This window comes from Corynebacterium sp. (assembly GCF_030826625.1).
GTDB lineage: Bacteria > Actinomycetota > Actinomycetes > Mycobacteriales > Mycobacteriaceae > Corynebacterium.
Genome location: NZ_JAPJNQ010000003.1, coordinates 17,019 through 68,087, shown reverse-complemented (window position 1 = coordinate 68,087; position 51,069 = coordinate 17,019). Strand labels below are relative to the sequence as shown.

Sequence of the window (51,069 nt, the reverse complement as noted above, 5' to 3'; positions counted from 1 at the left end):
GTGTGGGAGAGTAGGTTGCTGCCGACACTTAATAATTTCATGTTTTAGAGGGTGGGTTGTCACAATTTTGTTTGTTGTGCACAACCCACCCTCCTTTCGTTTATCTATAACTAGAATTGGAACGCTCTAATTCCATAAAGACACATCGACGTGCGATAATAACTCACGAATCGATGCATATCCTGCATCCTCTACGATTTCTATAATCTTTGTGACGATGAATCCGCAAATTACGGGAGACGACTTCGGACATGAACGCGAAACACAGCGAACTCTCCCGTTACGACGAGATGTGCAACGCCACAGCAGCACAAGTCATCAAAAACTATTCAACTAGCTTCCATGCAGCCACCTGCTTGTACCCGTCCACTATAAGACGCGACATCCGAAACCTTTACGCTGTCGTTCGCATCGCCGACGAAATCGTCGACGGCGCCCACTCACAGGCCTTCAACCATAAGCTTCATGATCAGGCTTTACAGACCAACAAAAAACCAACAACCAATTCTGCTGACAACTATGGCCCCGCCGAGCCCGAATATGCGGCGCGGCGCCAGACTCTCGACGCTTACGAGGCGAGCGTACTCCAAGCCCCACACCATCGCTTCCACACAGATCCGATTCTGCACGCTTATTCGAGCACCGCACGACGCTGTGGGTTCGCCTCTGAACATCTCGCAGCCTTTTTCAATTCAATGCGTATGGATATCAGCCATGCTTCGTTTAATGACGCAGAATTAGCAGATTACATCTACGGCTCAGCAGAAGTCATCGGCCTACTCTGTCTCGACATATTCCTCGCAGATCAAACGCAACCATCCTGCGAACAACACAACCTTCTTTGCACAGGTGCACGCAGACTAGGGGCAGGATTTCAGAAACTCAACTTCTTGCGCGACTACGTCGATGATCGCTCAACACGTCAGAGAGATTACTACCCATCCCTTCGCGGAGGCGCCAATACCGAGACATTTAGCCAGCTTCTCGACGAAGTACATGCTGATCTCGCAGCAGGACAGGAAACGATAAAACTACTGCCCCACAACGTACAGCCAGCCGTACGCGCAGCCACTTTCATGTATGCGGATCTGGCCAAACGACTAGCTAAAAATCCCGCTGCAGCGCTCAACAATGGTGGCCAACACCGACGGATCTCGGTTCCGAATTACCGGAAGTTCACCCTCTTGGCACAGAGTCTTGCCAGCACGGGAGTCGCAGCAGCTCACACTAAAATCCGGAGATCATCGCCGTCATGAAATACGAGCAGCCCGGCCAACAAGTAATAGTCATCGGCGCCGGTATTAGCGGACTTGCCACAGCCGCCTTGTTAGCGCGTCGTGGATATTCGGTGACTGTCGTCGACAAGCGAGAAACCACAGGCGGACGCATCGGCGAGATTAATGCAGACGACTTTCGTTTTGAGACTGGGCCGTCCTGGTATTTGATGCCTGAAGCTTATGAGCAGTTTTTTCGTCTGCTCGGAACCAGCGTGGACGAGCAATTTAATTTGACGACACTCGATCCCGCGTACCGCCTGTGGACAGGGCCAGAAGAGTTCCTGGACATCCCCTACGGCGCAGAAAAGGTAGCCGCGCTTTTCGAAAGTATCGAACCCGGTGCAGGGAAGAAACTGACGAAGTATTTACGTTCCGCACATCTTGTCTACGCCATTGCACTCGATAATTTTCTCTATACGACTTTTCGTTCACCAAAGCCATTATTGAATCCTACGGTTTTATTGCGGACTTCTAGCCTGGTGCGTTACCTTTTCGAGCCATTGCAACGATTCGTCGACAAGCAATTTAGCGACCACAGACTACGGAAAATTTTGCAATACCCTGCGGTGTTTCTCTCAACACAACCTGCCACTGCGCCGAGTATGTACCACCTCATGAGCCATACGGATTTGCAATTAGGGGTGAAATACCCCGAAGGCGGTTTTCGCGCGATAGTCAACGCAGTCGAAAAACTTGCCCGTGAAACCGGGGTAGTGTTCGCCTTGCACACCGAGGTGACCAAGTTGGAATGCTCGCAAGGCCGAGTCAACGCAGTCCATGTGATAAGCGCGACGGGGCAGCACGAAATATTGCGTACGGATCTGGTGGTTTCATCGGCGGATCTGCACCACACCGAAACCGCATTGCTACCGCGGGAATATCAGACGCACTCGGAAATCGCCTTCGCGAAGCAGGACCCCGGAATCGGTACGGTGCTGGCTATGCTTGGCGTGCGGGGGAAGTTGCCTGAGCTTGCCCATCACTCGCTAGTGCTATCGCCGCACTGGGAGAAAGACTTTCACGCCATTTTTTCCCCTGCGGGTGCGTTAGCTGTCGATAAAGTTTCGTCGTCAATTTATGTGTGCAAACCCTCGGCCAGCGATGACACCGTTGCCCCGGATGGTCACGAGAACCTATTTGTTCTTATACCCACGGCAGCAGATGTGGGAATTGGACATGGCAGCGGATATCCCAGGCGTGATGATGTGGCAAGCGAAGCAGAGGCTCGCAGTGGCGTCAATAGTGGTGCGGAAGACGGCGGTGACGCGAATGTCCACGTCTCAACAAGTAACTCGCGCGAGTCTGCCACAGTAAGCGCGATCGTTGACCGCGCCCTAGAGACGATCATGAAAACGACCGGCGTCACTGATCTGCGCGAACGCATCGTCAGCCGACACACCTTGGGCCCGGCTGATTTCGCGGACGATTTTCATTCTTGGCGCGGTGGTGCGCTCGGCCCGGCGCACACACTGAAACAGTCCGCGATGTTTCGAGCACAGAATAAATCCCAAAAACTAGAGAATCTGTATTATGCCGGGGCTACGGTAGCGCCCGGTGTCGGGGTTCCCATGTGTTTGATCTCCGCGGAAAACGTGCTCAAACGCATCGACGGGCGCACGGATTCGCGTCCAATGCTTGCCGACGAAGTACGCCACAGACACTAGCCACAGACACTAGCTGCAGACTGGATAGCTCGAACCTGGAAGACTACAGGCCAAAAGGTGCACATACCGGCTCTAACAAGCAGTATCTACCACTCCAAGATCCGTGCGGAAACTTCGTTGCTCGCCCGACAGCGGATCCCGAAAAGCGATCTCGCGAGCAATCAGATGCATCGGCACGGCAAAATCTTCCTCATCTTCGCGGTAGATCCGGGGATAAACTGGATCGCCTAAGATCGGCACACCAGCTGCCCACATGTGTAAACGTAATTGGTGGGTCTTGCCGGTGACCGGGGCCAGCCGATACCGCGCCAACCGTGGTTGTGGGCCGTGGATCTTTTCCAACTCTGCTTGTTCCGCGGTGCTGCAAACGGTGATTTTTTCGAGGTGCGTAATGGCATTCGGCTCGCCGTCGACAAAGCGGCCTTGCAACTCGCCTGGGTTTTTCTCGAGGCGCGAGCTCCAGGTCAGGTGGCCGTCGTCAAGCGCCTGGTCGAGTTGGTGTGCAAGTGTGTGATCGTAAGCCGCAATGGCCTCATAAACTTTCGAGACCTGACGTTGCGCGAACAAGGTTTGATAGGGGCCGCGCAGTTCTCTACGGGTGGTAAAAACCACCAATCCTGAGGTCAGACGGTCAAGGCGATGTGCAGGCGACAGCTCTGCGATGCCGGTGCTGCGGCGCAACTGCACCGTGGCGGTCTGCACGATGTGGCGAGCACGCGGCATCGTGGCCATGAAGGGAGGCTTGTGTACGACCAGAAGATCATCGTCTTGATGCACGATTGACAGTCGATACGGAACTTCAGTTTCCGGCGCGGGGATTTTATAGAAAAAAACTTCAGTATTTTCCGCAAGTAACTCGTCGGGATGCAACGGGGTGCCGTTATGACGTACCACCTCACCGGAGTGAAAACGCTGGTAGATCGCATCCCAATCATCATCTGGGTGGCGGTGGCGTTGCGAAAAAATGACCTCAGCGATGGCATCGACGGCCCTGATGCCAGAAGGTTCTGCGCCTTGTACGCGAATGCGCGTGGGGTTTAAACCGTTTTTGATCGGCAACGGGGTGGATTTTTGGCGCATGTCGTTTATTATATCGCTATGGATATTAATGCACTTTTGGAACCAATTATTAACTTCTTTAACTCTGCCCAAGGGGTTATGAGCTCGCGGGTATTCCATACTATTTTCCAGTTGCTTTACCCTGCTAACTCTGAAGCCGCTCACGTCTAAGCAACGAGCCCGGCTCGTTAGCTAGAGATCGGCTCGTTAGCTAGAGACAGGGCATTGACTGCGGTGTGAATCCGCAGACACCTGCAGGAATCGTGGCTATACTGGGTGGTGGAAGGGATATTATCGCCGGATTTGCTCATTTCAGGTTCGGTCAGAGGTATTCACCGGTTATGGCTGAAAACGACCTGTAGAAAGGGCGGTGCACAATGTCCAAAGAAGATATCATTGTTGTAGCAGTAGACGGTTCCGATGCCTCGAACGAGGCGGTTCGTTGGGCGGCTAATACTGCAGCGAAACGCGAGATTCCACTACGCTTAGCTTCTAGCTACACGATGCCGCAATTCTTGTATGCCGAAGGCATGGCTCCACCGAAGGAGCTGTACGACGAGCTGCAGAACGAAACCCTTGAAAAGATTGAAGCGGCTCGCAAGCTCGCACATGAGGTAGCCCCAGATATCAAGATTGGCCACACGGTCGCTGAAGGGTCGCCAATCGACATGCTGCTAGAGATGTCGCACGATGTCACCATGATCGTTTTGGGATCCCGCGGCTTGGGCGGATTGTCCGGCATGGTGATGGGATCAGTTTCTGCTGCTGTGGTATCGCACTCCACCTGCCCAGTCGTCGTGGTGCGTGAAGATTCCGGTGTCACCGAATCCTCCAAGTATGGGCCAGTCGTCGTTGGTGTTGACGGTTCTGAAGTTTCGCAGAAAGCAACCGAATACGCTTATGCTGAAGCCCACGCTCGTGGCGCTGAGCTGATTGCTATCAACACCTGGATGGATATGCAGGTGCAGGCGTCGCTGGCAGGGTTGACTGCTGCGCAGAAGGAATGGGAAGAAACCGAAAAAGAGCAAAAGCAGATGATGGACGAGCGTCTCGCTGCTTTGGCTGAGAAGTACCCAGAAGTTCCAGTAAAGAAGATCGTCACCAGGGACCGCCCGGTACGCGCGCTGGCAGAAAACGCCGAAGGCGCACAGCTGCTGGTCACCGGTTCCCACGGCCGGGGCGGGTTCAAAGGTATGCTGCTGGGATCGACTTCCCGCGCTTTGCTGCAATCTGCACCATGCCCGATGATGGTCGTTCGCCCAGAATCAGAGTAAACGGAGCAAATAATTGGAAACATTGAGTTTGGGAATCATTGCCTGGATCATCATTGGTGGTCTGGCGGGTTGGATTGCCGGAAAAATTAAGAACTCAAGCCAAGGCTTCCTCGGCAACATTCTTGTTGGCATCATCGGTGGTGTACTCGGCGGATGGCTGCTAGGAGTACTCGGCTTGGATGTCGCCAGCGGCGGCTTCTGGTTCAGCCTGTTTACGGCAGTGCTTGGTTCCGTGATCTTACTGTCGATCTTGAACGCCATAAAGAAATAGCATCACGGGAACATTTTTTGCCAGTCGGTTGTGCCGGCTGGCTTTTTCTGTGCCTAGACGGTGCTAGCGCTCATTTGCTCATTCGGGACCAGAAACTATACCTACTGAACCGGGTGGTCTATATTGTATATAGACCGACTAGTACAGATGCGTATTTTGAGCATGCATCTAGCCGAGACCAGTAAGGAGCCGGAGTGAGCACCGCCAAGAAAAAGACGACGGCCAGCCGCCGCCAAAACCGTCCGAGCCCACGTACTCGGTTGCTCAACTCTGCCACCAAACTTTTCGACACCGAAGGGATCCGTGTGATCGGTATTGACCGAATCCTGCGCGATGCAGACGTGGCCAAGGCCTCGCTGTATTCCCTATTCGGCTCTAAAGATGCGCTGGTCACAGCCTATATCGAGAAGCTTGATGAAGACTTTCGACAAGACTGGAAACAGCGCACCGCAGAGATGACCAACGTGGAAGATAAACTCCTGGCTTTTTTCGATAAAGCCATCGACGACGAACCAGAAAAGGACTTCCGCGGCTCGCATTTTCTCAACGCCGCGAATGAGTACCCGAAACCAGAGACCGACTCTGAACGGCAAATCATCTCTGCATGCATGAACCACCGCAGCTGGGTCCACGACACCATGACAGCGCTGCTGAATGAGAAAAACGGCTATCCCTCGGCGACGCAGGCCTCGCAGCTGTTGATCTTCCTCGACGGCGGACTCGCCGGTGCACGGCTGACTCGCAGCATCAATCCGCTCGTGACCGCGCGAGACTTGGCACGGCAGATGCTTGCCGCCCCACCGGCTGATTATTCGATTTAATCGCGGCCGTCGTCGGCAGCACGCTCGTCGTCGGTAGTTCGCGGATTCCCCGACTTCCCCTTCTGCGCAGCCTTTTCTGCCTTGCGCTGCCGCATAATCTCGAGACGAGCCTGCTGCTGTCGCTTCCGCAGCTCTTTCTTCTCAGCGCGCTCTTGTTCTTCGGTGCGCTGCTTTTCTTCTCGTGAAGCTTCCAGCTGCTTTGCGTACTCCGGGTCCTTTCGGGCTTTCTTGTTTTCTTGCTTGCGCTGCCGCTTTTTCTGCTTGCGCTCGCGTTTGCGCTGCCGGAACACACGGTGCGATTCCCGCCGAGCTTCATGGTGCTCCTCGCGCAGCGGGTAGCGCACCCGAACCATGACGATGAACACCAGCGACTGCACCAGTGTCCACAGGTTATTGATGAACCAGTAGACGATGATCGCCCACGGGATCGGCACGCTGAACGCAAGCAGCAGCAACAACAATGGCACGAACACCGACATGATGATCATGAACTTGAACAACCCACGCGCGAGCGTGCTGGACCACTCGGTGGTATAAAACGCCCGATAGGTGCTGATCACCAGGTTGATGGTGGTAAAGGCGATAGCCAGCAGCAATGCTGGCATCATGCCGGAAATGACCTCGTCGGTGGTGATATTAAATGCCTGCTCCAAGTCTGGTCCCATGGACGCGAAAGCAGGCAGCGGGATGCCCAAAAACTCGGTGTGCCGGAAATCATCGACTTCCGCGGCCGTTAGCAAACCAATTGGTTCGGCGGCGGCAATACCCGAGTTCGCACCGCTGTTGCTATCTGCCAATGGGTTCGCCATCAGCAACAACAGACGGTACAAGCCGATGAATACCGGAATCATGATCAGCGGCGGGATGCATCCCATGGCAGGCCGGTAGCTGTATTCGTCGAAAAGCGCTTGTTTTTTCTGCTGGTATTCGCGAATCTCGTCGACCTCGCTGGCCGACTTATATTCTTTTTCAAGGGCGCGCTGGCGCGGGCGAATCAGCGCGCCAATCCGCCCGGAACGAGCCGAATACCAGGTCAGCGGCGCGATCAACCCGCGGACCGTGACGATCAGAAACGGAATGGAAATCAGCCACGAGATGGAATCATCCAGCCCAAAGACATTCTGAAAAATCAGATGCCAGAGCTTCATCACCGCCGAGACGGGATACATGAACGCGTCGTACAGAGTTTCCATATCGAAAACGAGCTTCCTTCCACCGAGGAGTGCACAGAAAAATACCGGCCGCTTAAAGTCTAGCCGCCCGGGCGGACTGGGTAAGCTGTGGGCATGAGCGGGCAGAACCAAGTTGCGCAAGCCGACGCGCGAGAGACAACACCCGATACTGAAGCTGAAGCCGTGATCGCCGATGTCGTCGCTGATCGTGACGTGCTTGGCGACGGCATCCATGTGCTCACCGCCGTATTGTTAGTCGTCGGTGTGATTGGCTCGTTGCGTATGCCGCTGCCCGAAGCCAGCCTGAACTTAGTGCTGTATACCGCGTTCGCCGCGATCTATTTCGCGGGCTCGGTGTACCTTGACGACAAGGAAGAAACCGTACAACTGTTCTGGTTGTTCGGGCTTTTGGCCGTGTGGATGGGCATCATGTTCGTCACCCCGATGGGCGCCTACTTGGCGTTTACCATCTTCTTTTTATTCCTTCGGGTGCTTGATGGTGTGCGAGGAATTGTTTCTGTCATGTTTGCCACCAGCATCACGGTGATCATGCAGATCCCGTCCGGGCTGACCCTGGGTGGAATCATGGGCCCGACGGTGTCTGCTGTGGTTACCGTCGCGATCCATTTTGCTTTCACGACGCTGTCACACATCAGCCGCCAGCGTGCGGAGCTGATCCGCGAATTGATGGAAACCCGGGAGCAACTGGCGGAATCTGAACGCGATGCCGGCATCAATGCCGAACGCCAGCGCATCGCACACGAAATTCACGACACCCTGGCGCAGGGGCTGTCGTCCATTCAGATGCTGCTGCACGCCGCCGACCGCGGCTTAGACCGCATCGATGCTGCTCACGATGGTGACGATGCCGTTGATACTAGCCAGCCGCGGCATCACATTGAGCTGGCGCGCACCACGGCCGCCGATAACTTGCAAGAAGCCCGCGCGATGATTGCGGCGTTGCAGCCGGCCACACTCGCAGAAACCTCCTTGCAGCAAGCGTTGGAGCGGGTGGCGCAAAACTGGGCTGATACCAGCGAGATCACCATCGAGGTCGAAGTCGATGGCACCGCCCGTCAGCTGCCGATGAAGACCGAAGCCGCGTTGTTGCGTATTGCGCAGGGAGCAACGGGTAACGTCGTCAAGCATGCTGGCGCTAGCCGGGCTCGCATCACGTTGACCTACGATGAGGACGTCGTGCGCCTGGACGTGGTGGATAATGGGGCTGGTTTTGATCTTGCCGACGTCGACAAGCGCCCCAGTGGCTTGGGGCATGTGGGCTTAGCCGCGATGCGGCAGCGGGCCGCGGAACAAGGCGGCGAGATGGAGATTGAAACCGAGCCCGGGCGCGGGACTGCGGTGTCGGTGACGATGCCATGTGAGAACTAAGTGCAGGGTAAGATAAAGCTAAGAAACCGTCAGAAAAGGGGTAGTTGTCCACCATGATCAGAGTCTTGCTGGCAGACGACCACGAAATCGTGCGCCTGGGTTTGCGCGCAATTTTGGATGATGCAGAAGATATTGAGGTTGTCGGCGAGGTAGCCACCGCTGAGGCTGCGATTTCTGCTGCGCATGCTGGCGGCATTGACGTGCTGTTGATGGACCTGCGCTTCGGAGCCGGTGCCGAAGGTCACCGTGTTACCGGTGGGGCAGAAGCGACACGGATGATCAAAACTTCGGTTCCGCACCCGCCCAAGGTGCTGGTGGTGACGAATTACGACACTGATGCCGATATCCTCGGTGCGATCGAGGCCGGTGCGGTGGGCTACTTGTTGAAAGATTCCCCACCGGCGGAATTGTTGGCTGCGGTGCGTTCGGCAGCCGAAGGCGATTCGGCGTTGTCGCCGGTGGTCGCGGATCGTTTGATGACGCGCGTGCGCACCCCGCGTAGCTCACTCACCCCGCGCGAGTTGGAAGTGTTGAAACTGGTGGCTTCGGGTTCGTCGAACCGGGATATCGGTACTGAACTGATGCTGTCAGAAGCCACCGTGAAATCGCACCTGGTGCACATCTACGACAAATTGGGTGTGCGTTCGCGGACCTCGGCAGTGGCTGCCGCCCGCGAGCAGGGAGTGCTCTAAGGGCTCTAGCCCCTTTTGGCCTTAGCCCTCAGTGATATTGCGCTGAATATCCTCGGTGATGAGGTCAATATCATTGCTGATGCTGCGGTGTGCCCGGCGACGCTGCTGATCCGTCATGAACTCTGCGTTATCGACGGCTGCTTTTAGCTCGTCCAAGCGCTCGTTAATATCGCGCTTGTAGCCCGGCTTCACGCTGGTGTCCTGCAGCGAGTTGCGGATTCCCTGGATGCGCACCTTCAAATCCGCACCGTGGCCGCTAAACTGCGCCATCTGTTCTGGGGTAACACCGGAGCGCTGTGCCGAGCGCTTGCTAAATTGCTCCTGGGCTGCGGTGATGCCACGGTAAATGAGAGGCAGTGCCAACGGCAACAGCACCCGGGAAGCCCCGGCGTAGCGCTTGATGTTATCGGCGTTGAATTTGCCGGTCTGCAGCTTGTCCAGCTCCATCTTCGCCATTTTTTCTTGGTGCTTGCGCTTGGATTTCAAGCCCTTGTTTTCGTCTTTAATAATCGCGCGTTTTTGTTTCGCCAGCAGCTTCTCGCGGCGTGCGCGTGCCTTCGAATCGGCTTTGACCTCTGCTTTCGCGCGTGCCTTGGCGGCTTTGACGGCGGCTTTGGCATCGCTACGGCGCTTACGGAGTGACTTCATCAAGCCCATGGTGTGCTCACCTTCGCTGAAAATTGCGTATTTTTACTTAGTGCTGATTCAACAATACCTGGTGGTCTCGACTAGGCTGACCACCTGTGATCGGCCGTCGGGAATTTGTGGAAGCGCATGACCTCGTCGGCTGCCATTATCGCTTGGTGCAAGCCCGCCGTTACCCGGATACGCCACCAACGCTATCTTCCCAAGAACGTGCGTTGCGCAGCGCGGATGCCCGGGCTGAGGTCGCAGATTTGTTGCCGACAGCCCCCGCGCTTGGCGACGGCCGTCGCAAGAATTTTCAACGAATAGATTTAGGCCCGCTGCCCGCCGGTGATGCCGCAGCGGTCGAACGCCGGGAATTCGATACCTTAGAAGCACTCGCGTGGCAGCCAGATTTGGTGACTGGCGCGGTGCTGGCAGGAACCACGGGCAACCGTCGTGAATATGGCAACGCGCCTGTGGACTGGAAAGTCTCCGTCGACGCTCTGGTGCGCACCGGGGACAACGCGTACCTGCCGGTGATGGTCAGCAACCACCGCGTGGCGCGAGAAAAAGCCGGTGGCGCAGTCTCCGTGCTTGCTACCCATCGCGCCGGGTTGGGCCAACCGATTACTGAGCCGTTCGCGCTGCGCCAGCATTCTGTGGATGGCTACCGCTTAGCCTTGGCAGCCCGTGCATTGGAAGAACTTGGGCTGGATACAGGCAACGGTGGTTTGATCGGGCAGGATCGTCGCCGGATTTTCCTGATGGATACCCAACGATTCCAACGGGGATTGAGCGACGCGCTGGTAGCGGTGAGGCCTGAGGAGCTGCCGGATGCACCGCGGCGCAGGAAAGAATGCGCGAGCTGTCGGTTCTGGGACTATTGCGAGCAAGAGTTACGCGACGCCGACGATATCAGTTTGTTTTTGTCTGGTGACCGCGCCGATCAATTGCGCGAACTCGGGATCACCACCGTGGAGGCGCTACGCCGGGCTGATTCCGCTATCGCCGGCGATTACCCACAATTGGCAGATGCGTGGCGCCGGGGAATCCCGTTTCTGGCGCGCCAACAGGCAAATGAGATGCAGATTCCGCGCGCTGACGTCGAGCTGGATATCGACATGGAGGCCTACCTGGATCAAGGCGCGTACTTATGGGGCGTGTGGGATGGCGCGGACTACCACCCGTTTGTCACCTGGGACGAGCTCGGTGGGGCTGCAGAGGCGAAGAATTTCGCGGACTTTTGGGATTACGTGTGCACGCGGCGTCGACAAGCAGAAGCAGCCGGCATGAGCTTTCGCGCCTATTGCTATTCCGCGCACGGGGAAAATCACTGGATGCGTAGGTCGGCGAAGCGTTTTGCGGGGCAACCTGGCGTGCCCACGAGCACAGTGATTGATGCCTTTATTGGCTCTACGCAATGGGTGGATGTGTTCCGCTATGCCAAGCAGTTTTTGGCCGATACCGCAGGCATGGGGTTGAAACAGGTGGCAGCGACGGCGGGGTATACCTGGCCAGATGAGGATGTCGATGGTGAGCAATCGGTGAATGCACGGCGCAGAGCCGTCGGCACTGGGCCGGAGGCGCTGCGGTTACGTCAGCAGCTGTTGGGCTATAACCGGGGTGATTGTCAGGCCACCCGCGTGGTGCGGGATTGGTTGTGCGCTGGCGCGCCGGGTGTTCCACGAATGCGCGGGGCGGCTCGGGCGGGTGCTTAGCTAATCGGCGTCGTTGCTGCTTTGTTCTTTGGCGTGGGCGAATATTCCCAGCGCCAGCATGACCCCAGCCAACACGGCGAGCGTGCCGACGAAGCCCCACCACGGCAGGGCGGTAAAAATCAAGCCGGCCAGCGCCCCGACGACCGACGAGCCCAGGTAGTAGCACAGCACGTACATGCTGGACGCCTCGGCACGGTTGTGCTCTGCGATGGCGCCGACCCAGCCGGAAGCGATGGAATGGGCGGCGAAAAACGACGCGGTAAAAATCAGCAATCCGGTCAGGCTAAGCCACAGCCACGGGGTGGCAGTAAGTAGCAGCCCGATGATGAATGCTGCGGTGGAAAACACCAGCACGGTGCCGCGGGAGAATTTTTCCGCCAGCACACCCGCCCGGGCAGCGGAATAAGTGCCGCTGAGGTAAGCCAAAAATGCTAGTGCGACGATGCCTGGGGACAGCTCGAAATAGTCGATTAAGCGGAAAGCCAGGAAGTTATACAAAGAAACGAACACCCCCATGGCGACAAAAGCAATGAGAAACATGGCCGCCAGCGATGGCGTTTTCCAGTGTGTGACCATGGATTCGTATTCGGTGCGAAACTGCAGGGCCTTCGGCTGGAAGAACTGCTGGCGTGGCAAAGTGACAGCCACGATGATGGCGAAGCCGAGAGCTAGGAGGGATGCACAGAAGATTGCTACGCGCCAGTCGGTGACTTCTAGCAGCATCGACGGGAGCAACCGGCCGGTGAGCCCACCGACGGAATTACCAGCGACGTAGACGCCCATGGCGCGGGCCAGGAAGCGGTGGTCAAGCTCTTCAGCCAGCCAGGCCATGGCCACCGCGGGCGTGCCAGCGATGAAAGCACCATGCAGCAACCGCAAGGCGATGAGCTGGTGGATGGTTTGGGCGAGCGGAAGCGTCAGCCCGATGAGCGAGGCCGCGATGGCGGAGATAATTAGTACTCGGTTGCGGCCAAAGCGTTCCGAGAGGATCGAGGCGGGAACCACGCAGATTGCCAGCATTCCCGTGGCGACGGAGACTGTCAGCGCTGCGACGGTTGGTGTGGTCTCGAAGGCGTCGACAAGCGCAGGCAGCATCGCCTGGGTGACATACAGCCCGTTGAATACGGCCAGCCCCGCTGCCAGGACCGCGACGGTGGCTAGCCGGTAGTTGCGTTCTCCCCGTTGTAGGCCGCGTGCGGGTACTGTTTGTGCCATATATTACATGGTGTCACGTTTTTCACTGCGCGGTGCTGGTTTTCCGTTTCTTGTTGGCGCATTATTTCTTCTGGCCACCACTATCGCGGTTGTGCTTATCGGGACAAACATTGCGCTCTGGGGCCATAAGCGAGCGCGGAATTGTACATCCAGGATAGGAAAAATTGGCGCATGGATAATTACCACAGGAATTGTTATTGCAGTTGCTTCTGTTATTACTCAGCTGTTTCGCGCCGGTGGTTTTTGGGAACCGCTGTTTAGTGAGCTTTTATGGGTAATAACTGCAGCTACCGGACTATTGTGGCTGGGGTTTATTCTACTTATGGTTTCCGGGAGAACTCGCTAAGCCAGAACGGTTGCCTGCGAGATAAAACCATCGAAGATAAAAACTGCCACTAAAAACCGCGATGAAAAAACGCCGTGCCCGGCACGTAAAGTGCGCGGGCACGGCGTTCGCGTAAGCCGCAGCGATGCTGCGGCGGAAGGTTTACTTCTTCGCTGCTGCGAAACGCTCTGCAACGTCGTCCCAGTTGAAGACGTTCCAGACAGCCTTGACGTAATCAGGCTTGACGTTCTTGTACTGCAGGTAGAAAGCGTGCTCCCACATATCCAGCATCAGCAGTGGGGTGAAGTTCACGGAGGTGTTGCCCTGTTGGTCGGTCAGCTGCTCAACGAGCAGGCGGCCAGCAATGTGGTCGTAACCCAGCACGGCCCAGCCGGAACCCTGCAGGCCGAGTGCTGCTGCGGAGAAGTGCGCCTTGAACTTCTCGAAGGAACCAAAGTCGCGGTCGATAGCCTCCGCGAGCTCACCGGTTGGCTCGCCGCCACCGTTAGGGCTCAGGTTCTTCCAGAAGATGGAGTGGTTGGTGTGGCCACCCAGGTTGAAAGCCAAGTTCTTGGACAGCGCACGGATGCGGTCTGGGTTGGCTTCGCCGTTGCGCTCTTCTTCCAGGGCATCCAAAGCTGCGTTAGCACCCTGAACGTAAGTGTTGTGGTGCTTGGAGTGGTGCAGCTCCATGATCTCGCCGGAGATGTGTGGCTCCAAAGCGTTGTAGTCGTAATCGAGTTCTGGGAGTTCGTAAACAGCCATTATCGCTAAATCCTTTCGTTGGGTACATCGCCCATAATAGGCACGTATAAGAATATTGCAACATTTTTATGACATAAATCCCTGACCGCTCGTGCACATCTACTTCCGTGCGTCGGCTGACATTACGTCCGGGCGCCAGCTGACATGCGCTCGGTATTATTTCCACAGCTTTCCGCGAGCTTGGCCCGCGTAGAATATCGGCATGTGGATGTTTGGAAAGAACCCAGAACTTGTCGCTGAAGAAGACGCCCTGCATGGCGGAAAGCACCCGGTCCTAGAAAACCCACGCCCGCACGCCGTGTTGGATACGCCCATTACCGGCATTTGGGAAGAAGGCCAGGCCAGCCTGATCGTGGGCTTGGGCTGTTTCTGGGGAGTGGAAAAGCTCTACTGGAACCTGGATGGCGTGCTTTCTACCTCTGCTGGCTATGCCGGTGGCATAACTCCGAATCCGACGTACCGCGAAGTCTGCACAGGGCGCACCAATCACGTGGAGGTAGTGCGTGTGGTCTATGACCCATCGCGGGTTTCCCTCGAAGAGCTGGTGCGCGTCGGCCTGGAAGCGCATGATCCAACCCAGGGCTACCGTCAGGGTAACGACGTGGGCACGCAGTACCGTTCGGCGTTTTATACCGAAGGCCCGAATGCGGAAGAAGAAAAGCAGGCCGTCGAAAAGCTTGTCGACGCCTACGGCAAGAAATTGCAGGACAATGGCTACGGCGAGGTCACCACGGAGATCGCCACTCTGGCCGAAACCCCGGCGGGCGAATACTACTTGGCCGAGGACGAACACCAGCAGTACCTGGAGAAAAACCCGCAAGGCTACTGCCCGCACCACGGCACGGGTATTGCCTGCAGCATTTAGGCTTGCTCGCTGTATCCTCGTTTTCCCTAGGAGTTCGCGAACATTATGTTGACCGGCTGTAACATCGTCGCCCACCGCGGGTATTCCGGCAAGTACCCGGAAAATTCGCCGGAGGCGTTTGCGCAGGCGCTGCAACTGCCCATTCACGGTGTGGAATGCGATATTCGGGTCAGCCGTGATGGGCAAGCGGTGGTGATTCACGATCCCAGCGTCGATCGCACCAGCAACGGCACTGGGATGGTTGCGCGCATGACCTGGCCCGAGCTGCAGCGGCTGAATATCGGTACCGAGGATGCGCCGCAGCAACTCATGCTTGTCGACGATTTGCTGCGCATGCTCGGCGCCCCGGGTGATAATCCACACCATCTTTATATTGAAACCAAACCACTGATGCGCCACGGGGCAGCGCTAGAAAAGGCGCTCGCGCGGGCGCTGCATCGCACCGGGATGGTCGCAGACCCACGTGTACACATTATTTCTTTCTCGCATGCCTCGCTGCGCAGGCTCGCGAGTCTCGTGCCGCAGGTGGACCGGATTTATTTGCGCCGCGGTTGGGAGCGCCGATGGAATAGCCGTGATTTGATGCTTTCGCGCCCGCATGCGCTGGGGCTTTCTCTGGACCACGGCAAAGCCAACCCGGCGGCGATTGGTGTGGGTGGCCGCAGGACGTACATGTGGACCGTGGATGATCCGGATGACATGCGCTGGGCGCGCGATAACGGGGTGAACCTCTTGGCGACGAATTGGCCGGAGGTTGCGCTCGAGGTGATAGGCGACCAGTAAACTGGCGTGCATGGCGAAGAAGAAAAAGAACAAAGAAGACCTCCCAGAGGGAATGTCGCGTCGGCAAGCAAAACTTGCAGCTCGCGCCGCAGAACGTGCCAAGCTGGAAAAAGACCCACGCCCGTTCGCTGGGTTTGCGTGCGAGGCCGAACTGATCGCATTGCAGGAGTTCGTGCCGTCTGGCTACGCGAAAGTCGATATCGCTGGCATCGACCGCACCGTGTGGTTGTGCAGCGTTTTGCCAGGAGCATCTGCAGCGATGATTCGTGATGAGCAGTACGGCGGAGATGCCTTCGTCGCCCTGCAGGTGCAAGCTCACGGCACGAACCCACACCATGACCTCGCCTACGCCCTGAACTGGGTGAAAGAGCACGCTGCTGGCGAATCGCTGGTGTCCACGGCGGCCGACGGCAACCAGCCAGAGCTAACGGATTTGCTGCCACAAGACACCACGCTCGATATCCAGTTAGAGCAGGACTTTTCTTGGTGGATGCCGGAAGGCGCGCCCATGCCGGAGCACGTTGCGCAGTCGATGCAAATGGCCAATGATTCCGTCATCGAAACTCACGCGATTGACGCCGACGCGCCGGGCACCTTGTGGTGGTCCGATACCGGCGGCGGTAAGGCACACATCCGCTGGGTGCGCCCGGTGGACAACGAAAACGATTTCCTCAACGCCCTGGCACGCGTGGCCGCCCGCGGTGACCTGCACGTTGGGGAAAACACCAAATTCGCCGGGGTCTTCCGCACCCACGGCGTGATCGCCCCAGTATTCGATGTCACCCCGGAGCCAGCTGCGGACACCTACCGCGAGCAGCTGGAACGCGTGAACCAGGCTTTGGAAGAAGAGATCTCCAACGACGCGCAGCTGTCGGCCGACGAGCGCAAGCAGCTGCAAAACATTAAATCGCGCCAGGTCACCATCCGCTAGAGCCGCGGGGCAGCTGGCTGCAGCCTCAAAGTAGTGGGCCGCAGCCGCAGTGATCTGCGGTTTAGTGGCCTGTCGGAAGTGCATGGAACAAAGAGGCGCCAAAGATCGTTGTAGTTGATATGACATCATTATTTACGACTTTGGAACTTGGTCGCTTCAGATTGAAAAACCGCATGACCATGGCTGCGCTGACGCGTCAGCGCGCAGGCCATAGCGGGGTGCCGAGTGAACTGCACAAGAAGTACTATTCCCAGCGCGCCAGTGCCGGTCTCGTGGTCACGGAGGGCACCTTCCCGGCGTGGACAAATCGCTCGTTTCCGGGCCAAGCAGGCATCGCAGATGATGAGCAGGCGGCCGGTTGGCGCGAAGTAGCCAATGAGGTGCACGCAGCTGACGGTGTTTTGTTCATGCAGATCATGCACGGTGGTCGCACAAGCCACCCAGATCTCATCGATGGAGCCCAACCAGAAGCACCCAGTGCACTGGATTGGCGCGGACAAGTCCGTGGTTTTTCCGGCAAGATGGACGCGCCGGTGCCACGTGCACTGGAGACCGCAGAAATCCCACGCATAGTCGAAGAATTCCGTGCTGCTGCACGTCGTGCCGTCGACGCCGGAGTCGATGGCGTGGAGATTCATAACGCCAACGGATATCTGTTGCATGAGTTTTTGGCACCATCCGCCAACCAGCGTGACGATGAATTCGGTGGTAGCCCCGAAAACCGATGGCGATTGCCTGAAATGGTCATTCGCGCGGTTGTTGATGAAATCGGTGCTGACCGCGTCGGAGTGCGCTTTTCCCCAGGGCACAACGTGCAAGGAGTCATCGAAGAAGACGAAGCAGACATGGTGGCTACATATGGCGGTCTCATAGATGCCATCACGCCACTAAACCTGGCTTATGTTTCATTCCTGCACGCGGAACCGGAAGGCGAGCTGATGTCGACCTTAGCGAACAAAGCGCACGCTAACGGTGTGACCAAGGTGCTGATGAATGACGGTTTTGGAACCGTTACTACTAAGGAAGATGCCCAGCGTGAGCTGGAGTTAGACTACGTAGATGCCGTTGTAGTCGGCCGGCAGTTTATTGCTAACCCAGATTTGGTGCGGCGGTGGCACGAAGATTTGGCGCTGAACGAACCAGATCAAGCCACGTTCTATGGGGGCGGCGAACGTGGCTATACGGACTACGAGACTATCGCGGATTAACCACGAGTTCTGTAGCAGGTGAATGCGCCCCTGCTCCAAGCAGGGGATTAGCGCAGCGAGTTCCAGAGGTTTTCGGCCTCAATCTCGTCCCACAGCACCACGTTTCCCACGTCGGTATCGGCGAAACCACCCACCGGTACCGTCTTGGTTTCCACCCCGGTACCCATTGACAATGCCAAGCGGGCCAGGTGCCACACGTGATCGCTTTCGCCGACGGTAAATGACTTCGAAACCGAGCTGATCATCGGGAATACGTCAAAAGGGTTGAGCAGCGTCGACGGATTCGTGGCCTCGTGCATCAGCGCAGAGAAAAACTCGCGCTGGCGTTCTACGCGGTCCAAATCACCCATCGCGGTGGCACGGGTACGCACATAACCCAGTGCGTTGGCACCATCCATTTCTTGGCATCCTGCGCCAACATTGAGATTCGCCAATGGATCATCAATCGGCTCCGAAGGACACAATTCCACTCCACCGATAGCGTCGACAATATTGGCCAAACCGCCCATGCCCACTTCGGCGTAGTGATCAATGCTGACGCCGGTGTTCGCCTCCACGGTTTGCGTCAACAGTTGAGGTCCGCCATAAGTAAATGCCGCATTGATTTTGTCTTGCCCAAAACCAGGCACGTCGACGTAACTGTCGCGAGGGATGGAAATCAGTTGTGCACTGGTGCCTTCCAAGTGCAATAGCATGATTGCGTCGGTGCGGCCCGTTCCAATATCGCCGCCGGTACCCAGGCGTGCGATATCTTCCTCGCTTAAGCCCACGCGTGAGTCAGAGCCGACCAGCAACCAGTTCGTGCCCTTGGTGGATCCGATAGGCGCCTCAGGCTCCGAAGCCACGCGGGTGAGCTGGGCGTCTGCCCAAAAAGCGATGACCAGCAGTAACACCAGGACTACGGCTAATGGCCAGCCCAGACACCCAACGCAACCGAATTTTGGTCGACGAAGTTTTGCGCGCAACCCGGCCGCGCTGAACTTTCCGAAACCACGGCCACCGTGAGCGCCGGGGTGCGGATTGCGTACATGGGCGTGGGCTTGCTGGTACTGCTGGCCCGGTTGCCCATACCCGCCACCGGGGTGTGGATAGTACTGCCCAGGGGGCTGTTGGGCATAAGGTTGCCCCACATAATTCTGTGGAGGCTGTTGCTGTGGTGGTCGTTGCTGATACGGAGATTGCTGCCCTGGTTGCTGTGGAAATTGTTGCGCGGCACGACGCTGCTGCACCTCGCCGTGTCTGTCCTGCCCTGCAGTGCGGCCCTGCGCGTATCCTGCCGCGGCACCAGCAACACCGCCCGCTACTGGTCCTCCCAAGTCCATGCGGGTCGGTTCCGAGGGGATCCGCTGTTGGTTGCGTGACTGGTGCAGTTGCTCACGGTTGACCGGGCGAGCACCCGGGTGGTTGTGCCCGGAGGCCGAACGTGCACCATGCCCAGCATCGTGATTTGTGCTCTGCCGAGCAGAATTAGCCCGTTGCGCATCATAAATAGCGCGTTCACGGCGCAGCTTTTCCCTGTCAATCGGCGGGCGGTTCGCACGCGAATCTTGCCGGTTGGTGCGCGTAGGCCGTTCGGAACGTGCAGAGTGTGCAGAACGCTCGGAACGCTCGGAGCGTTCAGGACGTTCGGAACGCGGCGGACGTGCAGCGCGAGGGGTACGCGAAGGTTCCTGTGGGGCTTCGGGCTTGGCATGCCGCCCGCCGCCAGCAGCATGACGGCCGCTTTCCCGTGCACGATCGGGCGCTGGGCGCGGACGCCGTCGTACCGGTCGACCATAGCGATCCAGCAGCGGTTTACCGTCGCGCCCCAGGACGACGTCACCTTCTGCAGGCCCGTGGGATCCCCCGTGCCGTCCAGCTGGCCGTTCTCCGCGATCTGTCATGGCAGATATTTTACCTATCCTTGCTTGTGCAGTGCCCGCTTAGTGTCCTTTAGTAAGCAATCAGGCATGCAGATCGAGTGCGAGCCCGAGCAGCTCGTCGTCGGCAAGCGTGATAGACCCCAGATGCACCCCAGCCGGTGGACGCCCAGGCAAAGCCACCGGAATAGAGATAGCGGGCCGACCCGTCATATTAAATACCGAACACCATGGAGACCAACGGGTTTGCTCGGCAAAACAACGGGTGTGTTCCATCGCAGCAAAATGGCCCACCGGCGGCGGATCATGGGCCAGCGTTGGCGATAACACCACGTCAACGTTCCAAAAAGAATGCAATAGACCGTTTAATGCCGCGGCATGGTTTTTCGCTGCCTGCACATCCGTTGGCGCTTGCCGACGCCCGCGCTGTACCACCCAGTGTGGGTAGCCGGCGATGCCTGAGCCCGGCGCTAGCGTGTCGTCGGCAAGCGCTGTGGCGAGCGCGGAGCTAAAAATTGTGCGAAAGGCGTCCAGGGTGCGCTCGCCGGGAAACGCAGTGATCGGGATGATCTGGTGGCCCGCGGAATTAAGCGTTTCGGCCGTTAGCTCTGTGGCCTGCAACATGGGCTCGGCAACCTCGGTGTCCGCCAAAATCGGGTCCGTCAACAGGCCGACGCGGAAACGAGAAACGTTGGGGTTGCGAGCGTGCAAGAAAGCGGAATCGGCCACCGTGGTCGTGATAAACCCCTGCACCGCCAACGCCCCGTTCGGCATCCCTGGTGGCCGCGGAGTGTTCGGTTTGAAACCGACGAGCCCACAGGCCGCAGCCGGAACGCGGATCGAACCACCGCCGTCCGAGGCGTGCGCGGTGCGCACAGTACCGAGCGCGACCTGTTCCGCGGCACCACCAGAAGAGCCACCCGGGGTAGCTCCCGGCCATAAGGGATTCGTCGGTGCGGGCAGGCCCACCGGCTCGCAATCAATGCGTAAGCCCAGCTCAGAGGATGCGGTTTTGGAATCGATGCGTGCGCCCTGGGCTTGCAGATGCGCTAGAAAAGGCTCGGTGCGTTGTGCTACATAGCTTCGCGCGGAATTGCCCAAGGTGGTGGGAAGCCCGGCGACGTCGTAAAGATCCTTTGCCGGAATCGACCAACCCGCCAGCCGCTCGGGGTGGGGGAGGTGGTGAAGCAATTTTTGCAATTAAAGCCCCTTCAGGTCCAGGAGCTGGGCATATTTCGGTCGTGCCTTCATGGCATGAATAAGGAGTTCATCGCTTGAATTCCATCTTCAATGCTGATGCCATGTTTAGAAGCTGATTTTGTAACTTTCATGCAGCCGTCATTGAAGTAATCGCTTGTCGCATGAGTTCTGAGCGTGATAAGTGCTTTTCTGCAGCGAGTTGGTCTAACGTTTTTAGTTCTTCGGCGGTTAATCGAACGGCGATTACTTGGGAGGGTTGAGCACCTCGACCTGGTCGGCCGCGACCACGTTTTTTTAGTGCTTCCACGTCATAACCGGCCTCGGCTTCAGAAACCCAGGCATCAATTTGATGTTCTGTTGCTTTAACAGGCATGCCTATATCGTATAACGAAAATATCCTCAAAGGCACTATTTTCTTCCGTGCTTTTCAATCGCACAATAATGTGAAATCTCAGAATGATCCGAAATAGCAGGGTAACCTAGCGAGCATGAGCACCGTGGCATACCTGGGACCCGCCGGAACTTTCACCGAGGCTGCACTGCGAAAGCTACAGCGCGCCGGGGCGTTTGCTGGGGCGGAACACGACGCAGAGGCTGGTGTTACCGCTGTTCCGGTGGCTTCGCCGGGTGAGGCTTTACGACGTGTCAGCGCAGGCGAGGCCGACTATGCCGTCGTAGCCGCAGAAAGTTCCGTCGAAGGCGCAGTGACTGCCACGCACGATGCATTGGTGGAAAACCCCGGATTGCAGATTTTCGCCGAATCCACACTGGATATCCAATTCAGCATCCTGACTGGTACCGAAGAAATCGCGGCAAAGCCGCACGCGATTACCAGCATTGCGACGCACCCGGTGGCGTATCAGCAGATCCGCACCTGGGTAGAAAACCACCTGCCGAATGCCGAGTTCATCCCGGCCTCATCCAATGGGGAGGCCGCACGTATGATCGCGCAAGGCCGTGTTGATGCCGCTGCCGCCCCGGATAATGCCGCTGATCTGCATAAGCTGGCGCGAATGGCACAAGGGGTGGCTGATGTTTCCGGCGCCCAGACTCGTTTTATTGCACTTACTGCGGCGCAGCGAAGCACTGCACCCCGCACCGGCAACGATCGTACCGGAATCATTTTTCACGTGCACAACGAACCCGGCGCACTGGCCGGCGTACTGCAGGAAATCGCTGGCCACGGGGTGGACCTATCGCGCATCGAATCACGCCCGACCCGCACCGGGCTGGGAACGTACCGTTTCCACGTCGACATGCACGGCCATATCGATGATGAACCGGTAGCTGCTGCTGTCGAAGCTTTGGAACAACGGTGTGAGAAGGTGCAGTTCGTCGGTTCGTGGCCAAAAGCAGGGGTTTAAGCATGGGAAAAATCATTTTGCTGCGGCACGGACAAACGTATTCCAATATTCATGGCTATCTGGATACGCGCCCGCCGGGTGCAGAACTGAGCGATCTGGGGCGTAAACAAGCCCACGCAGTCGGCGAGGAGCTTTCTCGGGAACTTGCGGATCTACCGAACTGGTGGTCATCCATGGCGATTCGTACCCAGCAGACCTCCGAGATCGCTGCCCGAGCGTTGGAACTGCACCGTGGCCTAGAGCCGTATACCATTCCGGTGCAGGTCACCCCAGGGTTATACGAAGTTTTTGCCGGCGATTACGAAATGAGCCAAGACATGGGCAAAATTGCGGAATATCACCGCTGTATGTTGGCGTGGCTCGAAGGCGATGAGAAAGCAACAACCCCGGGTGGAGAGACCTACCCAGAAATTTTGGCGCGTTACCTGCCAGCCATGGAGCAAGCTGCCGCCAGCGAGAACACCACGGTCATCGCCAGCCATGGCACGGTGATCCGCGTGATTGCGCGCTATCTGACTGGCTTGGACCCGCGGCAAGCGTTCGAATGGTACCTACCGAACTGTCGCTATATCGTGCTGGATCCAGCGGGCAAAGAATTTGGGCAGTGGAAGCTCGAGCGCTGGGGAGATTATGACCTCGGTGATTTTGGCTCGGGCGATCATGGCTTGGGCCGGGTGAATTAGTCGCTGGCAGCGCTGAAACAACTGCTTTTAACCAAAACCAGCAGCGTGCAGCTGCTCTTCGTCCATCCCGAAATAATGCCCGACCTCATGAAAAACTGTGACCTCGACTTCGTCGGCAAGCTCGCTGATGCTCGTGCAATATTGCTTGAGAGCTTCGCGGTAGACGAAAATCGTGTCGGGTAGAAATCCCGTGTGGTGGTGGGTGCGCTCAACCAACGAGACGCCCTCGTACAGCCCCAGGATATGTGGGTTTTCTGGGTTGAAATCTTCGATCAAAATGGCGACGTTGCGTAGCCGATAAGCGAAATCATCCGGGATTTTATCCAGCGCATCCAGCACTAGCTCCTCGAAGTCTTCATCACTGATATCAACCATGAGCAACGACCGCCTCCAGCAATTAATGCCTACTGATTCCAATTAGCGCCGCGGATTACGTTCTGGGCGCTCTTCTGGTGGACCTCCATCGATCGTGAGGGCGCCACGGCCTTCGCGGGCAGTGCCTTCGATCGTGGAAAACCCCCCACCTTCGCGGGCGTGGACCAGCGTGCAGTTCACCGAATAGGAACCATTGCGCCAGGAATCTTCACTGATTGCGCCCCAATAGGGCTGCAACGTCGATTGATATAAATTCTCTTCGCCACCGAGATAATCTTCACCCGCGCGGGTGCAGACGTCGGCAAGAAATTCATCTTGGGCATCTCCGCCTGGGAAACCATCGGGGAAGTTTTCATGCAAGTTCACTGTGGAGGTGACCTCCATGTGGTGCGGCTCGGCGCAGGCTACTTCAGTGAGGGTTTGCGATTCCTCGATACGCAGGCAGGACTGTGCGCTGTAAACACGTGCTTGGTCGCGTTCAGAGACCTTGCCTGTGGTCAGTTGCGGTGCGCCGCGGGAATCGGTTGATTGCAAGCCGCACAGCATGGTGCGGTCGCCGTTTTCCCAGGCAGACGCGGGCGGCAGGATCGGTGCGATGGAATATTTTCCGGCAGGGTCAAAACGCCCGTCGAGATACCGCAGCGTGGGGGTGCGGCAAAGTTCTTCGCGCAGCTGTGCTTGGCGGGCTGTGCCAGGGATTTCAGCGTCGGGGCCGAATTCTGCGGTCGGGTAGGCGGAAAGATCCTCGCGAGCGGAGATTTCAAAGCGGTGCTCTTCGGCGCAATCAGCCTGTTCAAAATTGCTGATCATGCCTTCGGCATCAACATCCCAGGTTAAACAGGCACCGACATCAGCGGTGGTGAAGGACGCTACCTGTGGGCGCGGCTTCGGTGCAGATTCGGTGGCGGGATTGGCATTGACAGTGCTGTCGGCTGCCTCGCCGGGGTTTGGGGCCTGCTGAGAAAACAGCCCATAGCCAGTCAGTGCCGTTGCGCTGGCAAGGGCAGTGACCAGTGCAGTGCGCACTGCTGCTGCTGATCGCCATGATGCCTGAGTACTCATCGGCAGCTAGTTTACCTTGTCGTTTCACGCTAAACTCTGGAGGCGTGATTGATCTGAAGCTTTTGCGCGAAAACCCTGACCTTGTCCGCCAGTCGCAGCGCACTCGCGGCGAAGACCCGCAGCTTGTCGACGAGCTGTTGGCCGCCGACGAAAAACGCCGTCGCGCCATTTCCGCGGCAGATGAACTGCGTGCGGAGCAAAAAGCCTTCGGCAAAAAGATCGGTCAGGCTTCTGCGGAAGAGCGCCCGGCGTTGCTGGAAGGCTCTTCTGAATTGAAACTCAAGGTCAAGCAGGCCGAAGAAGAGCAGAAAGCAGCTGAGGCTGAAGTCACCGCTATCCAGTATCGCCTGTCGAATATCGTCGAAGGCGCCCCAGCAGGTGGCGAAGAAGACTTCATTGAGATTGAGCGCGTCGGGGAGATCCCAAGCTTTGATTTCGAGCCGAAAGATCACTTAGAGCTCGGTGAAAAACTGGGCCTGATCGATATGGCACGTGGCTCCAAAGTCGGTGGAGCACGGTTTTATTATTTGACCGGCGACGGTGCATTCCTGCAGCTTGGCATGATGATGCTCGCGGCACAGAAAGCCCGCGAGGCTGGTTTCCAATTGATGGTGCCACCAGTTTTGGTGCGCCCAGAAATCATGTCGGGCACCGGCTTTTTGGGTGAGCACGCAGACGAGATTTATTACCTTGAGCGCGACGATATGTACCTGGTGGGTACCTCAGAGGTCGCCCTTGCCGGCTACCACAAAGACGAGATCATCGATCTTGCCGACGGCCCCGTGCGTTACGCTGGTTGGTCGTCGTGTTTCCGTCGGGAAGCTGGCTCGCACGGCAAAGACACTCGCGGAATTTTGCGCGTGCATCAGTTCGACAAGGTCGAAATGTTCAGCTATTGCAAACCAGAAGATGCTGTTGCCGAGCACCAGGCATTGCTGAACCTGGAAAAAGACATGCTGGCAGCCATCGACGTCCCTTATCGCACCATCGATGTCGCCGGTGGCGACTTGGGCAGCTCAGCAGCACGCAAATTCGATAACGAGGCGTGGATTCCGTCCCAGCAAACCTTCCGTGAGTTGACTTCAACCTCGAACTGCACCACCTTCCAGGCACGACGCTTGTCGACGCGCTACCGCGATGAACAAGGCAAAACTCAGACAGCCGCGACGCTGAACGGCACGTTGGCAACGACGCGTTGGTTGGTCGCGATCCTGGAAAATCACCAGCAAGCCGATGGATCCGTGGTGGTGCCAGAAGCACTGCGTCCTTTCGTCGGCAAGGAGATCTTGGCGTGACGCGCTACCGCAGCCGGGCTCGGCTCCGTGTACCGGAAAACCTGCCGAAGCTGAAAAAGCACCCGAAAGAGGCCCGCGAGTTTCCGTATGGCACCCCGGTGGTGCCGATAGCTCGCTGGCTGATGTTTCTGCTGGGCATCGAAGTGACCGTGGACGGTGCCGAAAATATCCCTGCTGATGGTGGCGCGCTTCTCGCGATCAACCACACCGGCTATTACGACTTCATCTTGGGTGGCTACCCGGCCTATGTGCGCGGGCACCGCACCGTGCGCATGATGGCGAAAAAGTCGATTTTTGATACTCCGGTGGTTGGCGCTGCGCTGCGGATGATGGGTCACATCAGCGTGGACCGTTCTGCAGGAAAAGGTGCTGCATCCAAGGATGCAGCGGTGCAGAAATTACGTGAGGGAAAACTGGTGGGGATTTTCCCAGAGGCAACGATCTCACGCGCCTTTGAAATCAAAAATTTGAAAACCGGTGCTGTGCGCATCGCAGATGAAGCAGATGCGCCGTTGCTGCCAGTGATTATTTGGGGTTCGCAACGCGTCTGGACCAAAGACTTGCCGAAAAATTTGTGGCGCCCCAATGTGCCGATTCGGGTTGCCGTCGGCACGCCCATTGAGCTGAGCGGTTCTGCAGAAAAAGACACCGCAGTACTTAAAGAAGCGATGGAAAAGCTGCTGGAAACCACGCGCGAGAAATACGTTGAGCGCCACGGGCCTTTTGAGCCTGGACTGCCGTGGATGCCCGCATCGCTGGGCGGGGCCGCACCAACCCTGGAACAAGCCGCCGAGATTGATGCCGCTGCACGGGCCGAGCGTGACCGGAAGAAAGCTGCGAAAGCAGCGAAAGCGGGAAAGAAAGACCGCAAGTGAGCCAGCCTTGCGGAACCGACGCCGTCGGCCCGGCCCCGCGGCTGATCGTGAGTGACATCGACGGTACATTTCTGAACTCGGCAGACCGCGTGCCGCAGCGAGTCCGCGATGCCGTGCACCAGGCCACCGCGCAGGGAATGCACTTCGCACTTGCGACGGGTCGGCCTTTTCGCTGGTTGCAGCCGGTGCTGGAGCAACTTGCCGTGCGCCCAGTGTGCGTAACATCCAACGGTGCAGTGATTTATGACTGTGCCGCCGATGAGGTGCTTAGCGCCGCGGAAATCTCGCCAGAGTTGATGGAAGAGGTCTACTACACTGCGCAAGAAATCTTTGCTCCCTATGGTGGGGTGAGTATCGCTGCAGAATACGCCGGGTATTCTGTGCAGCAAGACCCCACTGAGTTATTTGTTGCCGCGGAAAACTATGCGCACACGTGGGCGGATTCGCAATTTATTACCGCTCCCACGGAACAGGTGTGGCAAAAACCAGCCGTGAAATTCCTGCTGCGCAACCCGGCTATGACCGCCAATGAGATGTACGCGTTGCTGGCAGATCACGTTGATAGCCGTCGGGCACACCTGACATATTCCATCGATGCGGGGTTGTTGGAGGTCGCAGCACCAGGGGTAAACAAGGCCGCTGGCCTGGAATTTCTCGCCAAGCACTTGGGAGTGGCCGCCCAAGAGGTGGTGGCTTTCGGTGATATGCCCAATGACATCGAAATGTTGCACTGGGCAGGTTTAGGGGTCGCGGTAGAAAACGCACACCCGAGAGTGCGCGAGGCGGCTGATATGGTGACTGGGTCCAACGACGATGCCGGGATCGCCGAAATCATAGAACGGTGGCTGTAGAACAACCATGTATATCGCTGCACTCGACCAAGGCACCACATCCACGCGGTGCCTTATTTTTGACCGCGACGGGACAGTAGTCTCGCAAGCTCAGCTGGAACACCAGCAGATTATGCCGCGGAAAGGTTGGGTGGAACACGATCCGAATGAGATTTGGGCGAATGCGCGCCGGGTGATTTCTGCTGCGATGGTGGAACTCGACATCACCGCCCGCGATGTGAAAGCCCTGGGGGTGACCAACCAGCGCGAGACCGCCGTTGTCTGGGAGAAAAAGACCGGCACACCGATTTATAACGCGATCGTGTGGCAGGATACCCGCACCGGTGGGGAGTTTTCTGATGCGACGGTTTGGCAGGCGAAGACCGGTTTGTTGGCAAACTCTTATCCGGCGGGTCCGAAGATCGCGTGGATTTTGGATCATGTCGACGGTGCCCGTGAGCGCGCCGAGCGCGGCGAGCTATTGGCCGGCACCATTGATTCGTGGCTGGTGTGGAACCTCACCGGTGGTGCAGAAGAAAACAGCAGCGCCGACGATGATAGTGGCGGCGGGCACCATCGTGACAATGGTTCCGGCGAAGCGCTACACATCACCGACGTGACTAATGCCTCGCGCACCTTATTGCTCGACCTGCACACCTTGGACTGGGACGATGAACTCTGCGAAGCTGTGCGCGTGCCCAAACAGATCTTGCCGACGATCGTCCCGTCGATCGGTGGAGTGGGCGAGGTGCGCCACCGTGGTTCATTAACCGGTGTGCAGATCACCGGTATTTTGGGCGACCAGCAAGCTGCAATGTTCGGGCAGCGGTGTTTCCACCCCGGTGATGCGAAAAACACCTACGGCACTGGCCTGTTTTTACTGTTGAATACCGGCACCGAACCGAAATTTTCTGAGCATGGTTTGCTTACCACGGTCGCGTACCAGCAACAGGGGGAAAAGCCGGTGTACGCGCTGGAGGGATCTGTCGCAGTGGGCGGCTCTTTGATCCAGTGGTTGCGTGATCAATTAGGGATTATCCCGGATGCTGCCTCGAGCGAATCGATCGCTGCCGATGATAACGGCGGGGTGTATATTGTCCCGGCGTTTTCTGGGTTGTTTGCTCCGCGTTGGCGGCCGGATGCCGCGGGGGTGATTGTGGGTTTAACCCGTTTTGCCGATCGCAGCCACATCACGCGTGCGGCCCTGGAAGCCACGTGTTTCCAAACCCGCGAAGTAGTAGAAGCCATGCAAAAAGATGCTGGACGGGAGTTATCGGGTCTGTGTGTTGATGGTGGAATGGTGGCGAATGATCTGCTCATGCAGATGCAGGCTGATATTTTGGGCTCGTCGGTACAGCGTCCGGAAATGATTGAAACTACCGTGTGGGGTGCCGCGCTGGCAGCCGGTATCGGCATTGGCTGGTGGGAGTTTTCGGATGAAGGCTATGTGGCTGACCGGGTGTGGGAGCCGGAAATGCCAGAAGCCCAGCGTGAGCAGCTCTACCGCAAGTGGAATCAAGCGGTAGAACGCACGCTGGGCTGGGAAAATGCCGCAGATGACAGCTAATAGGTGCTGCGTCAGCAACTAGCCGCTGGCGACTAGCGACCAGCCGCTATTCGGCGTTGATCTGCAGCTCGCCGGTGGATGGGTCAAAGGTGATGTTTCCGCCTTGGAAATTGACCCGGATTTTCTGTCCGTGCTGGTACTGCTCGCTGGTGGGCAGACCCAGTTTTTCGAATCCGCCGTTGGCCCAAGCCTTGGCAATTTCGCCCCACAGAGCCTGCACACCGGTAGCTTCTGAATCAACGATCACGCCGTTGTCAAACAAAGCGAACTTCACACCATCCGAGGCTTGCATAATTCCGGTAGCAGGTGAACCAAGGACTGGGCCAATGATTTTGTTGATTCGTGCCCAGTTTCGCTCGATCTCGCTATTACCCGTCAGTTTCACTACCTGAGTGATCATCGCTGGAACGTCGCCAAGCTCGACGCCCGACGAGGTTGCTAGGCGCTTGATGGTTTGTTCTGTGGATTCGTTCGGTGCTTTATCTGTGGCGCTGTTGGCTTGTTGCACAATTGCCATCACCAGTGGCGCGATAATGCCTATGGCTTGAATGGTGGTCTGCAACGGGCCCTGTGTTGCCGTGCTGCCCTGCGCATTCTGGTTGTTGCTTGGCGCGTTGTTCCGGTTATTGGTCTGGTTGTTGCCCTGGTTATTGGTCAGGGTCGAGTTTTGGTTCGTGGAATTCTGGTTGTTCGTGCCGGAGTTGTTTCCAGAATTGGTATTCGACTGCGACTGTGATTGAGATTGGGACTGCGACTGGGATTGAGACTGGGACTGTGACTGCCCAGTCGTATTACCCGCGATCATGCCCGCAACCTGCTGATACTTAATATTCGTTGCATTGCGGATATCGTTCCACCGTGCCACGGCATGCGAGCCTGGGCAGGTGGTTGCGCCGACGTCGCGGTGTCCGTGGAAGCGCTGGAAAGTACGGGTATCACCAGCAGGGTATTTCGCGTAGCTGCTGCCTCCGGAGGTCATCTGGATGGTGCCAGACGGATCAAAACCGGATTGTGCAGCGCGCCAACCAGCAACTTGGCCGACAGACTGAATGATGGCTTCGTTGATCGGTGCGATCTCGTAGTTACCCACCATAGAGATGCCGAAAGTTCCGTGGTTGTAGCCACCAGCGTGGGCGCCCATGACGCCGTCGCTCAAGCCGCCGCGGCGACCTTCATAAATGGTGCCGAACTTGTCGACGAGTGCGTGGTAACCAATATCGCACCAACCCAAAGTTTGGGTGTGGTACTGGTAGGCGCCACGTATCTGTGCGGCAGCACTCGCGGCATCGTAGTTGTTGGAACCTGCGGTGTGGTGCAAGGTCAATGCGTTGTAATCCATGCCCGTGGAACCGCAATTGCCCCGGTAGGATTCGTTCGCGCCCCAGCCCTGACGGGTGACGATGCTTGGCATGCCGACCGACAAGTTAGCGGTGTGCTCGATGGTGTTTTCCGCTTGCGCGGCGCCTGCCGACGCATTGCCGTTGACGAACACTGCGCTGAGATCATCCGTGCTGATGCCAGCGTCGGCAGGCTGGCCGTCGGCGCTCGCACCGCTGGCACTTTCGTCGGCGTTGTCTGTTAGATCCACGTCATCGGCGACTGGCTGGATGAGTCCGGCAGTAGTTTCCAAGCCGGTTTTGGGAAGCGCGGCCGGAGCATCGGGAACTGATTGCGTCGCAGCATCGGGAACTGATTGCGTCGCAGCATCGGTGCCTGTGGTTTCAGTGTCTGCGACCTCGGATTCTGCAGCGGCAGTTCCTGCGGTCGCAGCGCCGGTGTAGAGATCCAATCCAGCGACCGAGACCTGCACCGTGTGCGTTGGTTCCACATAGATCAGCTCAGTGCCTTGCTGGGAAGCTTCTGCTGGGTTGGGCAGCGCATCGGCTTCGAACCACTCAGTCCAGCTGCCGTCGGCACGCTTGGAGCGGAAATGGGCGTTGATATCACGTTCGCCACTCCACGTCAGCGCGAAGGAATCGAATTCTTCATCCTGGGTGAATTCCTGCACTGCGCGTTCCGGGGAGTCTTCATTGCCTTGGGTAGCGATGGCGGGGTCATCCACGACGGTGGCGGTGCCACTGCTGAAGCTGGTCGTGCTGATGCTGGCTTCACCTGGGTTGGAACCGGCGTTTTGGGTTTGCAACACCTGGTGGCCTCCGAAAGCTGCGGTGACCACGAGTGCCGCCGTCGCGGTGACAGCGACGACCGGGCTGGTGTTGGCCCAGCTCCGCGGCGACCCGGAGGTGCTAATGCGGCGACGTAAGTGCATGAATTACTCCTGTTTCTTTGCGTGACTCTACGAGCTGAGAACGATGGCTCCGTGAATCAATCAGCAATACACCTGCCAGAAGCATGATTCTCATGTGCTGTGCATATGCTGCACGGTTGTACACTCGCGTGAATCATGTGCTGGAGGTGAAGATACCTCCCTAAAGTTACATATGCGGTTAATGTGATACATGGTGCGACACGCGTGCTGAGGGAATATGCCGGGGAATATGTCAGTGAATGTGTCAGGGAATATGTTGAAGTGCAAAAAATCTGCTGTCGTAGGCCGTGGCACAACTGTTGCTCCCACTAGTAGTGGCTGGCCTCCACTAGTCTGTAATGCATGACTGCATATGACCTCATCGTTGTCGGATCCGGATTTTTCGGCCTCACCATCGCCGAACGCGCAGCCAATGAGCTGGGCAGAAAAGTGCTCATCGTCGAAAAGCGCCCACACCTTGGCGGAAACTGCTACACCGAAACTGACGAAGAAACCGGCATTGAGGTGCATAAATATGGCGCCCACCTGTTCCATACCTCGAATAAGCGCGTGTGGGACTACGTCAATAAGTTCACCGACTTCACCGATTACCAGCACCGTGTCTTCGCCATGCACGACGGCACCGCTTACCAGTTCCCGATGGGGCTGGGGTTGATCAACCAGTTCTTTGGCCGCTATTACAGCCCGGAAGAAGCCAAAAAGCTCATCGCCGAGCAAGCAGCAGAATTTGAATCCGACCAAGCTGCGAACCTGGAAGAAAAAGCCATTTCGCTGATTGGCCGACCATTGTATGAGGCCTTCGTGAAAGGTTATACCGCTAAACAGTGGCAAACCGACCCGAAGAATCTCCCCGCTGGCAATATCACCCGACTTCCGGTGCGTTATACCTTTAATAACCGTTATTTCAACGACACTTACGAAGGCTTGCCGGTCAACGGTTACACCGCGTGGCTGGAAAACATGGCGGCCTCGGAGAACATCGACGTGCAGCTGGAAACCGACTGGTTCGCTGTTCGCGATGAGATCCGCGCACAATCACCAGATGCTCCCGTGGTCTACACCGGCCCACTCGATCGCTACTTTGATTATTGTGAAGGCCGCTTGGGGTGGCGCACCGTCGATTTCGAAAAAGAAGTCCACGATGTCGAAGACTTCCAAGGCACCGCGGTGATGAACTACAACGACGAAGATGTCGATTACACCCGCATCCTGGAATTCCGTCACTTCCACCCAGAACGCAATTACCAACGCGACAAGACCGTCATCTTCAAAGAATATTCCCGTTTTGCCGGTGACGATGATGAGCCGTATTATCCCATCAACACCCCAGAAGACCGCGATAAGCTGAGCGCTTACCGCAAGCGTGCCGCCCAAGAAGTCACCGAGAATAATGTGCTTTTCGGAGGTCGGTTGGGAACTTACCAGTACCTGGACATGCACATGGCGATCGGTGCTGCGCTGTCAATGTTCGACAATAAGCTGGTGCCATTCTTCCGCGATGGCAAAGCACTGGAACAAGAACGCGGCCACTAACTGGCGGCCAGCCGGGCTCATATGTGCTGGCCTGCTCACGTCGGTGCCACCTGGCTAAAACTTGCCCGGCAAGAAGTTGCTAGTACTTGGTGCGCTGGAAGCTATCCCGCAAGCCGAAAAACTTGAATCAACTTGAAACAATCTGTGTGAACTGGAGAACCGTGAACCATCGCGAAGCCCTGCAACGCATCCTTTTGCCGAAACGCGGCGAGCCATTCGACGTCTGCATGCTGTACCTCATCGAGTCGAGGCAGAATAAACAGCGCCTGAGCTGGGACACCCGCACGGATGTCACCGTACCCGCTGGCGCAGAAGCAAGCTTTGAAACTTATTTCAATGCTTTCCCGGCATCGTACTGGCGTCGCTGGTCGCAGCTTGATTCCGTGGTGCTCACCATGAAAGTCGAAGGCACAGCCAATATTGCGTTGTATCGCTCGAAAGTTGATGGCACCCGTGTTGGCGTGGGCAATCACCTGGTGGCTAACGACACCGTCGACATCGAGCTGCCGTTGAAAAACTTTGAGGACGGCGGGTGGTATTGGTTCGATATCACCGCAGAGACCGACACCGTGATCAGCGAAGCTGCATGGTGCGCCCCGCACGCACCGAAGCCACAGACGCTTCCCGACGGCAGTACCATCGAGCCTTCGGAGAAGAAGGTTGCTGTCGGCATCCCGACCTTCAACCGCCCGGCCGATGCCGTCGCCGCGCTGCAAGCATTGGGCGAAGACCCGGTGGTGGAACAAGCTATTTCGCACGTATTGATGCCGGACCAGGGCAACCAACATCCAGCGGATGAGCCAGGCTATGACGAGGCCGTTGCCGTATTCGGTGAGCGTTTCCACGAGTTTCGCCAGGGCAACCTGGGTGGTTCCGGCGGATACTCGCGCATCATGTACGAATTCGTGGAAAACACTGATGCGCCCTTCGTGCTGTTCATGGACGACGATATCGCCATCGAACCTGATTCCATCTTGCGCGCGGTGCAGGCAGCTCGTTTTGCTGCCAGCCCGATCGTGGTCGGTGGTCAGATGCTGAATCTGCAGCAGCGCGCGCAATTGCGCACCACCGGTGAAACCATCCAGGGCCATGATTTCATGTGGGGCGCGGCGCAATACGGAGTCTACGACCACGATTTTTCCGAGTACCCGCTGGGTTACACACTCACCGAAGAGCAAAAGCGCAACCCGAACGCGAAAAGTAGTGCTGACCTGCACCGTCGCGTCGACGTGAACTACAACGGCTGGTGGATGTGTCTGTTTCCGCGCGTGGTTGCCGAAACCGTCGGCCAGCCCTTGCCGCTGTTCATCAAGTGGGATGATACTGAGTACTCGCTGCGCGCTGCCGAATTTGGCTTTCCGACGGTTACCTGGCCGGGCGCGGCTATTTGGCACATGGCATGGGCCGATAAAGATGATGCGATCGACTGGCAAGCGTATTTTCACCTGCGCAACCGTCTGATCACAGCCGCGATGTATCACCGTGGAAACTTCAAAGGTGTGGCGCGCTCGATCTTGAAATCCAGCTACAAGCACGCGATGTGCATGGAGTATTCCACCATGGCCATCCAGATCGAGGCCATGCGCGACTTTTTGGCCGGCCCAGACCAGCTTTTCGACGTGCTCGAATCTTCCCTGCCGCGTATCCAGTCCATCCGCAAAAACTACGACGACGCGGTGATTTACGAATCTGCGGCGGAGCTGCCAGCACCGACGGGAGCCGATGTTCCGCTGAACAACGTCGGTGGCCGGCTGGGCAAGATCAAAAAGATTCCGTGGCTACTGAAAACCCTGCGCCACATGTCGCAGGAAGCTGATCCGGCGCACTACGATGCGCCGCAGATCAACCTGAACCCGAATGAAGCGCGCTGGTACAACCTGTCGCGAGTGGATTCAGCAACCGTGACCACCGCCGGTGGCACCGGGGTGGCCTTCCGCAAACGCGATAAGCAGCTGACCAGCGATCTGCTCTCGCAGACCCGCCGGTTGCTGAAAGACATTGATGTGCGATTCGACGAGCTGCAACAGACCTACCGCAATGCTCGCCCACAACTCGCTGCACGCGATTCTTGGAAGAAGGTCTTCGATGCGCAGTAACGCGAAAAAGACAACCGGGCGGCACGATCATGACGCACAGCGCAGCCCGCACCAGCTGAGCCAGGCGGAATCGCGCATTCTTGAGCGCATTCAAGCCATCGCTTTCGACGCGCCGGGCGTGTTGCCTGCAGCGCGGGGTTTGTCGCATTTCGGTGAACATGCTGCTGGTTGGATGGCGAGTGCGGGATTGGGAGCAGCCGTCGACAAGCAACGCCGCGGGCAATGGCTTCGCGTCGGGGCCTCGGCGCTGAGTGCGCATGCGGCTTCGGTGGTGATCAAACGTATCGTTCGACGTCGTCGCCCGGATTATCCATATGTGCGGGTTGGTGTGTCGACGCCGTCTAAGCTGTCGTTTCCGTCATCACATTCGACCTCGACTGCAGCCTTTTGTACTGGGGTTTCAGAGATGACGGATTCGCGTGCGCCGTTGGCGGGTATCCCGCTGATGATGGCATCGCGTATGGTGTTGGGGGTTCATTACCCCACCGATACGTTGCTGGGTTCAATGATTGGTTATGCGATTGCGAAACGAATGATGGGGCGAAGCTAGATGGAAAACGACGGTCACCAAAGCGTGTTTCACTCGGAGCCGCACACCTCGGGTGTTGATACCGGTAGGAAGCGGCAACCACCGAAGAACCTGCTTGATGGCATGATCAAAGCGCTGCGTCCGAAGCAGTGGGTGAAAAACAGCCTGGTTATTGCCGCGCCGGCTGCTGCCGGTGCAGGGGTGTTGCTGGATGGGCGTACGCTTGCCGACGTCGCACTGGCATTCATCGTGTTCTGCCTGGGTGCGTCGTCGATCTATCTTGTCAACGACGCCCGCGATGTGGCTTCGGATCGGGCACACCCAACCAAGCGTTTCCGACCAATTGCTGCTGGTGTGCTGCCGGTCGGTATGGCCTATGCAATGGCCGTCGGGCTGATTGTTGCCGCGATTGGTCTGTCGTTCTTGGCCTCCGATGGGCTTGGCCTGGCTGCGGTGATTGCCGTCTATATCGCCTTGCAGCTTGGCTATTGCTTCGGCTGGAAGCATATGCCGGTGATCGACATCGCGCTGGTTTCGTCGGGTTTCATGCTGCGAGCGATGGCCGGTGGCGTTGCTGCTGGAATTGATCTTTCGCAATGGTTCTTGCTGGTAGCGGCGTTTGGCTCGCTGTTCATGGCCTCTGGTAAGCGCTACGCGGAGCTTTTGTTGTCTGAGCGCACGGGCGCGAAGATCCGCAAGGCTTTGGAAGGCTATACGCCAACCTACCTGCGGTTTGTGTGGACATTGGCGGCGACTGCCGTCGTTATGTCGTACGCTCTGTGGGGATTCGAACTGTCGCAGCAAACCGAAGGCTTGGCCTCGATCATGTATCAGGTGTCGCTGGTGCCGTTTACCATTGCTATTTTGCGCTATGCCTCGAACGTTGACCGCGGTGAGGGTGGCGCGCCGGATGAGATCGCGCTGGAAGACCGCGCGCTGCAGGTGTTGGCGCTGCTGTGGATCGCGTGCATCGTTGTCGCGGTTTATATCGTTCCGGCGATCTAATTTTTCCCTGTTGATTCGTGACCTGAGAAGCCCCCTTCGCTACTTGATAATTATTTTCAAGTAGCGATTAATTTTTTCTGCCCCTAAACTGATACGAAGCTGTGTAACGAAATTATCTCGACATTCGATAGCACTAGCAGAATCCGCTGTCGCCTCCGATTCGTCCGACTAATCATCACCTTGGGATCCTCAGTCAGACGTTGTGGAGCAAGGGGTGGCAAATGAGAAATTTCCATGAAGGGGAGTAATGACTTCGATCGTGAATATGCGACGCGCAGTAGTCACCATGCTGACTGCCGTCGCGGTTGCGCTGGGAATGATGGCCAGCCCATCTGTGGCGACTGCACAGGATAACCGTGGCTGGCTGCGCCCAGATGCCACCGGTACCTGTGAGTGGGATCCACACGTCGCCTACTGGATTCAACGCTGTGATGTTTATTCGCCTGCAATGGGGCGCAATATTCCAGTACAAATCCAGCCAGCTTCACGCGGCGGAAACGCCGGTTTGTACCTGCTGGATGGTTTGCGTGCGAACAACGTACAAAATGGTTGGAACCGCGAAGGTAACGCACACAAGCTTTTCGCTGAGGACAACATCACGTTGGTAATGCCAGTGGGAGGCGAGGCCTCTTTCTATGCGGATTGGCAAGGCACCCCGAAATTCTTCCCTGGTGAAGAAGACGGTAGCTACAAGTGGGAGACTTTCCTGACCGCAGAGCTCCCTGGCTACCTGCAGCAGCACTTTGGTGTGGCACCAAACAACAACTCGGTTGCGGGTCTGTCGATGGGTGCTACCGCAGCTATGAACCTGGCGGGTAAACACCCGAACCAGTTCCGTCAGGCCCTGTCTTATTCTGGCTATCTGTTCACCACGGCTCCTGGTATGCAGATCATGATGCGCGTAGCGTTGCTGGATGCTGGTGGGTACAACATCAATGCAATGTACGGCACCATCATTAATCCGCAGCGTTTCCAGAACGACCCGTTCTACCTGGTTGGTAACCTGCGTAACACCGATGTTTATGTATCCGCTGCCACTGGTATTCCGAGCCCGGCAGACCAACACTTAGCTCCACAGCACAGAGCTCCCGGTGTGGCTTTGGAATTCATGTCCCTGATCGGCACCCGCTTGTTTGAAGGCAACGCGCGCTTGCATGGTGTCCCAATTACTGTGGACTACCCAGCTCAAGGTCTGCACAACTGGTATCAGTTCAACTACCAGCTGGAGCGCACACGTGATCGCATCTTGGATGTGATGGGTGCTCGTTAACTTCATTCGATAATCAGGGCACTGATTATTCGTTGACCAGGCTGATTCCCGCGGTAACTACTGCGTGAGGAACAGCCTGGTTTTTCTTATGTCTTTTTCTGGGAGTTTTCGGAGTGTCTGCACAAAAACCCAATTGTTAAACCTAAACTTTAGACTTGAAAACTATGCGAGTAGGCCAGCCACATCCCGGAAGCGGGGAACTTTCGGGGTGAGGGCAGGCCTGAATTCTGCCTACCCTGTACACACTCTCGAGGAATATTTATGCGCCTACACTCGTCTCCTTCCCCGTACACCCAATCTGTTGTCGGCAATGCACCAAGCCGCACGCGTACTTGGCTGAAAGCACTGGCAGTACCAACTGCTGTCGCAACTGGCATCGCGATGGTGCCAATCACGGTGCAAGCTCCGCTAGCGAATGCGCAAAGCTCGCTGCCAAGTAGCTCAAACCTGCTGCCACAAAACGATGGCATCACGGACTCGATTATCCCTGGTGAGGCGCCACAACGCAGTACGGTTGAGACGGAATATCCAAGCTCTGACGGTCTGCCGGAGGGCGTGGAGATTGATCGCGTGGAATACAAATCGCCACGGCATGCATTCGTCTACGTGAAATCTGCGGCGATGCCGGATCAGGAAATGAAGTTCCAGGTATTGCTGGCGCGTGATTATTACGCAAAGCCGGACCAAAAATTCCCAGAACTCTGGCTCATGGACGGTTTGCGCGCCCGGGAGACCGAATCTGGTTGGACCATTGCTACCGACGCAGAACGTTACTTCGCCGACAAGAACGTCAATGTGGTGATGCCGATCGGTGGCGAATCCTCCTTCTATTCTGACTGGGAAAAGCCTGACAATGGCAAGCACTATAAGTGGGAAACTTTCATGACGAAAGAAGTTATCCCAATCATGGATAACAAGTTCCGGTCGAATAAGCAGCGCGCGGTGGCCGGGCTTTCCATGGGTGCAACTTCAGCCATCAATATGGCGGAGCGCAACCCTCACCTGTTCAACTTTGCCGGTTCGTTCTCTGGATACCTCGACACCACTAGCCGTGGCATGCCAGAGGCTATTCAAATCGCAGTCTCCGACGGTGGAGGATACAACGCCGAAGCGATGTGGGGACCGTTGTACAGCCAGGGGTGGATCGATCATGATCCGAAGCTGGGTATCGAAGCACTGCGTGATATGAGCGTTTACGTCTCTGCGGGCAGCGGACAACCTGACTTCGGAGCAGCCAACTCCGTCGCCAAGCACGACCCAAGCTTGCCGGGCGTGGCTCTCGAGGTAATTTCTCGCATGTCCACGGAAACCTTCGTCAACCGTGCGAAAGCTGCAAACGTTGATGTGGTTGCGAAATTCCGCCCGACCGGTATTCACACGTGGGAATACTGGGAATTTGAGTTGAAGCAGGCCTGGCCATACATCGCGAACGCGTTGAATATCCCTGAGGAAGGACGTGCAGCGCAATGTGACGTCAAGGGTGCAATCAAGGCCGAGGTTGCTGGTCAAGCGCACTTCGAAGAATGCCTGACGAACGAATATCAGGTCGGAGATACTGATGGTGTGGCGCAGGACTTCACCGGAGGTACTGCTTATTGGTCGCCAGCCAATGGCGCGCACGGTGTGTACGGTGCGATTAACGCACGCTACGCGCAGCTGGGCGGTGCAACTTCCTGGTTGGGATTCCCGAAATCGGGCGAGCTGGGAACGCCAGATGGCAAGGGTCGTTTCGTACAATTCGAACACGGCAACATCTATTGGCACCCAGAAACCGGCGCCTGGGAAGTGCCTGGAGATCTGCTGGAAGGGTGGAAGGAATACGGCTACGAACAAGGCCGGAGCGGATACCCAACCGGGAAAGACGAGCACATTAACGGTGGCAAGGTGCAGCCGGTGCAGGACGGTTTCCTGACCCGCAACCGTGAGGGAAAGACTCACTTGGTCTTCGGCGCAATCGGCAAGAAGTATGCCACCGTTGACAAGGCTGATCTGGGCTTGCCAACCTCCAATGAAATCAAGATCAATGGCGGCTGGTTCCAGAAATTCGAAAACGGCAACATCTACTTCTCACCTGAATCCGGCGGCCACGTAATCAAATACGGCAAGATCTTTGATGAATGGGGTAAGCACGACTACGAGCAGGGCAAATACGGTTGGCCAACTGAAGATTTCACGAGCAAACCTGGTGTGAATGAGCAGAAGTTCCAAAACGGTACTCTGCAAGAAATCAATGGTGGCGTACGGGAGAAGTAATGCGGACTCGACGCAATGCTCATGCACACACGGTGCGCAGCCCACGTCCTCAAGCAGGCTTGGCAGCGATTCTGACGGCTGCTGGCCTAGCGCTTGCAGCTTGCGGCTCGGCGACGGTAGAAGACGAAGCTCCAGAAACTCTGAGCAAAACTTCTACCGAAACCAGCACGACAAAGAGCTCCGGCAGCTCGACGGCTAGCTCGTCTAAAGATAAAGACGGCAAAGACGCTAAAGACACCAAAAGCAGCACGACTGCCGCTCAATCTGGCAGCAATGCTGAACCCGCGCCGCAAGGATCAGCGGGTGGTGGCGCCACAGATCGTGGAGCACAGGAGATTCAAGAAATTCCCGAGGCTTCCGGTTTTGAGGGTGAAAACGCAGCATTCTTGGATGCGGTGCGTGAGCTTGGTGTCGATGTAGATGGCGTCGAAGGTCAAATCGTTTCTGCTGGGCATTTGGTGTGCAATGACCAGACCGCGATCCTGTATGCGGTGGCAGGCCAATTGATTGGGCAGGATCGCACTGACAGAGAATTCGAAGATTTGGCTGATACCTTAACGGAATCCGCGCGCGAAAACCTCTGCTAGATCTGCTGCAGGCCGGGCGCGGAGAAAACACAGCATTCCTGCTAAATCAAGAGATGTGAAGCTATGAGAAAAGTGCTCACGGTCATCGCCGTGATCGTCCTGATCGTGTTGATTGGTGCCGGGGTGGTGCAATACTTCTCCGATGGTGATGGCCCGGGCATCACGGATGACCAGGCAGGCCCCGCCGAGGAAGTCGAAGAGCCGTTACAACCTGAGTGGTGCCCGCGCGTGGAATTCATTTCTGCGCCGGGGACTTGGGAATCGGCAGCAGATGATGATCCGTTTCACCCGCAGGCGAATCCACATTCTTTCTTGTTGGGCGTCACCCAGCCACTGCAAGAACGTTACGCACCTGATGACGTGCGAGTCTGGACGCTGCCATATTCTGCTCAGTTTGCCAACGTGCAGAACGCGGATGCTCTCAGCTATGACGAATCCCGCGAGGAGGGCACGAACAAGGTCCGCGAGCGTTTGCGGGAAACCCACGCGGAATGTCCGCTGACGGACTTTGCGATGACCGGATTTTCGCAAGGTGCGGTGATTCTTGGCGATATCGCTAACGAGATCGGTAACCACCGGGGCATCATTCCACCAGAGCGCGTTCGTGGTATCGCTTTGCTTGCCGACGGACGCCGAACCCCAGATCAGGGCATTAACCCTGGTGCGCCGGTTGGAGGAGTTGGCGCGGAAGTTTCGTTGCAGGCGCTGGAAGGATTAGTGCAGAACGTGGCTCCGGGAGCTTCGATGCGTGGACCGCGCGATGGTTTTGGGGCCCTACAGGATCGCACATTTCAACTTTGCGCACCGAATGATCCGATCTGTGCTGCGCCCGAAAGCGTATTTGATGGTGTTGGACGTGCACTGGAATTGGCCAATAACGATAACGCGCACGCGCGTTATGGAAGTAATGAAGAAGTAATTTCAGGCACCACGGCAGACCAGTGGATTGTGAGCTGGGCCATCGATATTATTGAAGCTGAGTAACGAGTTCGGTTTCGTTTCCGATAGCACCTGGTAGTTGAGATTGTCGCGAGTCAACGTAGGCTAGACATTTAGATAACCAAACATTAATGACCGGTACGTGAGGTGCCGGCGTGAGCTCAGTAAAGGAATCACCATGGATCTCAAAGCAGCGATGAGCCAGTTCTATGACGGTCAGGGAAACCTGAAATTAGCTCCCCAGCTCTCTTTGGTGGGGCTGGCGGAATTGCTCTACCAGGGTGACCTGCACACGGGTGGTGCTGATCGGCACTGCTTGCGATTCTGGGATTATTCGCAATCGCGTGAGGGCACACCTGTTGATTACACCCGCCAAGAAATCAACATTCGGATTAAAACGGTGGCGGCACGGTTGCAACAAGTCGCGAAAATGGGCGACCGGGTGGCGATCCTGATGGGCAATTCGCCGGAATATATTTTCGGCTTCGTGGGTGCGATGTACGCCGGCATGGTTCCCGTGCCGTTGTATGATCCGAACGAACCTGGTCACGAAGGCCACCTGACGGCGGTGTTCGCTGACTGTGGTCCGAAGCTGGTGTTGACCAACCGTCCGTCGGCAGCCGCGGTGCGCGATCACTTCAAAAAGCTTCCGGCCCGCGAACGTCCCCGTATCTTGGCTGTCGATTCACTGCCGGATTCACTGGCAGATTCTTATGTCAATCCGCAGCAAACCATTGAAGGTCAGCAGCGCATGGCATCGTCGACGGTGATGCCGATTGATGAGCCTGCATTCCTGCAGTACACCTCAGGTTCAACGCGTACCCCAGCCGGTGTGGAGCTGACCAACCGGTCGATTCTGACCAACGTGCTGCAGATCTTTGAGGCTGCGCGCCTGCGCCTGCCGCTGCGATTGGTTTCTTGGCTGCCATTGCACCACGACATGGGCATCATTCTGAACCTTTTCGCCACCATCATGGGGCTGCGCACCGAATTGATGTCCCCGAAAGACTTCATCCAGCAACCATCTCGATGGACCCGGATGATGTCGGCCCGCGAGGGCGATGACCACAACGGTGTATATACCGTCATCCCGAACTTCGCCTTGGACCTCGCGGTGCGCTACGGCAACGAGGAAGGCCTTGATTTCTCTAATATCAACGGCATCATCATCGGATCTGAGCCGGTAACCGTGAAAGCCTTGAACTCTTTCCTCGATGCCTTCGAGCCGAAGGGCTTGACCCGACGCATGCTGCGTCCGTCGTATGGTCTGGCAGAAGCCTCACTGATGGTGACCACCCCACAGACCGAAGATCGTCCGAAGATCAAATACTTTGACCGTGCAGAAATCTCCGGAGGCAAAGCCGTCGAGACCGGCAGCGAGGATGGCGTGGCATTCATTTCCAACGGTGAGGTAGTGCGCCCGCAATTTCTCACCATCGTTGACCCGGAGACGAAAGCTGAACTGCCAGATTCTACCGTCGGCGAGGTTTGGTGCCACGGTGACAACATGGCCGCGGGCTACCTCAACCGTCCAGAAGAGACTGCTGCGACCTTCCACAACACCATCGGCGAGCGCCTGGATGATTCCCGGGCCGCGGCTGCTCCCGCTGATAACTGGATGGCCACTGGAGACCTGGGCGTGATCATCGACGGTGAACTATATATCACCGGACGTCTGAAGGACATGATCATCATTGCTGGACGCAACCACTATCCGCAGGATATTGAGCACACAGTGATGATGGCGAGCGAACATGTGCGCAGTGATTCGGTTGCTGCCATCGCTATTACTGCCGACAACACCGAGGAATTGGTGCTGTTGGTCGAGCGCGCAGATAATGCCGAAGTATCCGGTGACCAGCAGGCAATCACCGACATTCGTGCCGAGGTCACCGCCCGCCACGGCGTGCGGCCGTATGATATTCAGTTCTTGGCTCCAGGCGAGCTCTCCCGCTCGTCGGCAGGCAAGATCGCGCGGCAGGTAGCAAAGAAAAAATATGAGGGATCTAAGGGAGAGGCCTAAATGACAGTAGAACAGCTGAAGAGCTGGCTGACCGAATGGGTGGTGAAGGTCACCGACCTTCCTGTTGAAGAGGTATCGGAACACAAGCCGCTGGAAGCGCTGGGGCTTTCTTCGCGCGATGCGGTAATTTTGTCGGGCGAATTGGAAACCTTGCTGGACACCCGGCTGGATCCGACCATCGCCTATGAATACCCCACCATCGCGTCGTTGGCTCAACGGCTGGTCGACGGTCCCGATGCGGGCAGTGCTCGGGCTGGCATCTCCCAACAGTCGTATGATCGCGCCGGGCTAGCAGCTGACGGTTCCGGTGCATGGGGGTCTGCATCCGGTGGCTATCGTGGCGATATCGCTATCGTTGGCATGTCTGCGCGGTTCCCGCAGGCTGATGGCCTCGAGGAATATTGGAAGTTACTGGTAGAAGGCCGCACCGCCACCGGTGAGCTGCCGCTGGGTCGCTGGAGTGAATATGAAACTGATCCAGTGATGTCAGCGAAGATGGAAAAGATCAATCTGTCTGGCGGCTATTTGGATGACATCGCTAGTTTCGATCCGGAGTTTTTCGGTCTTTCGCCGATTGAAGCGACCAACATGGATCCGCAGCAGCGCATCATGCTGGAACAAGCCTGGTACGCACTGGAAAACGCACATTTGCCGGCCAATGAGCTCAAGGGCAAGCCGGTTGGTGTGTTCGTCGGTAGTTCGAACAACGACTACGGCATGTTGATCGCCGCAGATCCGGCTGAGGCTCACCCCTATGCGCTCACTGGTACCTCTTCTGCGGTGATCCCGAACCGTATCAGTTACGCTTTCGACTTCCGTGGCCCATCGGTCAACGTGGATACCGCTTGTTCTTCGTCGCTGGTCTCTGTCCACCAAGCCGTTCGTGAACTGCGCTATGGCTCCTGCGACCTGGCTCTTGCTGGTGGCGTCAATATTTTGGCTTCGCCGTTTGTTTCTACTGCTTTCGGCGAGCTGGGCGTGATTTCTCCTTCAGGCGCTATTCATGCGTTTTCGGATGATGCCGACGGCTTCGTTCGTGCCGACGGTGCTGGTTTCGTGGTGCTCAAGCGGCTTGCCGACGCCGAGGCAGCCGGTGATGAGATCCTGGCAGTGATCAAGGGCAGCGCGATGAACTCCGATGGCCACTCGAATGGCCTGACGGCACCAAACCCTGAGGCTCAAATCGACGTGCTGCGCAGGGCTTATTCTGATGCCGGGATTGATCCGTCCACCGTCGATTACGTCGAAACACATGGCACCGGCACTATCCTCGGCGATCCGATCGAAGCGAGCGCACTGGGCGCTGTGCTGGGGCCGAACCGGGAGACAGACACCCTGATCGGTTCGGTGAAGTCGAATATTGGACACACGGAATCCGCCGCAGGTGTCGCTGGCCTGATCAAAACGGTACTGGCGATCCAGAACGATACCCTGCCACCGTCGGTGAATTTCTCGGAGCCGAACCGCTATATCGATTTCGCAAAAGAACGCCTAGAAGTGGTGGAAGACCCTCGCGAGTGGCCTTCTGAGAACAAGATCGCCGGTATCTCCGGCTTTGGTTTCGGTGGCACGAATGCGCACGTGGTGGTGCAAAAGTACGACGGTTCTGCGGGCGTGGCTACGGAAACCCAGGCACGCCTGAATAGCGACAACGTGGTGCTGCCGATTTCCGGCATGGTTCCGTCGCGCCGTCGGCAAGCAGCCGCGGATTTGGCAGATTACCTGGAAAAATCTCAGGGTGAGAAGAACTTTGACCTGACTGCTATCGCGCGTACCTTGGCCACACGCAACCATGGACGCTCACGCGCAGCTGTAGTCGCGGCGAACCCGGATGCGGCCATCACCCGGTTGCGTAAGCACGCCGAGAACAAGTCCGCGACCTCGGTGGTTGCTGCGGATTCGCCGGAAACTCCCGGACCAGTCTTTGTTTATTCTGGCTTCGGCTCCCAGCACCGCAAGATGGTTAAGGACCTGCTGGAACAATCTCCACGCTTCGCTGCCCGTTTGGCGGAGCTCGACGAGATCGTGGACTTCGAGGGCGGTTGGTCCGTGCTTGAGCTGGTGCGCGACGACGAGCAAACCTACAACACGGAAACCGCGCAGGTAGCGATCACCGCCATTCAGATTGCGTTGACGGATCTGCTGGCAGAGTGCGGCGCGCGCCCGGCTGCCGTCATTGGAATGTCGATGGGGGAGATCGCCGCTGCGTATGCTGCCGGTGGTTTGCGTGCCGAAGACGCCATGCTGATTGCTTGTCACCGAGCCCGATTGATGGGCGAGGGTGAAAGCTTGCTGACGGGCGATGCGCAAGGTGCGATGGCGGTCGTGGAGTTGTCCGCCGAGCAGATCGCCGAATACGCCGCGCAAGAAGAATTCGCCGGTGTTGAACCAGCCGTGTATGCCGGGCCAGGCATGACGACGGTCGGCGGCCCGCGCGCGGCGATCTTGCGTCTGGTGGAAAGGCTGGAAGACGAAGGCAAATTCGCCCGCGCACTCGATGTGAAAGGCGCCGGGCATACCTCAATGGTGGAGCCACTGCTCGGCGAGCTCGAAGGCGCCATCGCTGGTATCGAGCCGCAGCCGCTGCACACCCCGCTATTTTCTTCGGTGGATAAGATCCAGCACCAGCGTGGTGCAGTTGTGCACGACGATAATTACTGGTTGCAGATGACACGCCAGCCGGTGTATTTCCAGGATGCGGTAGCTAGTGCATTGGCTCATGGCCACAACACGATGGTGGAGATCAGCCCGAATCCCGTTGCGTTGATGGGCATGATGAACACGGCCTTTAGCTTGGATAAGGCTAATGCCAAGTTGCTTAAGACTCTGAAGCGTAAGGAAGATTCCGCGCAGAACCTGCTCGCTTTGTTGGCGCAGCTTTATGTTCTGGGGCAACCCGTTGATTTCTCGCCACTCTACGGTGCCGGCGCTTATGCTAGCGTGCCGAACACGCGCTTTAAGCGGCAGCGTTATTGGACCAACGCCCGCCCGAGCGCCGGAGCGGCTGGCTTGCCGGGCGCTCGGGTGAATCTGCCGGATGCGCGCACAGCGTTTTCAGTCAATGCTGATCAAGTGCCGTCTGCTTTGGCATTGTTAGAGACTGCTGCCGAGGCAGTAGTGCCTGGTGCTCAGCTGGTGGCTGCGGAAGAATTCCGAACCCTGCCTGCTCAAGGCGAAGTCACCACGATTGCCCAGCGCAACATCGGTGGTGTGGCGTTGAGCGTGCACGATATGACCGCAGGTGTGGTGGTCGCGGAAGGCTTCGCCACGACGTTGGCGCTTGGCGACGGCGCCGCGGGTACACAGTCATCGAACCTGGGTGTTGCCCCGATTCCGCAGTCACCGCTGTCCATGACAACGGCAGGGGGCGCGGGCGTAGATAAAAACGCGCCAGGCTCGGCCACCACTGGTGAAAATGCTTCTGGGGCAGTCGCAGGCGTCGGCGGCCTGGGCATGCCGGGGGCTGATTCCGCGGTGCGCTGGGACCCAACAACCGAAACCGTCGAAGAGCGCCTGCGCGCGATCGTTTCGGAATCGATGGGCTATGACGCCGAAGATTTGCCTGGTGAATTGCCGTTGATTGATCTCGGCTTGGATTCGTTGATGGGCATGCGGATTAAAAACCGTGTGGAAAATGATTTCCAGATTCCACCGTTGCAGGTACAAGCTTTGCGTGATGCCTCAGTCGCTGACGTGGTGGAGATGGTCAACCAGGCGGTTGCCGAACGCGGCAGCAGTGTGGCTGCACCAACCGAATCCACGGGAAGCAATGCGGCTGGTGCTGATGCAACGGTGCCAGATGCAACAACAGATTCAGCCGAGCAGGGCTATGCCACGCAGGCAGAAGGCGTCGGCGTGGCGCCACGAGATGCCGCAGAGCGCCTGGTGTTTGCTACCTGGGCTAGCTTGACTGGCCGCGCGGCCGCAGGTGTCACCAGCACGTTGCCGGAGATCAGCGGCGAAGTCGCCGGTAAGATCGCCGAGCGTCTGAGTGAACGCAGTGGTATGAACATTGAGGCTGAGCTCGTCGGCAAGGCAGAAAACCTGGAAGAAATCGCCAACGTGGTGCGCGAGGGCCTGGAAACCGACGTCGAAGGCAATATTCGGGTGCTGCGTGAGGGCAGCGCCGAAGCGCCGGTGGTGTTCATGTTCCACCCGGCCGGTGGTAGTTCGGTGGTGTATCAGCCACTGGCGCGCCGTTTGCCGCAGGAGATTTCGGTCTATGGCGTGGAGCGGCGTGAAGGCAGCTTGGAAGAGCGCGTTGCGGATTACCTGGGCGATATCCGGAACTATGCGAAGGGACGCCCGGTCATCCTGGGTGGTTGGTCCTTTGGCGGTGCGTTGGCCTATGAGGCTGCGTCGCAGTTGCTTGCCGACGACTCCACCCACGGCATTGACCTCGCCTATATTGCGTTGTTGGATACCACCCAGCCGTCTGAGCCGATTCCGGACACCTTGGAGGAGACCAAGGCCCGCTGGGAGCGCTACGCCGCATTCGCGGAACGCACCTACGGCTTGGACTTCCCGGTACCGTACGAATTGTTAGAAACCGCAGGCGAGGAAGCCTTGATGCAGATGCTGGAGCAGTTCCTGGCTAGCTCCGATGCTTCTGAGCATGGGCTCTCCGCGGGTGTTTTGGAACACCAGCGCGCCAGCTTCGTGGACAACATGATCCTGGGCAAGCTCGATTTTGCGCGTTGGGCGGATGTGGACCTGCCGGTGCTGTTGTTCCGCGCGGAACGTATGCACGATGGTGCAATTGAATTGGAGCCACGCTACGCCGATATTGATCCGGATGGCGGCTGGGGTGCTATCGTCGATGAGTTAGAGATCGTTCAGTTGCCGGGTGATCACCTGGCGGTGCCGGATGAGCCAGCGATTGGCATCGTCGCAGAGCATATGGACCGTTGGATGAAGAGCAAGATCCCCGCTGCACGGGAGGAGCACTAGGTGACTAATACCGCCGAGAAACTCGCTGACCTGCGTCGTCGTTTAGAAAAGGCGCAGGATCCTGGTTCGGAGCGGGCGCGAGCGAAGCGCGACGAGGCCGGGCGCACCACTCCCCGGCAACGCATTAATGCTTTGCTTGACGACGGCTCCTTCATGGAGGTTGGCGCGCTGGGTAAGACCCCGGGCGATGACGATGCGGTGTACTCGGATGGTGTGGTCACTGGTTATGGACGCATCGGTGGCCGTCCGGTCTGCATTTATGCCCACGATAAAACGGTCTACGGCGGTTCCGTCGGTGTGACGTTCGGCCAAAAAGTCACGCAGGTGATGGACATGGCTGCGCGCATCGGTTGCCCGGTGATTGGTATCCAGGATTCTGGCGGCGCGCGGATTCAGGATGCGGTGACGTCGTTGGCGATGTATTCCGAGATCGCGCGTCGGCAGATGCCGCTGTCGGGTTATGCGCCACAGATTTCCATCATGATGGGTAAGTCCGCTGGTGGTGCGGTGTATGCCCCGGTCACCACGGATTTTGTTATCGCGGTGGATGGCGAGGCCGAAATGTATGTCACCGGCCCAGCCGTGATCAAAGAGGTCACCGGCGAGGAAGTCAGCTCTGCGGAACTCGGTGGTGCGCGCCAGCAGGAACGCAACGGCAACGTGCAGGCCGTCGTCGATAGTGAAGAGGACGCCTTTGAGCTGGTCCGTGATCTTTTGGATCACCTGCCGTTGACCTGCCATGATCCCGCGCCGTCGTTTTTGGCGCCTAGTGACGAAGAAGTCGCTAACACTCCCGAGCTCGATGAATTCATGCCGGATGACACCAACGCTGGTTACGACATCATCGACGTGCTGAAGTTGCTGGGCGACGACGATCAGCTGATTGAATTGCAGGCGAACTTCGCGCCGAATATGGTCACCGCCTTTGGTCGTATTGATGGCCAAGCAGTGGGCTTTGTGGCGAATAACCCGATGCACTTTGCCGGTTGTATTGATGCCGATGCCGCCGATAAGGGCGCGCGGTTTATCCGTATTTGCGATGCTTACAATATTCCGCTGATCTTTGTTGCCGATACCCCTGGGTATTTGCCGGGTGTGGAGCAAGAAAAGGCCGGGTTGATTCACCGCGGCGCTGGTTTTGCCTTTGCCTTGGTGGAGGCCACGGTGCCGAAGATTTCGCTGGTGGTGCGCAAAGCCTACGGTGGCGCGTATGCGGTGATGGGGTCGAAGAACTTGTCCGGTGATATCAACTTTGCGTGGCCGACCGCGCAGATTGCGGTGATGGGTGCGGCCGCGGCCGTCGTCATGATCCAGGGCAAGCAGCTGGAGCAAACCCCGCCGGAACAGCGCGGGTACATGAAGAAAGTGTTTATGGACTTTTACGACGAGAATATGACCTCGCCGTATGTGGCTGCGGAACGTGGTTATATTGATGCAATGATCCAGCCTTCGGAGACTCGGCTGAAGCTGCGGCAAGCACTACGCCAGTTGGCGACTAAGCACGTGGAAGACTTGCCGAAAAAGCACCCGATCGCGCCTATGTAGGTGGAGTTCTGCGGCTACCAAAGGGGCACCTATTTGCTGCTCAACGCTGTTGGCGGAGCTCTTGATTTGGTTTAGAGTGCAGCGAGTTTTTGGGCCCTTTGGTAGGACACACCAAGAATTTCTCCCATATCGCGTACAGTCATTCCGTCCTCTTTCATCGCGAGAGCCACATCGCGGGCACTTTGCTGCGCTTCAGCTGCAAGCTTTTCAGCCTGTTCGCGTTGCATTTCAGCACGTGCCTTTAACTCGGAAATATTCGCGGGAAGAATGACATCAACGACAACGTTGATCTCGTCAGGACTGGTACCTGCTTGATATGCCATAGCTTCCCGCATTTCTTCTGCTGCGTGAGCTAATCGTCTAGTCTGCGAGACAACTCCTAGTTCAACACATTCCAAGACCCATACTCCGCTGCCCCCGCGCTCAGCGGTTACTGTGTACGTTTTTTCCATTATCTCCACCAACCTTTTCCCAACTCTTGTGCAAATTGATCGAAAAACCTCTTAACGGTGAGGTCATCAATTTCTCGGTGCCTACCCAATGTTCGGGTTGTATTGCCCACTCGGTAGGCATCGTGGCGAGTAAGGGCAATTTCTTCAAATTCAAGACCGCGCCGCTTTGCTTCAGTTTTCAGCTTCTTGATAACGGCGGTTCGTTTCATGAAACTAGTCTACTTTGAGGCGACTATTCAAGTCAACCAATGGTAGACATTTCTATCCTTGTTGCGGTGTATTCTATAGAATGCACCGTTCCGCAGAGTGCACCGTATGTGAGACGGGCGCACAACCAGAAGCGTTCCTGATGATCCAGCCTTCGGAGGCCCGGTTGAAGCTGCGGCAAGCGCTACGGCAGTTGGCGACTAAGCACGTGGAAGACTTGCCGAAAAAGCACCCGATCGCGCCTA

General features: G+C 57.2%; 43 protein-coding genes. 30 read left to right on the top strand and 13 right to left on the bottom strand.

Translation table 11 applies throughout. The annotated features are described in order from the left end of the window. Nucleotides 1–251: 251 nt before the first annotated feature. Together RCH87_RS01045 and crtI are read left to right on the top strand one after the other, a co-directional pair. Nucleotides 252–1,256, top strand: coding sequence for a squalene/phytoene synthase family protein (locus RCH87_RS01045; RefSeq protein WP_306514894.1), 1,005 nt, complete (start codon nt 252–254; stop codon nt 1,254–1,256). Continuing rightward, nucleotides 1,253–2,941, top strand: coding sequence for a phytoene desaturase family protein (gene crtI / locus RCH87_RS01040; RefSeq protein WP_306514893.1), 1,689 nt, complete (start codon nt 1,253–1,255; stop codon nt 2,939–2,941). Before RCH87_RS01045 ends, crtI begins: the two co-directional genes overlap by 4 nt. Before the next feature lie 72 nt (nt 2,942–3,013). On the opposite strand, the gene RCH87_RS01035 is transcribed toward crtI, so the two are convergent. Further along, nucleotides 3,014–4,021, bottom strand: coding sequence for a pseudouridine synthase (locus RCH87_RS01035; protein ID WP_306514892.1), 1,008 nt, complete (start codon nt 4,019–4,021; stop codon nt 3,014–3,016). 356 nt (nt 4,022–4,377) lie between these two features. Here RCH87_RS01035 and RCH87_RS01030 point away from each other — a divergent pair, with 356 nt between their 5' ends. The 3 genes from RCH87_RS01030 to RCH87_RS01020 all read left to right on the top strand — a co-directional run bounded on the left by RCH87_RS01030 (nt 4,378) and on the right by RCH87_RS01020 (nt 6,366). Further along, the gene (locus tag RCH87_RS01030) at nt 4,378–5,274 is read left to right on the top strand and encodes a universal stress protein (RefSeq protein WP_306514891.1); all 897 of its coding nucleotides are present in this window, start codon (nt 4,378–4,380) and stop codon (nt 5,272–5,274) included. Nucleotides 5,275–5,287: 13 nt separating this feature from the next. Next, nucleotides 5,288–5,545: a GlsB/YeaQ/YmgE family stress response membrane protein gene (locus RCH87_RS01025; RefSeq protein WP_306514890.1), complete on the top strand. Its 258-nt coding sequence runs from the start codon at nt 5,288–5,290 to the stop codon at nt 5,543–5,545. A gap of 194 nt (nt 5,546–5,739) precedes the next feature. Then, nucleotides 5,740–6,366, top strand: coding sequence for a TetR/AcrR family transcriptional regulator (locus RCH87_RS01020; RefSeq protein WP_306514889.1), 627 nt, complete (start codon nt 5,740–5,742; stop codon nt 6,364–6,366). Here RCH87_RS01020 and yidC read toward each other — a convergent pair. Next, nucleotides 6,363–7,559, bottom strand: coding sequence for a membrane protein insertase YidC (yidC, locus tag RCH87_RS01015; RefSeq protein WP_306514888.1), 1,197 nt, complete (start codon nt 7,557–7,559; stop codon nt 6,363–6,365). The two genes, RCH87_RS01020 and yidC, sit on opposite strands and share 4 nt — an antisense overlap. Nucleotides 7,560–7,652: 93 nt before the next feature. Between yidC and RCH87_RS01010 the strand changes: the two genes are divergently transcribed. Further along, entirely contained in the window at nt 7,653–8,927 is a 1,275-nt protein-coding gene (locus RCH87_RS01010) for a sensor histidine kinase (protein WP_306514887.1), read from the top strand. Nucleotides 8,928–8,980: 53 nt separating this feature from the next. Beyond that, nucleotides 8,981–9,619 (top strand): response regulator transcription factor, encoded by a 639-nt coding sequence (locus RCH87_RS01005; RefSeq protein ID WP_018121632.1) that lies wholly within the window; start codon nt 8,981–8,983, stop codon nt 9,617–9,619. Between the two features lie 21 nt (nt 9,620–9,640). Here the strand turns inward: RCH87_RS01005 and RCH87_RS01000 are convergent, their stop codons facing one another. Beyond that, nucleotides 9,641–10,276 (bottom strand): DUF6474 family protein, encoded by a 636-nt coding sequence (locus tag RCH87_RS01000; protein ID WP_306514886.1) that lies wholly within the window; start codon nt 10,274–10,276, stop codon nt 9,641–9,643. An 86-nt stretch (nt 10,277–10,362) separates the two neighbouring features. Here RCH87_RS01000 and RCH87_RS00995 point away from each other — a divergent pair, with 86 nt between their 5' ends. Beyond that, entirely contained in the window at nt 10,363–11,964 is a 1,602-nt protein-coding gene (locus RCH87_RS00995; protein ID WP_306514885.1) for a TM0106 family RecB-like putative nuclease, read from the top strand. Here RCH87_RS00995 and RCH87_RS00990 read toward each other — a convergent pair whose 3' ends face one another. Beyond that, the gene (locus RCH87_RS00990) at nt 11,965–13,179 is read right to left on the bottom strand and encodes an MFS transporter (protein WP_306514884.1); all 1,215 of its coding nucleotides are present in this window, start codon (nt 13,177–13,179) and stop codon (nt 11,965–11,967) included. Nucleotides 13,180–13,186: 7 nt separating this feature from the next. Here RCH87_RS00990 and RCH87_RS00985 point away from each other — a divergent pair, with 7 nt between their 5' ends. After that, entirely contained in the window at nt 13,187–13,525 is a 339-nt protein-coding gene (locus RCH87_RS00985) for a hypothetical protein (protein ID WP_306514883.1), read from the top strand. A gap of 141 nt (nt 13,526–13,666) precedes the next feature. On the opposite strand, the gene RCH87_RS00980 is transcribed toward RCH87_RS00985, so the two are convergent. Beyond that, a complete protein-coding gene (locus RCH87_RS00980; protein ID WP_249619959.1) occupies nt 13,667–14,269 on the bottom strand; it encodes a superoxide dismutase in 603 nt (200 codons plus the stop codon). Nucleotides 14,270–14,471: 202 nt separating this feature from the next. On the opposite strand from RCH87_RS00980, the gene msrA reads away from it, so the two are divergent. From msrA to RCH87_RS00960, 4 genes are all read left to right on the top strand, one after another. Continuing rightward, nucleotides 14,472–15,134 (top strand): peptide-methionine (S)-S-oxide reductase MsrA, encoded by a 663-nt coding sequence (gene msrA, locus RCH87_RS00975; protein WP_373690883.1) that lies wholly within the window; start codon nt 14,472–14,474, stop codon nt 15,132–15,134. Between the two features lie 45 nt (nt 15,135–15,179). Further along, on the top strand, nt 15,180–15,917 hold the full coding sequence (locus RCH87_RS00970) for a glycerophosphodiester phosphodiesterase family protein (RefSeq protein ID WP_306514882.1): 738 nt from the start codon (nt 15,180–15,182) through the stop codon (nt 15,915–15,917). A 10-nt stretch (nt 15,918–15,927) separates the two neighbouring features. Beyond that, on the top strand, nt 15,928–16,848 hold the full coding sequence (locus RCH87_RS00965; protein ID WP_306514881.1) for a DUF5926 family protein: 921 nt from the start codon (nt 15,928–15,930) through the stop codon (nt 16,846–16,848). A 119-nt stretch (nt 16,849–16,967) separates the two neighbouring features. Further along, a complete protein-coding gene (locus RCH87_RS00960) occupies nt 16,968–18,056 on the top strand; it encodes an alkene reductase (RefSeq protein WP_306514880.1) in 1,089 nt (362 codons plus the stop codon). Nucleotides 18,057–18,103: 47 nt separating this feature from the next. Here the strand turns inward: RCH87_RS00960 and RCH87_RS00955 are convergent, their stop codons facing one another. The 3 genes from RCH87_RS00955 to RCH87_RS00945 form a co-directional block, all read right to left on the bottom strand. Beyond that, the gene (locus tag RCH87_RS00955) at nt 18,104–19,939 is read right to left on the bottom strand and encodes an LCP family protein (protein WP_373690882.1); all 1,836 of its coding nucleotides are present in this window, start codon (nt 19,937–19,939) and stop codon (nt 18,104–18,106) included. Nucleotides 19,940–19,999: 60 nt separating this feature from the next. Then, entirely contained in the window at nt 20,000–21,115 is a 1,116-nt protein-coding gene (locus RCH87_RS00950; RefSeq protein ID WP_306514879.1) for an amidase, read from the bottom strand. Between the two features lie 127 nt (nt 21,116–21,242). Then, on the bottom strand, nt 21,243–21,488 hold the full coding sequence (locus RCH87_RS00945; protein WP_306514878.1) for a ribbon-helix-helix domain-containing protein: 246 nt from the start codon (nt 21,486–21,488) through the stop codon (nt 21,243–21,245). A gap of 115 nt (nt 21,489–21,603) precedes the next feature. On the opposite strand from RCH87_RS00945, the gene pheA reads away from it, so the two are divergent. Both pheA and RCH87_RS00935 read left to right on the top strand, forming a co-directional pair. Then, nucleotides 21,604–22,479: a prephenate dehydratase gene (pheA, locus tag RCH87_RS00940; protein ID WP_306514877.1), complete on the top strand. Its 876-nt coding sequence runs from the start codon at nt 21,604–21,606 to the stop codon at nt 22,477–22,479. 2 nt (nt 22,480–22,481) lie between these two features. Beyond that, nucleotides 22,482–23,162 (top strand): histidine phosphatase family protein, encoded by a 681-nt coding sequence (locus RCH87_RS00935; RefSeq protein WP_306514876.1) that lies wholly within the window; start codon nt 22,482–22,484, stop codon nt 23,160–23,162. Between the two features lie 27 nt (nt 23,163–23,189). On the opposite strand, the gene RCH87_RS00930 is transcribed toward RCH87_RS00935, so the two are convergent. Both RCH87_RS00930 and RCH87_RS00925 read right to left on the bottom strand, forming a co-directional pair. Continuing rightward, the gene (locus RCH87_RS00930) at nt 23,190–23,537 is read right to left on the bottom strand and encodes a metallopeptidase family protein (RefSeq protein WP_306514875.1); all 348 of its coding nucleotides are present in this window, start codon (nt 23,535–23,537) and stop codon (nt 23,190–23,192) included. Nucleotides 23,538–23,579: 42 nt separating this feature from the next. Next, on the bottom strand, nt 23,580–24,599 hold the full coding sequence (locus RCH87_RS00925) for a septum formation family protein (protein WP_306514874.1): 1,020 nt from the start codon (nt 24,597–24,599) through the stop codon (nt 23,580–23,582). A 44-nt stretch (nt 24,600–24,643) separates the two neighbouring features. On the opposite strand from RCH87_RS00925, the gene serS reads away from it, so the two are divergent. From serS to glpK, 4 genes are read left to right on the top strand one after another with little or no spacing between them, the layout of a single operon-like run. Further along, a complete protein-coding gene (serS, locus tag RCH87_RS00920; RefSeq protein ID WP_306514873.1) occupies nt 24,644–25,894 on the top strand; it encodes a serine--tRNA ligase in 1,251 nt (416 codons plus the stop codon). Next, entirely contained in the window at nt 25,891–26,769 is an 879-nt protein-coding gene (locus RCH87_RS00915) for a 1-acyl-sn-glycerol-3-phosphate acyltransferase (protein ID WP_306514872.1), read from the top strand. The genes serS and RCH87_RS00915 overlap by 4 nt, the downstream gene beginning before the upstream one ends. After that, entirely contained in the window at nt 26,766–27,620 is an 855-nt protein-coding gene (locus tag RCH87_RS00910; protein WP_306514871.1) for an HAD family hydrolase, read from the top strand. The genes RCH87_RS00915 and RCH87_RS00910 overlap by 4 nt, the downstream gene beginning before the upstream one ends. Before the next feature lie 7 nt (nt 27,621–27,627). After that, on the top strand, nt 27,628–29,166 hold the full coding sequence (gene glpK / locus RCH87_RS00905; RefSeq protein ID WP_306514870.1) for a glycerol kinase GlpK: 1,539 nt from the start codon (nt 27,628–27,630) through the stop codon (nt 29,164–29,166). A 46-nt stretch (nt 29,167–29,212) separates the two neighbouring features. On the opposite strand, the gene RCH87_RS00900 is transcribed toward glpK, so the two are convergent. After that, nucleotides 29,213–31,435, bottom strand: a complete 2,223-nt coding sequence (locus tag RCH87_RS00900; protein ID WP_306514869.1) for an N-acetylmuramoyl-L-alanine amidase — start codon at nt 31,433–31,435, stop codon at nt 29,213–29,215. Nucleotides 31,436–31,777: 342 nt separating this feature from the next. Here RCH87_RS00900 and glf point away from each other — a divergent pair, with 342 nt between their 5' ends. The 11 genes from glf to RCH87_RS00845 all read left to right on the top strand — a co-directional run bounded on the left by glf (nt 31,778) and on the right by RCH87_RS00845 (nt 50,165). Continuing rightward, nucleotides 31,778–32,968 carry a UDP-galactopyranose mutase gene (glf, locus tag RCH87_RS00895; protein ID WP_306514868.1) on the top strand — a complete coding sequence of 397 codons (1,191 nt, stop codon included), beginning with the start codon at nt 31,778–31,780 and terminating at the stop codon, nt 32,966–32,968. 161 nt (nt 32,969–33,129) lie between these two features. Continuing rightward, nucleotides 33,130–35,064 carry a glycosyltransferase gene (locus RCH87_RS00890; RefSeq protein ID WP_306514867.1) on the top strand — a complete coding sequence of 645 codons (1,935 nt, stop codon included), beginning with the start codon at nt 33,130–33,132 and terminating at the stop codon, nt 35,062–35,064. After that, nucleotides 35,054–35,614: a phosphatase PAP2 family protein gene (locus tag RCH87_RS00885; protein WP_306514866.1), complete on the top strand. Its 561-nt coding sequence runs from the start codon at nt 35,054–35,056 to the stop codon at nt 35,612–35,614. The genes RCH87_RS00890 and RCH87_RS00885 overlap by 11 nt, the downstream gene beginning before the upstream one ends. Then, entirely contained in the window at nt 35,615–36,598 is a 984-nt protein-coding gene (locus RCH87_RS00880; RefSeq protein ID WP_306514865.1) for a decaprenyl-phosphate phosphoribosyltransferase, read from the top strand. 247 nt (nt 36,599–36,845) lie between these two features. Next, nucleotides 36,846–37,868, top strand: a complete 1,023-nt coding sequence (locus tag RCH87_RS00875) for an alpha/beta hydrolase family protein (RefSeq protein WP_306514864.1) — start codon at nt 36,846–36,848, stop codon at nt 37,866–37,868. Between the two features lie 261 nt (nt 37,869–38,129). Continuing rightward, entirely contained in the window at nt 38,130–40,121 is a 1,992-nt protein-coding gene (locus RCH87_RS00870) for an alpha/beta hydrolase-fold protein (RefSeq protein ID WP_306514863.1), read from the top strand. After that, complete coding sequence (locus RCH87_RS00865; protein ID WP_306514862.1) at nt 40,121–40,708, top strand: hypothetical protein; 588 nt, start codon at nt 40,121–40,123, stop codon at nt 40,706–40,708. The genes RCH87_RS00870 and RCH87_RS00865 overlap by 1 nt, the downstream gene beginning before the upstream one ends. A 63-nt stretch (nt 40,709–40,771) precedes the next feature. After that, nucleotides 40,772–41,692 carry a cutinase family protein gene (locus RCH87_RS00860; RefSeq protein WP_306514861.1) on the top strand — a complete coding sequence of 307 codons (921 nt, stop codon included), beginning with the start codon at nt 40,772–40,774 and terminating at the stop codon, nt 41,690–41,692. 133 nt (nt 41,693–41,825) lie between these two features. Next, complete coding sequence (locus RCH87_RS00855; RefSeq protein WP_306514860.1) at nt 41,826–43,670, top strand: FadD32-like long-chain-fatty-acid--AMP ligase; 1,845 nt, start codon at nt 41,826–41,828, stop codon at nt 43,668–43,670. Further along, nucleotides 43,671–48,620: a type I polyketide synthase gene (locus tag RCH87_RS00850; RefSeq protein WP_306514859.1), complete on the top strand. Its 4,950-nt coding sequence runs from the start codon at nt 43,671–43,673 to the stop codon at nt 48,618–48,620. Beyond that, nucleotides 48,621–50,165, top strand: a complete 1,545-nt coding sequence (locus tag RCH87_RS00845; protein ID WP_306514858.1) for an acyl-CoA carboxylase subunit beta — start codon at nt 48,621–48,623, stop codon at nt 50,163–50,165. A 71-nt stretch (nt 50,166–50,236) separates the two neighbouring features. Here RCH87_RS00845 and RCH87_RS00840 read toward each other — a convergent pair whose 3' ends face one another. Both RCH87_RS00840 and RCH87_RS00835 read right to left on the bottom strand, forming a co-directional pair. Then, complete coding sequence (locus RCH87_RS00840; RefSeq protein WP_306514857.1) at nt 50,237–50,617, bottom strand: hypothetical protein; 381 nt, start codon at nt 50,615–50,617, stop codon at nt 50,237–50,239. Further along, nucleotides 50,617–50,826 (bottom strand): ribonuclease PH, encoded by a 210-nt coding sequence (locus RCH87_RS00835; RefSeq protein ID WP_306514856.1) that lies wholly within the window; start codon nt 50,824–50,826, stop codon nt 50,617–50,619. Before RCH87_RS00835 ends, RCH87_RS00840 begins: the two co-directional genes overlap by 1 nt. Nucleotides 50,827–51,069: the final 243 nt, after the last annotated feature.

Bases quoted from the DNA above. Each gene is read 5' to 3' on its own strand.
- RCH87_RS00835 (WP_306514856.1), bottom strand. From the start codon at position 50,826: ATGAAACGAACCGCCGTTATCAAGAAGCTGAAAACTGAAGCAAAGCGG.
- RCH87_RS00945 (WP_306514878.1), bottom strand. From the start codon at position 21,488: ATGCCTGTTAAAGCAACAGAACATCAAATTGATGCCTGGGTTTCTGAA.
- RCH87_RS00865 (WP_306514862.1), top strand. From the start codon at position 40,121: ATGCGGACTCGACGCAATGCTCATGCACACACGGTGCGCAGCCCACGT.
- RCH87_RS00960 (WP_306514880.1), top strand. From the start codon at position 16,968: ATGACATCATTATTTACGACTTTGGAACTTGGTCGCTTCAGATTGAAA.
- RCH87_RS01000 (WP_306514886.1), bottom strand. From the start codon at position 10,276: ATGGGCTTGATGAAGTCACTCCGTAAGCGCCGTAGCGATGCCAAAGCC.
- RCH87_RS00885 (WP_306514866.1), top strand. From the start codon at position 35,054: ATGCGCAGTAACGCGAAAAAGACAACCGGGCGGCACGATCATGACGCA.
- RCH87_RS00855 (WP_306514860.1), top strand. From the start codon at position 41,826: ATGGATCTCAAAGCAGCGATGAGCCAGTTCTATGACGGTCAGGGAAAC.
- RCH87_RS01035 (WP_306514892.1), bottom strand. From the start codon at position 4,021: ATGCGCCAAAAATCCACCCCGTTGCCGATCAAAAACGGTTTAAACCCC.
- pheA (WP_306514877.1), top strand. From the start codon at position 21,604: ATGAGCACCGTGGCATACCTGGGACCCGCCGGAACTTTCACCGAGGCT.
- RCH87_RS00955 (WP_373690882.1), bottom strand. From the start codon at position 19,939: ATGACAGATCGCGGAGAACGGCCAGCTGGACGGCACGGGGGATCCCAC.
- RCH87_RS01005 (WP_018121632.1), top strand. From the start codon at position 8,981: ATGATCAGAGTCTTGCTGGCAGACGACCACGAAATCGTGCGCCTGGGT.
- glf (WP_306514868.1), top strand. From the start codon at position 31,778: ATGACTGCATATGACCTCATCGTTGTCGGATCCGGATTTTTCGGCCTC.
- RCH87_RS00875 (WP_306514864.1), top strand. From the start codon at position 36,846: ATGACTTCGATCGTGAATATGCGACGCGCAGTAGTCACCATGCTGACT.
- RCH87_RS00930 (WP_306514875.1), bottom strand. From the start codon at position 23,537: ATGGTTGATATCAGTGATGAAGACTTCGAGGAGCTAGTGCTGGATGCG.
- RCH87_RS00985 (WP_306514883.1), top strand. From the start codon at position 13,187: ATGGTGTCACGTTTTTCACTGCGCGGTGCTGGTTTTCCGTTTCTTGTT.
- glpK (WP_306514870.1), top strand. From the start codon at position 27,628: ATGTATATCGCTGCACTCGACCAAGGCACCACATCCACGCGGTGCCTT.
- crtI (WP_306514893.1), top strand. From the start codon at position 1,253: ATGAAATACGAGCAGCCCGGCCAACAAGTAATAGTCATCGGCGCCGGT.
- RCH87_RS00965 (WP_306514881.1), top strand. From the start codon at position 15,928: ATGGCGAAGAAGAAAAAGAACAAAGAAGACCTCCCAGAGGGAATGTCG.
- RCH87_RS00870 (WP_306514863.1), top strand. From the start codon at position 38,130: ATGCGCCTACACTCGTCTCCTTCCCCGTACACCCAATCTGTTGTCGGC.
- RCH87_RS00850 (WP_306514859.1), top strand. From the start codon at position 43,671: ATGACAGTAGAACAGCTGAAGAGCTGGCTGACCGAATGGGTGGTGAAG.
- RCH87_RS00880 (WP_306514865.1), top strand. From the start codon at position 35,615: ATGGAAAACGACGGTCACCAAAGCGTGTTTCACTCGGAGCCGCACACC.
- RCH87_RS00970 (WP_306514882.1), top strand. From the start codon at position 15,180: ATGTTGACCGGCTGTAACATCGTCGCCCACCGCGGGTATTCCGGCAAG.
- RCH87_RS01030 (WP_306514891.1), top strand. From the start codon at position 4,378: ATGTCCAAAGAAGATATCATTGTTGTAGCAGTAGACGGTTCCGATGCC.
- RCH87_RS00990 (WP_306514884.1), bottom strand. From the start codon at position 13,179: ATGGCACAAACAGTACCCGCACGCGGCCTACAACGGGGAGAACGCAAC.
- yidC (WP_306514888.1), bottom strand. From the start codon at position 7,559: ATGGAAACTCTGTACGACGCGTTCATGTATCCCGTCTCGGCGGTGATG.
- RCH87_RS01045 (WP_306514894.1), top strand. From the start codon at position 252: ATGAACGCGAAACACAGCGAACTCTCCCGTTACGACGAGATGTGCAAC.
- RCH87_RS00860 (WP_306514861.1), top strand. From the start codon at position 40,772: ATGAGAAAAGTGCTCACGGTCATCGCCGTGATCGTCCTGATCGTGTTG.
- msrA (WP_373690883.1), top strand. From the start codon at position 14,472: ATGTGGATGTTTGGAAAGAACCCAGAACTTGTCGCTGAAGAAGACGCC.
- RCH87_RS00900 (WP_306514869.1), bottom strand. From the start codon at position 31,435: ATGCACTTACGTCGCCGCATTAGCACCTCCGGGTCGCCGCGGAGCTGG.
- RCH87_RS00980 (WP_249619959.1), bottom strand. From the start codon at position 14,269: ATGGCTGTTTACGAACTCCCAGAACTCGATTACGACTACAACGCTTTG.
- RCH87_RS01010 (WP_306514887.1), top strand. From the start codon at position 7,653: ATGAGCGGGCAGAACCAAGTTGCGCAAGCCGACGCGCGAGAGACAACA.
- RCH87_RS00935 (WP_306514876.1), top strand. From the start codon at position 22,482: ATGGGAAAAATCATTTTGCTGCGGCACGGACAAACGTATTCCAATATT.
- RCH87_RS00925 (WP_306514874.1), bottom strand. From the start codon at position 24,599: ATGAGTACTCAGGCATCATGGCGATCAGCAGCAGCAGTGCGCACTGCA.
- RCH87_RS00840 (WP_306514857.1), bottom strand. From the start codon at position 50,617: ATGGAAAAAACGTACACAGTAACCGCTGAGCGCGGGGGCAGCGGAGTA.